This is a genomic window from Ideonella oryzae (assembly GCF_024055665.1).
In the GTDB taxonomy this organism is placed as follows: Bacteria; Pseudomonadota; Gammaproteobacteria; order Burkholderiales; family Burkholderiaceae_C; genus Ideonella; species Ideonella oryzae.
The window spans coordinates 446,583-501,714 of record NZ_JAMXMC010000002.1; the positions used below are offsets into that span (position 1 = coordinate 446,583).

General features: G+C 67.9%; 55 protein-coding genes, 3 tRNA genes and 2 pseudogenes (2 of these 60 only partly in view). 42 read left to right on the forward strand and 18 right to left on the reverse strand.

Annotation, left to right across the window (positions count from 1 at the left end):
• The 4 genes from M0L44_RS04750 to M0L44_RS04765 all read right to left on the reverse strand — a co-directional run.
• On the reverse strand, positions 1-82 hold the beginning of the coding sequence (locus M0L44_RS04750; RefSeq protein ID WP_252768511.1) for a phosphatase PAP2 family protein. It extends 626 nt beyond the left edge of the window; only the first 82 of its 708 coding nucleotides appear in the window; its start codon is at positions 80-82; its stop codon lies beyond the left edge, outside the window.
• A 13-nt stretch (positions 83-95) separates the two neighbouring features.
• Complete coding sequence (locus M0L44_RS04755; RefSeq protein ID WP_252768512.1) at positions 96-1,358, reverse strand: beta-ketoacyl-[acyl-carrier-protein] synthase family protein; 1,263 nt, start codon at positions 1,356-1,358, stop codon at positions 96-98.
• Positions 1,355-1,642 (reverse strand): acyl carrier protein, encoded by a 288-nt coding sequence (locus tag M0L44_RS04760; protein ID WP_252768513.1) that lies wholly within the window; start codon positions 1,640-1,642, stop codon positions 1,355-1,357. Before M0L44_RS04760 ends, M0L44_RS04755 begins: the two co-directional genes overlap by 4 nt.
• A gap of 70 nt (positions 1,643-1,712) precedes the next feature.
• Positions 1,713-3,323 (reverse strand): helicase HerA-like C-terminal domain-containing protein, encoded by a 1,611-nt coding sequence (locus M0L44_RS04765; protein ID WP_252768514.1) that lies wholly within the window; start codon positions 3,321-3,323, stop codon positions 1,713-1,715.
• 124 nt (positions 3,324-3,447) lie between these two features.
• Here M0L44_RS04765 and M0L44_RS04770 point away from each other — a divergent pair, with 124 nt between their 5' ends.
• The 29 genes from M0L44_RS04770 to M0L44_RS04910 all read left to right on the forward strand — a co-directional run bounded on the left by M0L44_RS04770 (position 3,448) and on the right by M0L44_RS04910 (position 29,636).
• Positions 3,448-4,170: a YebC/PmpR family DNA-binding transcriptional regulator gene (locus tag M0L44_RS04770; RefSeq protein ID WP_252768515.1), complete on the forward strand. Its 723-nt coding sequence runs from the start codon at positions 3,448-3,450 to the stop codon at positions 4,168-4,170.
• Positions 4,171-4,173: 3 nt separating this feature from the next.
• Entirely contained in the window at positions 4,174-5,463 is a 1,290-nt protein-coding gene (purD, locus tag M0L44_RS04775; protein ID WP_252768516.1) for a phosphoribosylamine--glycine ligase, read from the forward strand.
• Between the two features lie 60 nt (positions 5,464-5,523).
• Positions 5,524-6,444 carry an oxygen-dependent coproporphyrinogen oxidase gene (hemF, locus tag M0L44_RS04780; RefSeq protein WP_252768517.1) on the forward strand — a complete coding sequence of 307 codons (921 nt, stop codon included), beginning with the start codon at positions 5,524-5,526 and terminating at the stop codon, positions 6,442-6,444.
• 11 nt (positions 6,445-6,455) lie between these two features.
• A complete protein-coding gene (gene nadD / locus M0L44_RS04785) occupies positions 6,456-7,058 on the forward strand; it encodes a nicotinate-nucleotide adenylyltransferase (RefSeq protein ID WP_252768518.1) in 603 nt (200 codons plus the stop codon).
• Entirely contained in the window at positions 7,059-7,862 is an 804-nt protein-coding gene (gene rsfS / locus M0L44_RS04790) for a ribosome silencing factor (RefSeq protein ID WP_252768519.1), read from the forward strand.
• Between the two features lie 22 nt (positions 7,863-7,884).
• Positions 7,885-8,352, forward strand: coding sequence for a 23S rRNA (pseudouridine(1915)-N(3))-methyltransferase RlmH (gene rlmH, locus M0L44_RS04795; protein ID WP_151124190.1), 468 nt, complete (start codon positions 7,885-7,887; stop codon positions 8,350-8,352).
• Complete coding sequence (locus M0L44_RS04800) at positions 8,345-9,529, forward strand: acyltransferase family protein (RefSeq protein ID WP_252768520.1); 1,185 nt, start codon at positions 8,345-8,347, stop codon at positions 9,527-9,529. Before rlmH ends, M0L44_RS04800 begins: the two co-directional genes overlap by 8 nt.
• Positions 9,526-10,143, forward strand: a complete 618-nt coding sequence (locus tag M0L44_RS04805) for a Maf family protein (protein WP_252768521.1) — start codon at positions 9,526-9,528, stop codon at positions 10,141-10,143. The genes M0L44_RS04800 and M0L44_RS04805 overlap by 4 nt, the downstream gene beginning before the upstream one ends.
• 50 nt (positions 10,144-10,193) lie before the next feature.
• Positions 10,194-11,675 (forward strand): ribonuclease G, encoded by a 1,482-nt coding sequence (gene rng / locus M0L44_RS04810; protein WP_252768522.1) that lies wholly within the window; start codon positions 10,194-10,196, stop codon positions 11,673-11,675.
• A gap of 60 nt (positions 11,676-11,735) precedes the next feature.
• Positions 11,736-12,695, forward strand: a complete 960-nt coding sequence (locus M0L44_RS04815) for a cation diffusion facilitator family transporter (RefSeq protein WP_252768523.1) — start codon at positions 11,736-11,738, stop codon at positions 12,693-12,695.
• Positions 12,696-12,703: 8 nt separating this feature from the next.
• Positions 12,704-15,181, forward strand: coding sequence for a cation-translocating P-type ATPase (locus tag M0L44_RS04820; RefSeq protein ID WP_252768524.1), 2,478 nt, complete (start codon positions 12,704-12,706; stop codon positions 15,179-15,181).
• 233 nt (positions 15,182-15,414) lie between these two features.
• Positions 15,415-16,692 carry a Tol-Pal system beta propeller repeat protein TolB gene (gene tolB, locus M0L44_RS04825; protein ID WP_252768525.1) on the forward strand — a complete coding sequence of 426 codons (1,278 nt, stop codon included), beginning with the start codon at positions 15,415-15,417 and terminating at the stop codon, positions 16,690-16,692.
• A gap of 86 nt (positions 16,693-16,778) precedes the next feature.
• A complete protein-coding gene (gene pal / locus M0L44_RS04830; RefSeq protein WP_354004096.1) occupies positions 16,779-17,330 on the forward strand; it encodes a peptidoglycan-associated lipoprotein Pal in 552 nt (183 codons plus the stop codon).
• 4 nt (positions 17,331-17,334) lie between these two features.
• Positions 17,335-18,105, forward strand: coding sequence for a tol-pal system protein YbgF (ybgF, locus tag M0L44_RS04835; RefSeq protein ID WP_252768526.1), 771 nt, complete (start codon positions 17,335-17,337; stop codon positions 18,103-18,105).
• On the forward strand, positions 18,102-18,878 hold the full coding sequence (locus M0L44_RS04840) for a tRNA threonylcarbamoyladenosine dehydratase (RefSeq protein ID WP_252768527.1): 777 nt from the start codon (positions 18,102-18,104) through the stop codon (positions 18,876-18,878). The genes ybgF and M0L44_RS04840 overlap by 4 nt, the downstream gene beginning before the upstream one ends.
• A 67-nt stretch (positions 18,879-18,945) precedes the next feature.
• Positions 18,946-19,021: transfer RNA gene (locus M0L44_RS04845), tRNA-Lys, on the forward strand.
• Positions 19,022-19,061: 40 nt separating this feature from the next.
• Positions 19,062-19,137: transfer RNA gene (locus M0L44_RS04850), tRNA-Lys, on the forward strand.
• Positions 19,138-19,366: 229 nt separating this feature from the next.
• A complete protein-coding gene (gene soxC, locus M0L44_RS04855; protein ID WP_252768528.1) occupies positions 19,367-20,746 on the forward strand; it encodes a sulfite dehydrogenase in 1,380 nt (459 codons plus the stop codon).
• Positions 20,730-21,818, forward strand: a complete 1,089-nt coding sequence (locus M0L44_RS04860) for a c-type cytochrome (RefSeq protein WP_252768529.1) — start codon at positions 20,730-20,732, stop codon at positions 21,816-21,818. The genes soxC and M0L44_RS04860 overlap by 17 nt, the downstream gene beginning before the upstream one ends.
• Positions 21,819-21,888: 70 nt before the next feature.
• Positions 21,889-22,347, forward strand: coding sequence for a thiosulfate oxidation carrier protein SoxY (gene soxY / locus M0L44_RS04865; protein WP_252768530.1), 459 nt, complete (start codon positions 21,889-21,891; stop codon positions 22,345-22,347).
• 53 nt (positions 22,348-22,400) lie between these two features.
• Positions 22,401-22,712, forward strand: a complete 312-nt coding sequence (soxZ, locus tag M0L44_RS04870) for a thiosulfate oxidation carrier complex protein SoxZ (protein WP_252768531.1) — start codon at positions 22,401-22,403, stop codon at positions 22,710-22,712.
• Between the two features lie 46 nt (positions 22,713-22,758).
• Entirely contained in the window at positions 22,759-23,574 is an 816-nt protein-coding gene (gene soxA, locus M0L44_RS04875; protein ID WP_435526382.1) for a sulfur oxidation c-type cytochrome SoxA, read from the forward strand.
• A 27-nt stretch (positions 23,575-23,601) separates the two neighbouring features.
• A complete protein-coding gene (gene soxX / locus M0L44_RS04880; protein ID WP_252768532.1) occupies positions 23,602-24,255 on the forward strand; it encodes a sulfur oxidation c-type cytochrome SoxX in 654 nt (217 codons plus the stop codon).
• 70 nt (positions 24,256-24,325) lie between these two features.
• Entirely contained in the window at positions 24,326-26,062 is a 1,737-nt protein-coding gene (gene soxB, locus M0L44_RS04885) for a thiosulfohydrolase SoxB (RefSeq protein WP_252768533.1), read from the forward strand.
• A gap of 8 nt (positions 26,063-26,070) precedes the next feature.
• The gene (locus M0L44_RS04890; protein WP_252768534.1) at positions 26,071-26,592 is read left to right on the forward strand and encodes a GlcG/HbpS family heme-binding protein; all 522 of its coding nucleotides are present in this window, start codon (positions 26,071-26,073) and stop codon (positions 26,590-26,592) included.
• A gap of 37 nt (positions 26,593-26,629) precedes the next feature.
• Complete coding sequence (locus tag M0L44_RS04895) at positions 26,630-27,043, forward strand: DsrE family protein (RefSeq protein WP_252768535.1); 414 nt, start codon at positions 26,630-26,632, stop codon at positions 27,041-27,043.
• A gap of 8 nt (positions 27,044-27,051) precedes the next feature.
• Positions 27,052-28,173, forward strand: coding sequence for a YeeE/YedE family protein (locus M0L44_RS04900; RefSeq protein ID WP_252768536.1), 1,122 nt, complete (start codon positions 27,052-27,054; stop codon positions 28,171-28,173).
• A 3-nt stretch (positions 28,174-28,176) separates the two neighbouring features.
• Complete coding sequence (locus tag M0L44_RS04905) at positions 28,177-29,133, forward strand: MBL fold metallo-hydrolase (protein ID WP_435526383.1); 957 nt, start codon at positions 28,177-28,179, stop codon at positions 29,131-29,133.
• Complete coding sequence (locus M0L44_RS04910) at positions 29,130-29,636, forward strand: TlpA disulfide reductase family protein (protein WP_252768537.1); 507 nt, start codon at positions 29,130-29,132, stop codon at positions 29,634-29,636. The genes M0L44_RS04905 and M0L44_RS04910 overlap by 4 nt, the downstream gene beginning before the upstream one ends.
• A 29-nt stretch (positions 29,637-29,665) precedes the next feature.
• On the opposite strand, the gene M0L44_RS04915 is transcribed toward M0L44_RS04910, so the two are convergent.
• A complete protein-coding gene (locus M0L44_RS04915; RefSeq protein ID WP_252768538.1) occupies positions 29,666-30,781 on the reverse strand; it encodes a YeeE/YedE family protein in 1,116 nt (371 codons plus the stop codon).
• Between the two features lie 148 nt (positions 30,782-30,929).
• On the opposite strand from M0L44_RS04915, the gene M0L44_RS04920 reads away from it, so the two are divergent.
• Together M0L44_RS04920 and M0L44_RS04925 are read left to right on the forward strand one after the other, a co-directional pair.
• A complete protein-coding gene (locus tag M0L44_RS04920) occupies positions 30,930-31,313 on the forward strand; it encodes an ArsR/SmtB family transcription factor (RefSeq protein ID WP_252768539.1) in 384 nt (127 codons plus the stop codon).
• A 40-nt stretch (positions 31,314-31,353) separates the two neighbouring features.
• Positions 31,354-31,902, forward strand: a complete 549-nt coding sequence (locus M0L44_RS04925; RefSeq protein ID WP_256490001.1) for a TlpA family protein disulfide reductase — start codon at positions 31,354-31,356, stop codon at positions 31,900-31,902.
• 11 nt (positions 31,903-31,913) lie between these two features.
• Here M0L44_RS04925 and M0L44_RS04930 read toward each other — a convergent pair whose 3' ends face one another.
• The 3 genes from M0L44_RS04930 to M0L44_RS04940 all read right to left on the reverse strand — a co-directional run bounded on the left by M0L44_RS04930 (position 31,914) and on the right by M0L44_RS04940 (position 34,902).
• On the reverse strand, positions 31,914-33,227 hold the full coding sequence (locus M0L44_RS04930) for an FAD-dependent oxidoreductase (RefSeq protein ID WP_252768541.1): 1,314 nt from the start codon (positions 33,225-33,227) through the stop codon (positions 31,914-31,916).
• 10 nt (positions 33,228-33,237) lie between these two features.
• Positions 33,238-33,564: a c-type cytochrome gene (locus tag M0L44_RS04935; RefSeq protein ID WP_252768542.1), complete on the reverse strand. Its 327-nt coding sequence runs from the start codon at positions 33,562-33,564 to the stop codon at positions 33,238-33,240.
• Between the two features lie 132 nt (positions 33,565-33,696).
• Complete coding sequence (locus M0L44_RS04940; RefSeq protein WP_252768543.1) at positions 33,697-34,902, reverse strand: porin; 1,206 nt, start codon at positions 34,900-34,902, stop codon at positions 33,697-33,699.
• A 444-nt stretch (positions 34,903-35,346) separates the two neighbouring features.
• Between M0L44_RS04940 and M0L44_RS04945 the strand changes: the two genes are divergently transcribed.
• From M0L44_RS04945 to M0L44_RS04960, 4 genes are all read left to right on the forward strand, one after another.
• Positions 35,347-37,038 carry a cation:proton antiporter domain-containing protein gene (locus tag M0L44_RS04945; protein ID WP_252768544.1) on the forward strand — a complete coding sequence of 564 codons (1,692 nt, stop codon included), beginning with the start codon at positions 35,347-35,349 and terminating at the stop codon, positions 37,036-37,038.
• 88 nt (positions 37,039-37,126) lie between these two features.
• A tRNA-Lys gene (locus M0L44_RS04950) sits at positions 37,127-37,202 on the forward strand.
• Positions 37,203-37,457: 255 nt separating this feature from the next.
• Positions 37,458-39,278 carry an OPT/YSL family transporter gene (locus M0L44_RS04955; protein WP_252768545.1) on the forward strand — a complete coding sequence of 607 codons (1,821 nt, stop codon included), beginning with the start codon at positions 37,458-37,460 and terminating at the stop codon, positions 39,276-39,278.
• Between the two features lie 2 nt (positions 39,279-39,280).
• The gene (locus tag M0L44_RS04960; RefSeq protein WP_252768546.1) at positions 39,281-39,637 is read left to right on the forward strand and encodes an ArsC family reductase; all 357 of its coding nucleotides are present in this window, start codon (positions 39,281-39,283) and stop codon (positions 39,635-39,637) included.
• A 28-nt stretch (positions 39,638-39,665) separates the two neighbouring features.
• Here the strand turns inward: M0L44_RS04960 and ppx are convergent, their stop codons facing one another.
• Positions 39,666-41,171: an exopolyphosphatase gene (ppx, locus tag M0L44_RS04965; RefSeq protein WP_252768547.1), complete on the reverse strand. Its 1,506-nt coding sequence runs from the start codon at positions 41,169-41,171 to the stop codon at positions 39,666-39,668.
• Positions 41,172-41,297: 126 nt separating this feature from the next.
• Here ppx and M0L44_RS04970 point away from each other — a divergent pair, with 126 nt between their 5' ends.
• A complete protein-coding gene (locus tag M0L44_RS04970) occupies positions 41,298-42,203 on the forward strand; it encodes a dienelactone hydrolase family protein (protein WP_252768548.1) in 906 nt (301 codons plus the stop codon).
• Between the two features lie 40 nt (positions 42,204-42,243).
• Here the strand turns inward: M0L44_RS04970 and M0L44_RS04975 are convergent, their stop codons facing one another.
• The 3 genes from M0L44_RS04975 to M0L44_RS04985 form a co-directional block, all read right to left on the reverse strand.
• Positions 42,244-42,678 (reverse strand): universal stress protein, encoded by a 435-nt coding sequence (locus M0L44_RS04975; RefSeq protein WP_151124230.1) that lies wholly within the window; start codon positions 42,676-42,678, stop codon positions 42,244-42,246.
• A 123-nt stretch (positions 42,679-42,801) separates the two neighbouring features.
• Positions 42,802-43,659, reverse strand: a complete 858-nt coding sequence (locus tag M0L44_RS04980; protein ID WP_252768549.1) for a sulfurtransferase — start codon at positions 43,657-43,659, stop codon at positions 42,802-42,804.
• A gap of 30 nt (positions 43,660-43,689) precedes the next feature.
• Positions 43,690-44,589 carry a DMT family transporter gene (locus tag M0L44_RS04985; RefSeq protein WP_252768550.1) on the reverse strand — a complete coding sequence of 300 codons (900 nt, stop codon included), beginning with the start codon at positions 44,587-44,589 and terminating at the stop codon, positions 43,690-43,692.
• Positions 44,590-44,651: 62 nt separating this feature from the next.
• Here M0L44_RS04985 and purN point away from each other — a divergent pair, with 62 nt between their 5' ends.
• The 4 genes and pseudogenes from purN to M0L44_RS05005 all read left to right on the forward strand — a co-directional run.
• Positions 44,652-45,278, forward strand: a complete 627-nt coding sequence (gene purN / locus M0L44_RS04990; RefSeq protein ID WP_252768551.1) for a phosphoribosylglycinamide formyltransferase — start codon at positions 44,652-44,654, stop codon at positions 45,276-45,278.
• A 34-nt stretch (positions 45,279-45,312) separates the two neighbouring features.
• On the forward strand, positions 45,313-46,572 hold the full coding sequence (locus tag M0L44_RS04995) for an RsmB/NOP family class I SAM-dependent RNA methyltransferase (RefSeq protein WP_252768552.1): 1,260 nt from the start codon (positions 45,313-45,315) through the stop codon (positions 46,570-46,572).
• Positions 46,573-46,761: 189 nt separating this feature from the next.
• Positions 46,762-47,982 carry a DesA family fatty acid desaturase gene (locus M0L44_RS05000; RefSeq protein WP_290429037.1) on the forward strand — a complete coding sequence of 407 codons (1,221 nt, stop codon included), beginning with the start codon at positions 46,762-46,764 and terminating at the stop codon, positions 47,980-47,982.
• 121 nt (positions 47,983-48,103) lie between these two features.
• Positions 48,104-48,904: pseudogene (locus M0L44_RS05005) on the forward strand (PDDEXK nuclease domain-containing protein); the annotation flags it as partial.
• Here M0L44_RS05005 and M0L44_RS05010 read toward each other — a convergent pair.
• The 6 genes and pseudogenes from M0L44_RS05010 to trxB form a co-directional block, all read right to left on the reverse strand.
• On the reverse strand, positions 48,885-50,651 hold the full coding sequence (locus tag M0L44_RS05010; RefSeq protein ID WP_252768554.1) for a phage exclusion protein Lit family protein: 1,767 nt from the start codon (positions 50,649-50,651) through the stop codon (positions 48,885-48,887). The pseudogene M0L44_RS05005 and the gene M0L44_RS05010 sit on opposite strands and share 20 nt — an antisense overlap.
• A 101-nt stretch (positions 50,652-50,752) precedes the next feature.
• Positions 50,753-51,885 (reverse strand): IS3 family transposase gene (locus tag M0L44_RS05015; RefSeq protein WP_435526384.1). Its coding sequence is split into 2 segments (ribosomal slippage): positions 50,753-51,630 and positions 51,630-51,885, totalling 1,134 coding nucleotides; the frame shifts between segments, so codons are not numbered across the junction.
• Positions 51,886-51,932: 47 nt separating this feature from the next.
• Positions 51,933-52,037: pseudogene (locus M0L44_RS22255) on the reverse strand (Arm DNA-binding domain-containing protein); the annotation flags it as partial.
• A 228-nt stretch (positions 52,038-52,265) separates the two neighbouring features.
• Positions 52,266-52,436: a 50S ribosomal protein L33 gene (gene rpmG / locus M0L44_RS05025; protein ID WP_022979437.1), complete on the reverse strand. Its 171-nt coding sequence runs from the start codon at positions 52,434-52,436 to the stop codon at positions 52,266-52,268.
• Between the two features lie 23 nt (positions 52,437-52,459).
• The gene (gene rpmB / locus M0L44_RS05030) at positions 52,460-52,693 is read right to left on the reverse strand and encodes a 50S ribosomal protein L28 (RefSeq protein ID WP_022979438.1); all 234 of its coding nucleotides are present in this window, start codon (positions 52,691-52,693) and stop codon (positions 52,460-52,462) included.
• Between the two features lie 226 nt (positions 52,694-52,919).
• Positions 52,920-53,879: a thioredoxin-disulfide reductase gene (gene trxB / locus M0L44_RS05035; protein WP_252768556.1), complete on the reverse strand. Its 960-nt coding sequence runs from the start codon at positions 53,877-53,879 to the stop codon at positions 52,920-52,922.
• Positions 53,880-54,026: 147 nt separating this feature from the next.
• Here trxB and M0L44_RS05040 point away from each other — a divergent pair, with 147 nt between their 5' ends.
• Together M0L44_RS05040 and M0L44_RS05045 are read left to right on the forward strand one after the other, a co-directional pair.
• Positions 54,027-54,689: a Crp/Fnr family transcriptional regulator gene (locus M0L44_RS05040; RefSeq protein WP_252768557.1), complete on the forward strand. Its 663-nt coding sequence runs from the start codon at positions 54,027-54,029 to the stop codon at positions 54,687-54,689.
• A gap of 61 nt (positions 54,690-54,750) precedes the next feature.
• Positions 54,751-55,132, forward strand: the 5' end (the start) of a protein-coding gene (locus M0L44_RS05045; protein WP_252768558.1) for a DNA translocase FtsK. 1,928 nt of this gene lie beyond the right edge of the window; only the first 382 of its 2,310 coding nucleotides appear in the window; its start codon is at positions 54,751-54,753; the stop codon falls past the right edge of the window.

Genomic DNA, 55,132 nt, shown 5'->3' on the forward strand with positions numbered 1-55,132 from the left:
AGGTCTTGAACCAGAACTGGGGCCGGAGTCGGGCCCAGGCATGGCCCGCGACTTGGCGCAGGGCCTGGGGGGGGCGCGGCATGCCGGGCACGGACTCAGTCGGCCCAGCGGCGCGCAACGAGGCAGGCGTTGCTGCCGCCGAAGGCGAAGGAGTTGGACATCACCGCCTCCATGTGCGCGTTCCGGCGGGCCGTCACCGCCACATGGTTCAGCGGGCAGCGTGGGTCGGGCTGGTGCAGATGCGCCGTTGGCGGGATGGTGCCGGTGGCCAGGGCCCGCAGGGCCAGTGCGAACTCCAGTGCGCCGCCCGCGCCAATCAGATGGCCGTGCACCGCCTTGGTCGAACTGACCGGCAGCTTGGGGGTGTGGGCGCCGAAGACCTCGACGATGGACTGGCTCTCGATGACGTCACCCGCCTCCGTGGCGGTGCCATGGGCGTTGAGGTAGTGGATGTCGGCCGGCTGCAGCCCGGCGTGCGCGAGCGCCTGCTGCATGGCGGCCACCTGCCCGTCCACGCTGGGGGCGGTCAGGTGTCCGGCATCGCTGCTGCTGCCGTAGCCGCACAGCTGCGCATGGACACGCGCCGCGCCACGGGTCTGGGCGTGCGAACGGCTCTCCAGCACCAGGGCGGCAGCGCCTTCTCCCAGCACAAAACCCGATCGATCCGCCGCAAAGGGCCGGCAACTGGTGGCGGGGTCCACGGGATCGCACGAGGCCATGACCCGCAGCGCGTTCCAGGCCACCAGCGAACCCGGCGTGAGCATGGCCTCCGTGCCGATGACGATGGCGGCGTCAAGGTAGCCATGCTCGATGGCGCGCAGGGCCTCACCCGCCGCGATGGCGGATGAGGCGCAGGCCACCGAATAGGTGTTGCCCATGCCCCGCAGGCCGTAGCGCATGGACACGGCGGCCATGGGGCCGTTGGCCATCATGCGCGGCACGGACAGCGGGTGCATCACGGTGGCGCCCCTGCGGCCGGCTTCGGGGCCGTGCAGGGCAGCAAAGTAGCGGCTGTAGAGGCCATCCAGGGTGTGGGCACCACCGAAGCCGATGCCGGCAAACACCCCGAAGCGGCGCCCATCCGGGGGGCCATCGCTCAGCCCGGCATCCCGCATGGCTTCCTCGGCCGCCACCAGCGCCATCTGGGTGGCACGGTCGCCGGAGAGCAGCTTGCGCTCGAGCCGCTGCGCGGGCTCGACGGCCACGGGCGCCACGAGAAGATCCGGAATGCCCGCCGTGAGGGACACCGGGGCGCGGACGATGGCGCTGCGCGCAAGCACTGCGGCTTCGAAGCTGGAGGCGACATCTGCCCCCAGGGGGGAGAGCATGCCCAGGCCCGTGACAAGGACCGGGGTCATTTGGCGATGGCGGTGTCCAGCGCCTCGACCGGGGGGATCTGGCCGTCGTGGCGGCCGCGCACTTCATCCTCGATCGCTGTCACCATGGCAGAGAAGCTCATGGTCTGAAAGCGCATGGGATCGGAAATCTGGAAGCCGAACCGATCCTCGACCTCGAAGAGCATCTCCACCAGGCTGAGAGAGTCCAGCCCCAGGTCGGAGACCATCAAATCGGGTTGTGCCAGTTTGGTCGCATCCACTCCCGCTGTGTCGACCAGGTAGTTCTTGATGAGTTCAGAAAGCATGACTGCACGGTGCGCTGGGAATTCGCGGGGATTGTAAAGATCACCGACATGCGTTCTCGCCCGATTCGATTCACTTCCGACGTGAATTTCCACCCAGCAGGCTGCCCAGCACGCCGCGCACGATCTCCCGACCGACGCTGGAGCCGATGGTGCGGATGGCGGACTTGGCGGCCGCCTCGGCCAGCCCTTCGCGGCGGCCGCCGCGCGGGCCGGTCGAGCCGAACAGGATGTCACCCAGGCCCCCCAGCAGGCCCCCGTTGCCGCCGCTGTTGCCGGTGGCTGGCCCACCCTGCGGGACCTGCGGTGCCGGGGCGCCGCCCCGGAAGACCTGGCCCGCCTCGTCGGCCAGGCTGCCGCCCCCTTGCGGGGCTTGTTGCTGCATCTGGTCCCGGGTGTCGGCGGTGGTGGCCGCCCGTCCCTTGAGCTTTTCGTAGGCGGATTCGCGGTCCACGGTCTTCTCGTAGACGCCGGCCACCAGCGAGCCCTGCATCAAGGCCTGCCGCTGGGCGGGGGTGATCGGACCGATCTGGCTGCCCGGGGGCAGCACGAACACGCGCTGGGTGACGCTGGGCCGGCCCTTGGCGTCCAGAAAGCTGATCAGGGCCTCGCCCACGCCCAGCTCGGTGATGGCGGTGGCGATGTCCAGCCCCGGGTTGGCGCGCATGGTGTCGGCTGCGCTCTTGACGGCCTTCTGGTCGCGCGGGGTGAAGGCGCGCAGGGCGTGCTGCACCCGGTTGCCCAACTGGCCCAGCACGGTGTCGGGCACGTCCAGCGGGTTCTGGGTGACGAAATAGACGCCCACGCCCTTGGAGCGCACCAGGCGCACCACCAGCTCGATGCGCTCCACCAGGGCATCGGGCGCGTCCTTGAACAGCAGGTGGGCCTCGTCGAAGAAGAAGACCAGCTTGGGCTTGTCCAGGTCGCCCACCTCGGGGAGGGTCTCGAACAGTTCCGACAGCATCCACAGCAGGAAGGTGGCGTACAGCCGCGGCGCATTCATCAGCTTGTCGGCCGCCAGGATGTTGACGACGCCCTGGCCATCGACGGTCTGCATGAAGTCCGTGATGTTGAGCATGGGCTCGCCGAAGAACTGGTCCCCGCCCTGTTGCTCGATCTGCAGCAGGCCGCGCTGAATGGCGCCGATGGAGGCGGCGCTGACGTTGCCGTACTCGGTGGTGAACTGGCTGCCGTTGTCACCCACGTACTGCAGCATGGCGCGCAGGTCTTTCAGGTCCAGCAGGGCCAGGCCGTTGTCGTCGGCGATCTTGAAGACCAGGTTCAGCACGCCGGCCTGGGTCTCGTTGAGGGCCAGCATGCGCGAGAGCAGCAGCGGGCCCATGTCGGACACCGTGGCGCGCACCGGGTGGCCCTGCTCGCCGAAGACGTCCCACAGCGTGGTCGGGCAGGCCAGGGATTGCGGTGTGGCCAGACCGCGCTCCTTCAGGATGGCGGCCAGCTTGTCGCCGACCTGCCCGGCCTGGCTGATGCCGGTCAGGTCACCCTTGACGTCGGCCATGAAGACCGGCACGCCGATTTTGGAGAAATTCTCGGCCAGGGTCTGCAGGGTGATGGTCTTGCCGGTGCCGGTGGCCCCGGTGATCAGGCCATGGCGGTTGGCCAGGGCGGGCAGCAGTTCGCAGGTGATCTCGCCGTGCTGACCCACCAGGATGGGATCGACCATGACTTCCTCCAGAGAATCTTGTGGTGCCTGGAGCCGTCCCGGGGAGGGCGCCCCAAGTAAAATGCCAGTCTATCCAAGAAACCCCAAGACCCTGGCGACCGCACCGGGGCAGGAGAAATTTGCCATGGCTGGGCACTCGAAATGGGCCAATATCCAACACCGCAAGGGCCGTCAGGACGAAAAGCGGGGCAAGGTCTGGACGCGCGTGATCCGCGAAATCATGGTGGCTGCGCGCCAGGGTGGCGGTGACATCAGCGCCAACCCCCGCCTGCGTCTGGCGGTGGACAAGGCCAAGGCGGCCAACATGCCGGCCGACACCGTCAAGCGCAACATCGACAAGGCCACCGGGGCCCTCGATGGCGTGACCTACGAGGAAATCCGTTACGAGGGCTACGGCATCGGCGGCGCGGCCATCATCGTGGACTGCATGACCGACAACCGCGTGCGCACGGTGGCCGAGGTGCGCCACGCCTTCAGCAAGTACGGCGGCAACCTGGGCACCGAGGGCTCGGTGGCCTTCCAGTTCAAGCACTGCGGCCAGCTGATCTTCGCCCCCGGCACTTCCGAGGACAAGGTCATGGACGTGGCGCTCGAATCGGGTGCCGAGGACGTGATCACCGACGACGACGGCGCCATTGAGGTGCTGACCGCGCCGGGCGACTTCGAAGCCGTGAAGAACGCGCTGGAAGCCGCCGGCCTGAGCGCCGAAGTGGCCGAGGTGACGATGCGCGCCGAGAACACCATCGCGCTGGCCGGCGATGACGCCGAGCGCATGCAGAAGCTGCTGGACGTCATCGAAGACCTCGACGACGTGCAAGAGGTCTACCACAACGCCGAACTGGGCTGATCCATGAACATCCTCGTCATCGGCAACGGCGGCCGCGAGCATGCCCTGGCCTGGAAACTGGCCCAGAGCGAGCGGGTGCAGCGCGTTTACGTGGCGCCGGGCAACGGCGGCACCGCGCTGGACAAGCGCCTGACCAACGTCGCCATCACCGACCCGGTGGCGCTGGCGGATTTCGCCCAGGCCGAGAAGGTCGGCCTGACGGTGGTGGGCCCCGAGGCCCCGCTGTCCCAGGGGGTGGTGGACATCTTCCGCGCCCGCGGCCTGCGCATCTTTGGCCCCACCCAGGCGGCTGCGCAGTTGGAGTCGTCCAAGGCCTTCGCCAAGGACTTCATGAAGCGGCACGCCATCCCGACGGCCGCGTACGAGACCTTCTCCGACCCGGCCGCGGCCCATGCCTACATCGACCGGCTGGGTGCGCCCATCGTCGTCAAGGCCGATGGCCTGGCCGCCGGCAAGGGCGTGGTCGTGGCGATGACGCTGGAAGAAGCCCACGAGGCCGTGCGCTTCATGCTGGAGGACAACACCCTGGGCGTGGTGCACAACGCTGGCGGCGCCCGCGTGGTGATCGAGGAGTTCCTGCAGGGCGAGGAAGCCAGCTTCATCGTGCTGTGCGACGGCAAGAACGTGCTGCCGCTGGCCACCAGCCAGGACCACAAGCGCATCGGTGACGGCGACACCGGCCCCAACACCGGTGGCATGGGTGCCTACTCGCCCGCGCCGGTGGTCACGCCCAATGTGCACGCCCGGGCGATGCACGAGATCATCCTGCCGACCATCCAGGGCATGGCCAAGGACGGCATTCCCTTCACCGGCTTCCTGTATGCCGGCCTGATGATCGACGCCGAGGGCCGGCCCAAGACGCTGGAGTTCAACACCCGCATGGGCGACCCGGAAACCCAGCCGATCATGATGCGCCTGAAGAGCGACCTGGTGGAGGTGCTGCTGCACGCCACCGACGGCACGCTCGACAAGGTGGAACTGAACTGGGACCGCCGCTTTGCCCTGGGCGTGGTGATGGCTGCTGCCGGCTACCCGATGAATCCGCGCAAGGGCGACGTCATCACCGGTCTGCCGGCCGACGCCGCGGGCACCGCCGACAGCATGGTCTTCCATGCCGGCACCGCGCAGAAGGACGGGCAGACGCTGGTCACCGGTGGCCGCGTGCTCTGCGTGACGGCGCTGGGCGACTCGGCCCGCACCGCCCAGCAGCGGGCCTACGAGGTGCTGCGCGACATCCATTTCGACGGCGCGCAGTGGCGCACCGACATCGGCCACCGCGCCATCAAGCGCTGAGGCCTGTTCCACAAGCCCGGTGGTGTCCAGCCGCCGGGCTTTTTTACATTCGAGGTACCCATGGACAGCGAGGCGCTCAGAGCCTATTTCTACGAACTGCAGGACAACATCGTCGGCACCCTCGGTGAGATCGACGGTCAGCCGTTCCGGTCCGTGCGCTGGAAGCGCGAGCCCGGTGAACCGCTGGAAGGCGAAGGCCTGACCCGGGTGCTGGAAGGTGGCGGACTGCTGGAGCGAGGGGGCTGCAACTTCAGCCACGTGCATGGCCGCTCGCTGCCGCCGTCCGCTACCGCCCACCGGCCCGAGCTGGCCGGGGCGGCCTTCGAGGCGATGGGCGTCTCGCTGGTCTTTCACCCGCGCAACCCCTATGTGCCCACGGTGCACATGAACGTGCGTGTCTTTGCCGCCCTGCCGGCCGGGCGCGACCCGGTGGTCTGGTTCGGTGGCGGCATGGACCTGACGCCGTATTACGGCTTCGAGGAAGACGCGGTGCACTTCCACCGCACCTGCCGCGACGCGCTGGATCCCTTCGGCGTCGGCCTGCATCCCCGCTTCAAGACCTGGTGCGACGAGTACTTCTTCCTCAAGCACCGCAACGAGCCGCGGGGCGTGGGGGGCATCTTCTACGACGACTTCAACGAAGAGGGTTTCGAGCACAGCTTCGCGATGACCCGCTCGGTGGGGGACGCCTTCCTCAAGGCCTACCTGCCCATCGTCGAGCGCCGGCGCCACATGCCCTACGGCGAGCGCGAACGTGACTTCCAGGCCTACCGGCGCGGCCGCTACGTCGAGTTCAACCTCGTGTTCGACCGTGGCACCTTGTTTGGCCTGCAGTCGGGCGGCCGCACCGAGGCCATCCTGATGTCCATGCCGCCGGTGGCGAACTGGCGCTACGACTGGCAGCCCGCGCCGGGCACGCCCGAGGCCCGGCTCTACACCGACTTCCTGCGCCCACGCGACTGGGCCGCGGAAGGCGCCTGAACCGGCCGGGCATGCGGCGCGTCGGCCTGTTCGGGGGCAGTTTCAACCCGCCGCATCGGGCCCATCGGGCTTTGGCGAGGCTGGCTTGCGACGTGCTGGCGCTGGATGAGCTGCGCTGGCTGCCGGCCGGCCAACCCTGGCAGAAGCCGGCAGAGGCGTTGGCGCCGCCGCAGCACCGCCTGGCCATGGTCCAGGCCCTGGTTCAGGGCGAACCCCGGTTTGTGGTGGACAATCGCGAACTTTGCCGCCAGGGGCCCAGCTACACGCTGGACACGGTGCGCGAACTGTCCGCCGAGCAGCCGGGCACCGAATGGGTGCTGGTGATCGGGCAGGACCAGTACGCGCGTCTGGCCAGCTGGCATGGCTGGCGGGAGCTGTTGGCGTCGGTGACGCTGGCGGTGGCCGCCCGCGAAGGACAGGCGGTGCAGACACCGCCGACGCTGGCGGGGGTGCCGCACCGTTGCGAGGTGCTGCCCCTGCCGCAAATGGACATCAGCGCGACGGACATCCGGGCGCGGGTGGCGGCCGGACTGCCGATCTCTCCTCTGGTGGGGGACGCGGTGGCACGCTATATTGATCAACACAGCCTCTACCGGGCCCCGCCCGGCCACTGAATGGACATCCGAAAACTGCAACGCGCCATCGTCGATGGCCTGGAGGACGTGAAGGCCCAGGACATCCTGGTCTTCAACACCGAGCATCTCTCACCCCTGTTCGAGCGGGTGATCGTGGCCTCGGGCACCAGCAACCGACAGACCAAGGCGCTGGCCTCCAGCGTGCGCGAGTCCGTCAAGGCGGCGGGTCTGCAGGTGCTGCGCACCGAAGGCGAGGACAACGGCGAGTGGATCATCGTGGACTGCGGCGCCGCCGTGGCCCACATCATGCAGCCGTCCATCCGCGACTACTACCGCCTCGAGGAGATCTGGGGCGGCAAGCCGGTCAAGCTCAAGGTGGGCAGTGCCAAGACCTCCCTGGTCAAGGCGTCCGAGCCGATGGACGAGGACGACGCGCCCGCCGCTCCGGCCAGGAAGAAGCCGGCGGCCAAGAAGGCTGCGGCTGAGGTCAAGGCTGCCAAGCCGGCCCCCGCCCGCAAGGTGAGCAGCGGCACGACCTCTGCGGCCAAGAAGGCGGCGCCAGTGAAGAAGGCGGCGACCAAGACCACGGCGGCCAAGACCGCCGCGCCGAAGAAGGCCGCACCCAAGAAGGCCGTGACCCGCAGCACCGGCACCACCCGCAAGGCCGCCGAGGCCAAGCCGGTGCAGACGGTGGTGGTGGGCAAGCCTGCCAAGAAGACCACCGCCAAGGCGGCGCCGGGCAAGAAGGCGGCACCCGCACGCAAGGCGGCGGCTCCGGCCAAGGCGCCAGTCAAGGTGGCGGCGAAGGCCCCCGCCAAGAAGGCCGCTGCCAAGCGCGGCTGAGGCGCCGGCCGCCTCCTGACCGATGCAGCTCATCATCGCCGCGGTCGGCCAGCGCCAGCCGGCCTGGGCCGACGCGGCCTACGAGGATTTCGCCAAGCGCTTTCCGCCGGAAATGCGCCTGACGCTCAAGGCCGTCAAGGCCGAGCCCCGCGGCAGCAAGACCGCCGAGCAGCTGATGGCCGCCGAGGCCCAGCGCCTGGAGGCTGCCGTGCCCAAGGGCGCCCGGCGGGTGCTGCTGGACGAGCGGGGCACCCGCCTGACCACCGCCCAGCTGGCCCAGCGCTTCGAGTTCTGGCTCGGTGACGGGCGGGACGTGGTCTTCTTCATCGGCGGGCCCGATGGGCTGGACCCCCAGCTCAAGGGCACGGCCGACGAGAGCCTGCGGCTGTCGGACCTGACCCTGCCGCACGCCTTCGTGCGGGTGCTGCTGGCCGAGGCGCTCTATCGCGCCTGGTCGCTGCGCAACGGGCATCCCTACCACCGTGAGTGAGCCCGCGGGCGGCGTGAGTCGCCCCGAACCCCGGCGCGAGCCCCGGCTGGACGCGCTGCGCGGTCTGGCCATCGCGGCGGTGCTCGTCCTGCACTTCACGCTGGCCTTCGGCCTGGCCCGCAGCCCGCTGGGCGCCTGGCTGGGCCGGCCGCTGCTGGCGGTGCTGACCCTGCGCGGCAACTACGGCGTGACGCTGTTCTTCGCCATCTCCGGCTTCCTGATCACCGACCATGTGCTGCGGCGCGATGGGGCGCTGCAGCAGCTGGACTGGCGGCGCTTCGCGGTGGAGCGGGCCAGTCGCCTGCTGCCGCTGCTGTGGCTGGCGCTGCTGTGCGTGCTGGTGCCCGGGCTGCTGGGCTGGCCCTTCTTTGCCGGTGACACCCACGCACCACCCATGGCCGCCGGGCGCTGGGCCATCGCCTTGCTGTCGGTGCTGGGCTTCTGGCACAACCAGCTGATGCAGGACTGGGGCTACTTCCACTACATCCTGAACGTCTACTGGTCGCTCTCGGTGGAGGAGGCCTTCTACCTGGGCTTTGCCGTGCTCTGCCTGGCCCTGGGCCGGGGCGAGCGGGTGATGATGGTGGCGGTGGCGCTGGTGCTGCTGGGGCCGCTGTACCGGGCCGTGCATCCAGATGACGAGATCCGCTACCTCTACGCCTATCCGGCCTGCTTCGACGCCATCGCCTGGGGCGTGCTGGCGGCCTGGGTGGCCCACCGCCATCCGGCCTCGCCGGCGCGCGCCGTGTGGGCGCGGGCCTGGGGGCTGGCCGGCATCGCGGTGGCCTGGGGCGTGGATTTCGGCGCCCACCCGGCCTGGAGCTTCTCGGCGCTGGCGGCGGCCACGGCGTTGTGGCTCTGGGCCCTGGCCGGCAGCCGGCCCTGCCACCCGCACTGGGCCCGGCTGCTGGCGCCCTGGGCCTGGCTGGGGCGGCACAGCTACGAGCTCTACCTCTTCCACATCATCGTGCTGGCGCTGCTGCGCCAGGTCTGGAGCCGGCAGACGCTGCCCGACGCCGGGCGGCTGCCGCTGCTGGTCGCCTACCTGGCGTTGAGCGCTGCCGTGGCCTGGGCCGTGGCCCGCGGGGTGGGGGACCCGGCCCGACGGGCCTGGCGCCGCCGTTGGAGCCAGGGCGAGGGGCAGGCCGGGGACCGCGCCACAATCGCCAACCCATGAGCACCGCACCGCTTCACGATTTCATCTATCTGGCCTCCCAGAGCCCCCGCCGCCGCCAGCTGCTGGACCAGCTGGGGGTGCGCCACGAGCTGCTGCTGCCCGGCTCCGACGAGGATGCCGAGGCCCTGGAGGCAGAGCGCCCGGGCGAAGCCCCGGCCGACTACGTCGAGCGGGTGACGCGGGCCAAGCTGCAGGCGGCGCGGGCGCGCTGGAAGGCGCGCGGGCTGCCCGCGGCCCCCATCCTCTGCTCGGACACCACGGTGGCCCTGGGCCGGCGCATCCTGGGCAAGCCGGCCGACGCCGCCGACGCCACCGCCACGCTGACCCGGCTGTCCGGCCGCAGCCACAAGGTGCTGACCGCAGTGGCCCTGTGGGACGGCCGGCGCAGCCATCTGGCGGTCAATGTTTCGAGCGTGAAGTTCGCGTCCCTGCCGCCCGAGGTGGTGGCCGCCTACGTGGCCAGCGGCGAGCCTTTTGGCAAGGCCGGCGCCTATGCGATCCAGAGCGCGCTGGCCGGCTGGATCGAGCGCATCGCCGGGAGCTACTCCGGTATCATGGGTTTGCCCCTTTACGAGACAGCCCAGTTGCTGCGACAGGCCCGCGTCCGCCTCTGACCGCCGTGCCCGCGGCCCCGGGAAGACGCCACCCACCCACGCGGCCGCACATGCACGACATCCTGATCAACTGGGCTCCGCAGGAGACCCGCGTCGCCCTCATCGAGAACGGGGCCATCCAGGAGCTGCACATCGAGCGCACGCTGGAACGTGGCCTGGTGGGCAACATCTACCTGGGCAAGGTGGCCCGGGTGCTGCCGGGCATGCAGAGCGCCTTCGTCGACATCGGCCTGGAGCGTGCGGCCTTCCTGCATGTGGCTGACCTGCACACCGCCCATGCGCCGGGGGCGCGCGACAGCCACCCGCCCACCCCCATCGAGAAGCTGGTCTTCGAGGGCCAGGCGCTGACGGTGCAGGTGGTCAAGGACCCGATTGGCACCAAGGGCGCGCGCCTGACCACCCAGATCAGCATCGCCGGGCGCATGCTCGTCTTCCTGCCGCAGGACAACCACATCGGCATCTCGCAGAAGATCGGCTCGGTCGAGACGCGCGAGCAGTTGCGCCAGCGCATGGTCGCGCTGGTGGGCAAGCCGGAACCGGGCAGCAAGGAGGGGCCGGGCGGCTTCATCCTGCGCACCAATGCCGAGGAAGCCAGCGACACCGAGCTGTCCGAGGACATCGCCTACCTGCGCAAGACCTGGGCCCAGATCCGCCAGCGCGCGGTGTCCCGTCCCGCAGGCACGCTGCTGCACCAGGATCTGTCCCTGGCCGAGAGGGTGTTGCGCGACATGGCGACCGAGCAGACCCTGGCCATCCGCATCGATTCGCGCCTGCAGTACGAGCAGCTCAAGGCCTTCGGCATGGCCTACACCCCGGCCTCGGCCGCCAAGCTGGAGCATTACCGCGGCGAGCGGCCAATCTTCGACCTCTTCAACGTCGAGGAAGAGATCGCCCGGGCGCTGGGACGGCGGGTGGACCTGAAGTCCGGCGGCTACCTCATCATCGACCAGACCGAAGCGCTGACGACGATTGACGTCAACACCGGCGGCTTCGTCGGCGCGCGCAACTTCGACGAGACGATCTTCAAGACCAACCTCGAGGCGGCGCTGGCCATTGCCCGCCAGCTGCGGCTGCGCAACCTGGGCGGCATCATCATCATCGACTTCATCGACATGGCGCGCGAAGAGCACCAGCAGGCCGTGCTGGCCGAGCTGCGCAAGCAGCTCTCGCGCGACCGCACCAAGACCACGGTGAGCGGCTTCACCCAGCTGGGCCTGGTGGAGATGACCCGCAAGCGCACCCGCGAGAGCCTGGCCCATGTGCTGTGCCAGCCCTGTCCCACCTGCGAGGGCCGCGGCCAGGTCAAGACCGCCCGCAGCGTCTGCTACGACATCCTGCGCGAGATTCTGCGCGAGGCGCGGCAGTTCGATCCCAGGGAGTTCCGGGTGGTGGCCAGCGCGGGGGTGGTCGAGATGCTGCTGGACGAGGAGAGCCAGCACCTGGCCGACCTGTCGGCCTTCGTGGGCAAGCCCATCTCGCTGTCGGCCGAGCCGACCATGAACCCCGAGCAGTACGACATCGTGCTGCTCTGACACGTCCAGGACCGGCGGCGTCTTCAGACTGCCATCAGCCCGGTCTGCCAGACTCGCACCATGCAATACAAGAACCACGACGACGCCGACGAACACGCCCTCTACACTTCGGCCGAGCGGGCCAAGGCGGCCAGCCGCAGCACCTGGGTGAGCGTGGCGGTGAACCTGGTGCTCTCCACGTTGCAGATCGTGGTGGGCCTGCTGGCCAAGTCCCAGGGCCTGGTGGCCGACGGCCTGCATTCGCTGGCCGACCTGGTGTCCGATGCCGTGGTGCTGGTGGCGGGCCACCAGGCCCGCAAGGCGGCCGACGACGATCATCCCTATGGCCACCAGCGCTTCGAGAACGCCGCCTCGATGGTGTTGGGCGTGCTGCTGCTCGTGGTGGGCGCCGGCATGCTGGTTTCGGCCTTCGGGAAGTTGCACACCCCTGCGGCGGTGCCGTCGGTGCATGTGGCGGCGCTGTGGGTGGCCGCTGGGACGCTGGTGGCCAAGGAGCTGCTGTTCCGCTACATGCTGGCCGTGGCCAAGCAGGTCAAGTCAAGCCTGCTGGTGGCCAATGCCTGGCACGCGCGCTCGGATGCAGCCTCCTCGCTGGTGGTGGCCCTCGGCCTGGTGGGCAACCTCGCGGGCTACCCCATCCTGGACCCGATCGCGGCCCTGATCGTCGGTCTGATGGTGGCCAAGATGGGCATCGAGTTCGGCTGGAGTGCCCTGCACGACCTGATGGACCGCGCGGCCGATGATGAGGAAGTGCAGGCCATCCGCCAGACCCTGGTGGAAACGCCGGGTGTGGCGGGCGTGCACGATGTGCGCACCCGCAAGATGGGCGACATGATCGTGGTGGACGCCCACATCGAGGTGGACGCGGCCATCACGGTGGAGCAGGGCCACGACATCGCGGTGGCGGCCCGGCAGCGGGTGATGCAGCGCCACCGGGTGCTCAACCTGATGACCCATGTGGACCCCTGGCACCGGCCCGACCTGGACCACGCGCCGGTGAAGTCCGCGCCGCAGGCCTGAGTCGAGCGATGGACGCGGGGCTCAGCGACGCAGAGGCCGCGCGCCGGCTGCGCGAGGAGGGGCCCAACGAACTCGCGCCAGCGACCCGCCGGTCGCTGTGGCGGCTGCTGCTCTCGGTGCTGACCGAGCCGATGTTCGGTCTGCTGCTGGCCTGCGGTGCGCTCTACGCGCTGCTGGGCAATGCCCAGGAGGCCTGGACGCTGATGGGCTTCGTGATCGTCGTGATGGCGATCAGCCTGGTGCAGCAGCAGCGGGCCGAGCGCTCGCTGCATGCCTTGCGCGAGCTTTCTTCCCCGCAGGCGCAGGTTTGGCGCGGGGGGCGGGTGTGCCGCGTGTCCAGCCGCGAGCTGGTGCGGGGCGACGTTGTGCTGCTGGATGCCGGCGACCGGGTGCCGGCCGATGTGCGTCTTCTGGCCGCCACCGGCGTGTCGGTGGACGAGTCCCTGCTGACCGGGGAGTCGGCGCCGGTGTTCAAGACTGTCACCGAGGATGCCGCGGGCGGTCTGTTCGCGGGCACCTTGCTGACCGCAGGGTCCGCCCGCGGCGAGGTGGTGGCCACCGGTGCGCGCAGCGCGCTCGGTCGTCTGGGGGCCGCGCTGGAGGGAGGCACCGAGGCCGCCAGCCCGGTGCAGCAAGAGACGGCGCGCATCGTGCGTGTGGCGGCCGCGGCCGGGCTGGGGCTGGCTGCGCTGCTGGCCCTGCTCTACGGCTGGCAGCGACAGGATGCCCTGCAGGGGCTGCTGGCCGGCCTCACGCTGGCCATGGCCATCCTGCCGGAGGAACTGCCGGTGGTGCTGACCCTGTTTCTCGGGCTGGGCGCCTGGCGCCTGGCGCGCGAGAAGGTGCTGGTGCGGCAGATGTCCGCGGTGGAGATGCTGGGGGCCACCACCGTGCTGTGCGTGGACAAGACCGGCACCCTGACGCTCAACCGCATGGCGGTACGGCGCCTGTGGTCGCCCCAGGGCGAGCACGACCTGGTGAGCGAGGGCGAGCTGCCCCTGCCCGAGGCCGTGCACGAGACCCTGGAGTACGCCATCCTCGCCAGCCACCGGCAGGCCATCGACCCCATGGAGCGGGCCCTGCTGGAGGCGGGGCAGCGTGAGTTGGCGCAGACCGAGCACCTGCATGCCGACTGGACCCTGGTGGAGGACTATCCGCTGTCGGCCGAGCTGCTGGCCATGTCGCGGGTCTGGCAATCCCCCGACCGGCGCGAGCGCCTGATTGCCGCCAAGGGAGCGCCGGAGGCGGTGATCGACCTCTGCCACCTGGATGCAGCCCGCCAGTCCCGCATCGTCGGCCAGGTGGCCCGCCTGGCGGACCAGGGCTGGCGCGTGCTGGGGGTGGCCCGCGCGGTCTTCGCGGCCGACTGTCTGCCGCCCATCCAGCACGACTTCGATTTCGAGTTCGTCGGCCTGGTGGCCCTGGAGGACCCGCTGCGGCCCGAGGTGCCTGCGGCGATTGCCGAATGCCGAGCCGCCGGCATCCGGGTGGTGATGATGACCGGCGACCATCCGTCCACCGCGATCTCGGTGGCCCGGCAGGCCGGCCTGGATGTGGCGGGCGGGGTGGTGCCCGGCACCGCCTTGGCGGCGCTGGACGACATGGGCTGTCAGGACCTGGTGGCGCGCAGCGGCGTGTTCTGTCGTGTGCAGCCGGAGCAGAAGCTGCGCCTGGTGCAGGCCCTGCAGGCCCGTGGCGAGGTGGTGGCCATGACGGGCGACGGGGTGAACGACGCCCCGGCGCTGCGGGCTGCTCACATCGGCGTGGCCATGGGTGCGCGCGGCACCGACGTGGCCCGCGAGGCGGCCGACCTGGTGCTGATGCAGGACAGCTTGACCGGTCTGGTGACAGCGGTGCGCCACGGCCGCCGGGTCTTTGCCAACCTGAGCAAGGCCATGGTCTTCGTGCTGGCAGTGCACGTGCCCATCATCGTGCTGACCTTTCTGCCGGTCCTGCTGGGTTGGCCCATGCTCCTGATGCCGGTGCATGTGCTGTGCCTGCAACTGGTCATTGATCCGGCCTGCTCGCTGGTGTTCGAGGCCCAGCCGGCTGAGCCCGGACTGATGCAGGCCCCCCCGCGGCCGCGGCAGGTGCGTCTGTTCGACCGCCGCGTGCTGCTGCGCAGCCTGGGGCAGGGCGTGGGCCTGGCCCTGCTGTGCCTGGGGGCCTATGCCGGGGCGGTGGCCGCTGGCGAAACGGCCGAGGCCGCGCGGGCCCTGTGCTACGGCGTGCTGGTGGGCGGCAGCGTGGCGCTCATCTATGCCAACCGGCACTGGTCCGTCACTGGCTGGCGCAGCGGCGCTGCGGACGGCATGGCCTGGCTGGCGCCTGGAGCGCTGCTGCTGGTGCTCATGGCCTGGTGGGTGCCGGTGCTGCAGACGGCCTTTGGCTTCGCCTTGCCTGGGTTGCCCACCATGCTGGCCGGGTTGCTGCTGGTGGGCCTGGCGGCGGCCTGGTTCGAGCTGGTCAAGCGGCGCACACCCTGATGTGGGTTCAGGCATTGATCAGGGAAAACCCTTGGGTCTGCTCAGGATTCCGTGCACACGTCGTGCATGGAATCCTGTCGAGGAAGCGGGCACGCCCAGGGGCCATGGAAACCACCGGATGACCGTCACCATCCGACACATTCAGGCGACAGGCCTACAATCCCTGCGATTGAAGGCGTGCCGGAACGGTTCTACGGAACTTTTGGGCATGAACCGGCATCACCCACCGACACATGTGGAATAGACGATACGCACTAGGCGCCCTGGCCGCCATGGGGGGGCTGAACCTGCTGCCCGCTCGCGCACAGTTTCGGGTCGAGATCGCCGGCATCGGCGCGACCCAGCTGCCGATCTCGCTGCTGCGCTTCCGCGGGGAGGACAAGGCTCCCCAGCCCATCTCCCAGATCATCCGTGCCGACCTTGAGCGCAGCGGACGTTTCCGCTTCGTCGACACCGGCCAGATGTTTGATGAGACCGGTGTCCCGGGCTACGCAGACCTGCGCAACCAGGGGTCCGACGCCATCGCCGCGGGCTCGGTGACCAAGCTGGTCGATGGCCGCTTCGATGTGCGCTACAAGCTCTGGGATGTGGTCAAGGGCCAGGACCTGGGCGGTCAGAGTCTGGCCGTGGTGGCTGGCGATCTGCGTCTGGCGGCCCACCGGATTGCCGATGCCATCTACGAGAAGCTGACCGGCGAGCGCGGGGTGTTCGCCACCCGCATCGCCTACGTCACCAAGGGCGGTGGTCGCTACACGCTGCGCGTGGCCGACGCCGACGGCGAAGGTGGGCAGGTGGCTCTGGTGAGCCCGGAACCCATCATCTCGCCGTCCTGGGCACCCGATGGCCTGCAACTGGCCTATGTGTCCTTCGAGGACCACAAGCCGGTGGTCTGGGTGCAGAACACCGCCACCGGCGCCCGTCGCCGGGTGGCCAATTTCCGCGGCTCCAACAGCGCACCGGCCTGGTCGCCCGATGGCCGCACGCTGGCCGTCACGTTGTCGCGCCAGGGCGGCTCGCAGATCTACCTGATCGACAAGGACGGGGGCACCCCGCGGCGGGTCACGCAAAGCCTGGCGATCGACACCGAGCCGACCTTCTCGCCCGACGGCCAGACGCTGTACTTCGTCAGTGACCGGGGCGGCTCGCCGCAGATCTACAAGCAGCCCGTGTCCGGCGGCGGCGCCACCCGGGTGACGTTCTCCGGCAACTACAACGTGAGCCCGGCCCTGAGCCCCGATGGCAAGACCCTGGCCTTCGTGCAGCGCCAGGGCGGAGGCACGTTCAAGGTGATGACCATGGACCTGGCCAGTGGCACGGCCCAGGCCATCAGCGACACCAATGACGACGAGAGCCCGAGCTTCTCGCCGAACGGACGCTTCGTGGTCTATGCGACTCGCTCGCAGGGCCAGGAAGTGTTGATGACCACCACGGTGGACGGGAAGATCAAGACCCGCCTGCTCACCAGTGGCCAGGATATTCGCGAGCCCAAGTGGGGCCCGTACGGTCGTTGAACGACGCAGGCATGACTCTGCGCCGCTCGTCATGGCACGCCGGCATCCGGCCGGCACTTTCGTCTGTTGTTCCTGAAGGAAAAAAAATGCTGAAGCAAACTGTGTTCACCCGTCGTCTGGGCCTGACGGCTGCTGCCGTCGTGGCCGTGCTGGCCACTGGCTGCGCGTCCAATGTGAAGCTCGCGGACACCCCGGTCGAGACCCGCAATCCGACCGCCAGCGAATCCACCCAGCCCCAGCAGGCCCAGAGCTCCGTGGCCACGGTGGACCTGGCTGCCCAGAAGAACGCCGAGCTGCTGGCCGCTGCCCAGAAGGGCCGCGTGATCTACTTCGACTTCGACAGCTTCGTGGTCAAGGACGAGTTCCGCCCGGCGGTGGAAGCCAACGCCAAGTACCTGGCCAACAACAAGAAGGCCCAGATGATCATCGAAGGCCACACCGACGAGCGCGGCAGCCGCGAGTACAACCTGGCCCTGGGCCAGAAGCGTGCCGAAGCGGTGCAGAAGTCCCTGGTGGCCCTGGGCGCGGCCGACGGTCAGCTGGAATCGGTGAGCTACGGTGAAGAGCGTCCGGCTGTGGACGGCCACGACGAAGCTGCGTGGTCGAAGAACCGCCGCGCCGAACTGAAGGACCGCTGACACCATGGCGACCCGCTTGCTCCGACCACTGATGCCGGCCGTTCTGGCCGCGTGCGGGCTGTGGCTGGCCGTGTCTCCGGCGCGGGCGGGCCTGTTCGATGACGACGAGGCGCGCAGGGCCATCCTGGACCTGCGCGCCAAGATCTCGCAGAACGAGCAGCTCATCAAGCAGCAGGCTGACCAGATCCAGTCGCTGCAAAACGGTCTGCTGGACCTGGGCAACCAGAACGAGCAGCTGCGCACGGACCTGGCCAAGCTCCGCGGCCAGGACGAGCAGATGCTGCGCGACATGGCCGATCTGCAACGCACCATGCGTGACCTGCAGGCCGGCTTGAACGACCGCATGCGCAAGCTCGAGCCCCAGCCGGTGACGGTGGACGGCAAGACCTTCACCGTCGACCCGGAGGAGAAGGCCGCGTTCGAGGATGCGATGAACAGTCTGCGCGGCGGCGACTTCGACCGCGCCACGACTTCACTCAACAGCCTGCTCAAACGCTACCCCAGCACCGGTTACGGCGATTCGGCACGCTACTGGCTGGGCAATGCCCAGTATGGCCAGCGCGATTACAAGGGCTCGCTGGCCACGTTCAAGGCCTTCCTGGCCGCGGCACCGGACCATCCCCGTGCGGCCGAGGCCATGCTGGCCATCGCCAACTGCCAAGCCGAGCTCAAGGACACCAAGGCCGCCAAGCGCACCTTGGAAGACCTGATCAAGCGCTATCCGCAGTCTGAAGCCGCCCATGCGGCCAAGGAACGCCTGGTGGCGTTGAAGTGAGCGGGGTCGCGCAGGAGCTGGACGCCGACCTGGAGCGCCGCTTCGGCGGCCTGCGCCGCCTGCACGGCGAGGCTGATTACGCCCGGCTGCGGGCGTTGCGTGTCGCGGTGGTCGGCGTGGGGGGCGTGGGGTCCTGGGCCGCCGAGGCCCTGGCCCGCAGCGGCGTGGCCACGCTGGTGCTGATCGATCTCGACCAGGTGGCCGAGTCCAACATCAACCGACAGATCCAGGCGCTGGGCGCCACGGTGGGCCAGGCCAAGGTCCAGGCCCTGGCCGAGCGCATCACCGACATCCACCCGGGCTGCCGGGTGCTGCAGGTCGAGGAGTTTGTCGAGCCGGGGAACTGGCCCGCGCTGCTGCCCGAGCCGGTGGATGTGCTGATCGATGCCTGCGACCAGGTCAAGGCCAAGGCCGTGCTGGCGGCCTGGGGTCGCACGGTCGGCGTGCCGGTGGTCTGCTGCGGTGCTGCGGGTGGCAAGCGCCAGCCCCAGCGGCTGGAGGTGGATGACCTCTCGGCCGTCACCCATGATCCCTTGCTGGCCTCGCTGCGCAACCGCCTGCGGCGCGAGCATGACGCGCCGCGACAGGGCCGCATCGGCTTGCGCTGCGTGTTCTCGCGCGAGAGCGTGGCGCCGCCGGCCGATGGTGTTGCCTGCGACAGCGACGGCAGCCTGAACTGCCACGGCTATGGTTCCTCGGTCATGGTCACGGCGGCCATGGGCATGACGGCTGCCGCCGAGGCCGTGGCCTGCGCGCTGGCACAGCGTCGCTGACAAAAGATCAAAAGCCGAAGGGCTTGGCATGGTGTCAAAACCATGCCATAATCACTGACTCTGCCGGGGGTTGTTAGCTCAGTCGGTAGAGCAGCGGACTTTTAATCCGTTGGTCGCAGGTTCGAATCCTGCACAACCCACCAGTTCCGCCGGGCTCACATGCCGTGAACCTGGATGCGGTCAGGGCTCTTAGCTCAGTTGGTAGAGCAGCGGACTCTTAATCCGTTGGTCGTAGGTTCGAATCCTACAGGGCCCACCAAACAGCTTGAAAAGCACCTCGCGCCTCGGCGCCAGGTGCTTTTTTCATGGCTGTTTCCCGTGCGCTGCACGGCATGCCCCGTGCAAACCCGGGCGGGGATTCTCCCCATGCCTGTGTCATCGTTGATCACTAATATTTGTTTGCGCGCATATTGTGATGCAGGGATGACCTCCAGGAGCCACCCGGCCGCCCAAGCGACGCACCCACCGGTCAGACCCGAGGAGTGAGCGTGAGCCTTGACCCCCAGCACTCCGGCCGCCTGCGCAAGGCGCCCGAGAACTTCATCGACCCGGACGGTGTCCGGGCCGTGTTCCGCGAAGCCAAGGACGGGCGTCGGGACTTCATCCGGGGCGCCTTTGCCGCGGCCATGGCCACGGCCGCTGCGCCGGCAGCGCTGGCCCAGGCGAACCCGGTGCCGGCCGAAGGGGGCGATCCCAACATCCTGAACCTGCCGAGTTACAGCAAGGGCTTGGGGCAGCCGGTGGCTTCGGAGGGAGGCTATGGCAAGCCATCCCAGTACGAGGCCAATGTGCAGCGCCGCCCCAGCCCGGGCCTGACACAGACCACCCAGGCCTCGGTGTCGTTCGCGCCGCTGCAAAGCCTCTTTGGCATCGTCACGCCCAGCGGCTTGCACTTCGAGCGTCACCACCAGGGCTGGTGGGACATGGACCCGGCCAAGCACCGGCTGATGCTCAACGGCTCGGACGAGAAGATGCTCAAGCGCCCCATGGTCTTCACCATGGACGAGATCATGCGTCTGCCTTCGGTGAGCCGCTTCCACTTCATCGAGTGCGGCGCCAACACCGGCATGGAGTGGGGCAATGTGGCGGTGCCCACCGCCCAGTACACCCATGGCATGCTCAGTTGCAGCGAGTTCACCGGCGTGCCGCTGAAGATCCTGCTGGACATGGCAGGTGCGGACTACAAGCGTGGCCGCTACCTGCTGGCCGAGGGGGCCGACGGCTCCAGCATGACCCGCACCATCCCGATGGAGCTGGTGGAGAGCGGCGAGGTGCTGGTGGCTTACGGCCAGAACGGCGAGATGCTGCGGCCCCAGCAGGGCTACCCGCTGCGCCTGGTGGTGCCGGGCGTGCAGGGTGTGAGCTGGGTGAAGTACCTGCGGCGCATCGAGGTGGGTGACCAGCCTTACGCCACCAAGGATGAGGCCGTTCACTACATCGACCTGCTGCCGGGTGGCCAGCACCGCCAGTACAGCAGCACCCAGGAGTGCAAGAGCGTGGTGACCACGCCCTCGGGCGGGCAGGTGCTGCTGGACAAGGGCTACTACCAGATCAGCGGTCTGGCCTGGTCGGGCCGTGGCAAGGTCAAGCGCGTGGATGTGAGCGTGGACGGTGGCCGCAACTGGCGCACGGCGCGGCTGCAGGAGCCGGTGATGAGCAAGTGCCTGACCCGCTTCACACTGGACTGGGCCTGGGACGGCAAACCGGCCCTGGTGCAGAGCCGCGCGATGGACGAAACCGGCTATGTGCAGCCCAGTTATGGCCAGCTGCGCGCGGTGCGCGGCACCCGTTCGATCTATCACAACAACGCCATCCAGACCTGGCTGGTGCAGGAGAGCGGGGAGGTGAAGAATGTCCAGCTCTCTTGAGCGCCTGCTGGCTGCGGCGCTGCTGGCAGGGGTCGGCATGGCCTCGGCCTGGGCCCAGCCGGCCGGCTACCCCGGCATCGGCCGCGAGGCCACGCCCAAGGAGGTCGCGGCCTGGAACATCGACGTGCGGCCGGACTTCCTGGGCCTGCCCAAGGGCTCGGGCACGGTGTCGCGTGGCCAGGACGTCTGGGAGAGCCACTGCGCCGCCTGTCATGGCGTGTTCGGCGAAAGCAATGAGGTCTTCTCGCCGCTGATCGGCGGGGTGACGGCCGAGGACGTCAAGACCGGCCATGTGGCCCGGTTGAACGACAAGGGCTTCCCGGGCCGCACGACCTTCATGAAGGTGTCCACCGTCTCGACCATCTGGGACTACGTGAACCGGGCCATGCCCTGGAACGCCCCCAAGTCCCTGTCCACCGACGAGGTCTACAGCGTGGTGGACTATCTGCTCAACCTGTCGGGCATCGTGCCGGACGACTTCGTGCTCTCGGACGCCACCATGGCCCAGGCCCAGCAGCGCATGCCCAACCGCAACGGCATGACGACCGACCACGGCCTGTGGCCCGGCAAGGGCATGGGCAATGGCGGCAAGCCGGACGTGAAGGCGGTGGCCTGCATGAAGGACTGCGCGGGTGAGCCCAAGGTGGCCTCCTTCCTGCCGGACCACGCCCGCAACAACAACGGCAACCTGGCCGAGCAGCAGCGTCTGGTGGGACCGCAGTATGGCGTGGACACCACCCAGCCGCCGGGGACGAAGGCCGCGGCCACGATGGTGGCCGCGCCGTCGCCCAAGCCGGCGGCGGCCGGGCAGGGCGCCCCGGTGCAGGCCCTGCTGCAGAAGTACGCCTGCGCGGCCTGCCATGGGGTGGACCGCAAGATCGTCGGGCCGGCCTTCCAGGATGTGGCGGCCAAGTACCAGGGGCGGGCCGACCTCCAGGCCTACCTCAGCGCAAAGATCCGTTCCGGTGGCCAGGGTCTGTGGGGCAGCATCCCGATGCCGCCCCAAACCGCACTGCCCGAGGTGGACCTCCAGCGCATCGTCGATTGGTTGGCGGGTGGGGCCTCCAAGTAAACCCCCTGGGGTTCCCCCGCTTCTTGTCGCGAAGAATCTTCACTACTTTCGTTTCCTCAGAGGAGTACACATGATCAACCGACGCGAGATGCTCACCCGCTCCGCTGCCGTGGCGGCAATGCTGGGTTCCGCCGGTCTGCTGCCCACCGCGGCACAGGCGGCCTACAACGCCGCCATCTTCGACATGAAGACCCTGGCCGAAGTGGTCAAGGCCCTGGGGGGCAGTGCGCCGACCGAGAGCAAGGACGTCACCATCACCGGGCCCGACATTGCCGAGAACGGCGCGGTGGTGCCCATCGGCGTGGCCACCACGCTGCCGGGCGTCAAGCAGTTGATGGTCATGGTGGAGAAGAACCCCAGCGTGCTGTCGGCCCTGTTCGACGTGAGCGATGCGGTGGAGCCCAGCTTCGCCACCCGCGTGAAGATGGGCCAGTCCTCCAACGTGATGGCCGTGGCCCTGATGAACGACGGCAAGGTGCTGTTCGCGCACAAGGAAGTCAAGGTCACGCTGGGCGGCTGCGGCGGCTGAGGCCGCGCGCACCTCCCCCGCATCCACCTTTCACACAGACACAGGAGAACACCATGGCAGACCCGATGCGCATCCGCGCCAAGGCCGAAGGCGACAAGACGACCGTGCGCGTGCTGATGAGCCACGAGATGGAGACCGGACAGCGCAAGGACGCGTCCGGCAAGGTGATCCCGGCCTGGTTCATCCAGGAGGTCAGCGCGAGCCTCAATGGCAAGCCGGTGCTGACCGCCCAATGGGGCCCCTCCATTTCCAAGAACCCTTACCTGCAGTTCGCCGTCAAGGGCGCCAAGGCGGGCGACAAGATCAGCGTGAGCTGGAAGGACAACCACGGCGACACGCGGACCGACGAGGCCACGGTGTCCTGAGCACCCGGCGCTTCGGTCCATCCTCCACCCCTTCACCGCGAACAGCATGCACACCACCCGAATCATGGCTGGCGGCCTGGCGGCCCTGGCCGCACTAGGCGCGCTGGGCAGCGCCAGTGCGCAGCAGAAGTCGGCCGCCGACGGCATTGCCGAATACCGCAAGATGCTCGAGGACGGCAACCCCGCCGAACTGTTCGAGGCCAAGGGCGAGGACCTCTGGAAGACCCCGCGGGGACCGAAGAAGGTGTCCCTGCAGAGCTGCGACCTGGGCCTGGGGCCGGGGGTGGTCAAGGGCGCCTGGGTGCAGATGCCGCGTTGGTTCGCCGACACCGGCCGGGTGCAGGACCTGGAGTCGCGCCTGCTGACCTGCATGGAGAAGATCCAGGGCTTCAAGGCCACCGAGATTGCCGCCACGCCCTTCGGCAAGGGCGAGCAGGTCACGCTGGAGGCGCTGTCGGCCTGGATCTCGGCCGAGTCGCGCGGCATGAAGATCGCGGTGCCCCAGGCCCATGCCGAAGAGCGCCGCTTCTACGCGCTGGGCCAGCGGGCCTTCTTCTTCCGCGGCGGGCCCATGGACTTCTCCTGCGCCAGCTGCCACGGCGAGGATGGCAAGCGCATCCGCCTGCAGGACCTGCCCAACCTGACCAAGAACCCGGGCGACGGCGTTGGCTTCGCGGCCTGGCCGGCCTACCGGGTGTCCAGCGGCGAGATGTGGAGCATGCAACGCCGGCTCAACGACTGCTTCCGCCAGCAGCGCTTTCCCTATCCCGGCTATGCGTCGGATGTCACCATCGCGCTGGGTGTCTTCATGGGCGTGAACGCCAAGGGCGCCGAGTCGATCGCCCCCGCCCTCAAGCGCTGAGGCGCCGAACCGACAAGGACGAACCCCATGCAACGCCACCCCGTGCTTCTGTCGATGTCGGCCGTGCTGGCCGCATCCTGGCTGGTGATCGGCTGTGCCAGTGCGCCCACCGCGGCCGAGCTGGACACGCAGGCCCGCGCCATGATCAAGAACTCCTTCCAGGCCAAGGGCATTGCCGGCATGGACCGCCTGGACCAGGACGCGGTGCAGGCGGCCTGCTCCAGCCCCACGCCGCCGGACGAGGCCGTGACCCGCCGGATCGAGTCCGCGGAATTCGCCACCATCCGCTGGCCCGAGGGCGGCCGCTACATCGGCGACTGGAAGGTCGGCGAAAAGCTGGCCCAGAACGGCCGCGGCATGACCTGGTCCGATGCCAGCACCGACTCCGCCACCAATGGCGCCCAGTGCTACAACTGCCACCAGATGTCCCAGCAGGAGATCTCCTACGGCACCATCGGGCCCAGCCTCTACAACTACGGCAAGATCCGCGGCGTGAAGAGCCTGAGCGATCCGGCCTCGGCGCCGATCATCCAGTACACCTGGGGCAAGCTGTGGGACAGCAAGGCCTACGCCGCCTGTTCCACCATGCCGCGCTTCGGTCACGGCAAGCTGCTCAACGAGCAGCAGCTGCGCGACGTCATGGCGCTGCTGCTGGACCCGCAGTCTCCCGTCAACCAGTGACCACTGCCGGACCGCGCGGCGGCATGCCGTGCGGCCGTGGCTGGCCCTTCACATCGGTGCTTGCTGAACCATGAATCTTTCGCGCCGCGAATTCCTCAACGTCATGGCCTCGGCCTCGGTGGCCGGCATGGCCCTGGGCCGCTATGCCAATGCCGACGCCGCCACCGCCGAGCAGGGGCTGTACGACCTGCCGCGTTTCGGCAACGTCTCGCTGCTGCACATGACCGACTGCCATGCCCAGCTCAAGCCCATTCACTTCCGCGAGCCCAGTGTCAACCTGGGCATCGGCAGCATGCAGGGCCAGCTGCCGCATCTGGTGGGCGAGCAGCTGCTGAGGGCGGCCGGCATCCCGGCAGGCGGGCCGCTGGCTCATGCCTACACCTGCCTCGATTTCGAGACGGCGGCCCGGCGCTACGGCAAGGTGGGCGGCTTTGCGCACCTGGCCACCCTGGTCAAGCGCCTGAAGGCCAGCCGCCCCGGCGCGCTGCTGCTCGACGGTGGCGACACCTGGCAGGGCTCGGCCACCTCGTTGTGGACGAACGCCCAGGACATGGTGGACGCCTGCAAGCTGCTGGGCGTCGACGTGATGACCGGCCACTGGGAGTTCACCTACGGCATGGACCGGGTGATGGAGATCGTCCAGAAGGACCTCAAGGGCAAGATCGAGTTCGTGGCCCAGAACGTCAAGACCAACGACTTCGGCGATCCGGTCTTCAAGCCCTACACGCTGCGCAACCTCAACGGCGTGCCGGTGGCCATCATCGGCCAGGCCTTTCCCTACACACCCATCGCCAACCCCCGCTACATGGTGGCCGATTGGGCCTTCGGCATCCAGGACGAGAACATGCAGGCGGTGGTGGACGAGGCCCGTGGCAAGGGGGCCCAACTGGTGGTCGTGCTCTCGCACAACGGCATGGACGTGGACCTGAAGATGGCCAGCCGCGTGCGCGGCATCGACGCCATCTTCGGCGGCCACACCCATGACGGCGTGCCGGTGGCCGTCCCGGTCAAGAACGCCGGCGGCACCACCCTGGTCACCAATGCCGGCAGCAACGGCAAGTTCCTGGCGGTGATGGACTTCGAGGTCAAGGACGGCAAGATGGCGGACTACCGCTACCGCCTGCTGCCGGTCTTTGCCAACCAGCTCACGCCCGACGCCGAGATGCAGGCCCTGATCGACCGGGTGCGCGCGCCCTACGAGGCGAAGCTCTCGGAGAAGCTCGCCGTCACCGATGGCTTGCTGTTCCGCCGCGGCAACTTCAACGGCAGCTGGGACCAGCTCATCTGCGACGCGCTGATGGACACCCAGGGCGCCGAGATCGCCTTCTCCCCCGGCTTCCGCTGGGGCACCACGCTGCTGCCGGGCGACACCATCACCCGCGAGCTGATGATGGACCAGCTGGCCATCACCTACCCCTACGCCACCCTCACCGAAATGAGCGGTGCCACCATCAAAACGGTGCTGGAGGACGTGGCCGACAACCTCTTCAATCCCGATCCCTACTACCAGCAGGGCGGGGACATGGTGCGGGTGGGCGGCCTGAGCTACGCGATGAACCCGGGCGCGGCGATGGGCCAGCGCATCAGCGACATGCGTCTGCGCGGCCAGCTGATCGAGGCGGACAAGACCTACAAGGTGGCCGGCTGGGCCCCGGTGGCTGAATCCGCCAGGACGGCGCCGGGCGTCAAGCCGGTGTGGGAGCACGTGGAGGCCTGGCTCAAGGCCCAGGGCGGCCGGGTCAAGCCGCGCCACATCAACACCCCCTCGCTGACTGGCGTGCAGGGCAACCCCGGCATGGCGGCATGAGGTTCCCGATGCCGCGTTCTTGCCGCTTCCCTGTGCTCGCGCTGGCTGGTCTGCTGGGCTGGAGCGGCAGCGCCGCCGTCCATGCCGCCGACGCCCCGGCCGCCACCTTCACCGTGCGCCAGCTCACGCCAGAGACCGCGCTGAAGGCGGTGCAGGCCGCGCTGGCCCACTGCCGCGGCCAGGGCTACCAGGTGGCGGCCGTGGTGGTGGACCGGGCCGGCCTGCCCCAGGCCCTGCTGCGCGACCGGCTGGCCGGTGCCCACACGCCGGACGTGGCCACCCGCAAGGCCTGGACGGCGGTGAGTGTGAAGATGAGCACCTCGGGTTTTGCCGCCGAGACCCAGGCCGGCAAGCCCATGAGCGGCCTGCGGGGCGACCCGCGCTTCATGGCCGCGGGGGGCGGGCTGCCGATCGAGGCGGGTGGCAGCCTGCTGGGGGCCATCGGTGTCTCCGGTGCACCGGGGGGCGACGCGGACGAGGCCTGCGCGGCCCAGGGCCTGCGCGCCATTGCCGACGACATCGAGTTCTGACCGCCTTCGCCGAGACACCATCCCCAAGGAGACACCGATGCGCTTCAAGTCCTTTCTGCTGGCCTTGGCCCTGTCCTGCTTCGCCTGTGCTGGCTGGGCCCAGGACCTGGTCGTCTACCACATCGACAACGCAGTCGCCCAGGGCCTGAAGGGCCTGCGCAACCTGCGCAACCACATGGATGCCGACCCCGAGGCCAAGATCATCGTGGTGACCCACGCCGAGGGGGTGGACATGCTGATGGAAGGGGCCAAGGCCCCGGACGGCACCGAGTTCGCGCCCCTGGTGTCGGCCTTGCGTGCGCGCGGCGTGCGCTTCGAGATCTGCGAGATCACGCTGAAGAACCGCGGCCTCAAGAAGGACCAGTTCATCCAGGAGGCTGATTTCACGCCCTCCGGCGTGGTGCGTCTGGCCAAGCTGCAGCAGCAGGGCTACGCCTACATCAAACCCTGAGGCACGCCATGGGCCTGGACCTGTTGCTGGAGCGCTGGGGAGAGGACCGGGTGCTGGCCGGCGGGGCCCTGCTCATCGGCATGGTCTTCGGCTTCATGGCCCAGCGCTCGCGCTTCTGCCTGCGCTCGGCCGTCATCGAGTTTGCCCGCAACCTGCTGGGTGGGCGGCTGACGGTCTGGCTCTTCGCCTTCGCCACCGCGGTGGGGGGCACCCAGCTGCTGGCCAGCCTGGGCTGGTTCGACGCCGGCAATGCCCGCCAGATCGCCGCACGCGGCAGCCTGTCGGGTGCGGCCGTGGGCGGCGCCCTGTTCGGCATCGGCATGATCCTGGCGCGCGGCTGCGCCAGCCGGCTGCTGGTGCTGGCGGCCCAGGGCAATTTGCGCTCGGTGGTCTCGGGCTTGATCTTCGCGGTGACCGCGCAGTCCGCGCTGACGGGGGCACTGTCGCCCTTGCGCGAATGGATCTCCGCGGGGTGGACCATCGACGGCGGCGGCGCCCGCGACCTGATCGCCCGCACCGGCATCGGCCATGGCGGTGCCATGCTGTTCGCCGCCTTCTGGCTGCTGGCGGCCATCGTCTGGGCGCGGCGGCAGAAGGTCTCGTTCTGGGGCTGGGCCGGCGCGGTGGGCGTGGGGCTGAGCGTGGTGGCGGGCTGGTGGTTCACCTACGCCGTGTCGCGTCTGGCCTTTGACGCGCACCCCATCCAGTCGCTGAGCTTTACCGGACCCTCGGCCGAGGTGCTCAGCCGGGTGCTCTTCGTCACCGACAAGCCCCTGTCTTTCGACGCCGGGCTGATGCCGGGTGTGTTCCTGGGCTCCTTCCTGTCCGCGGCCCTGTTTGGCGAGCTCCGGCTCGAGGGCTTCGAGAGCGGCCCGGGTATGCGGCGCTACATCGTCGGGGCGGTGCTGATGGGCTTTGGTGGCATGCTGGCCGGCGGCTGCGCGGTGGGGGCAGGCCTGTCCGGCGCCGCGGTCTTCACCGCCACCGCCTGGGTGACGCTGGGGGCCATGTGGGCGGCCGCGGCCCTGACCGACCGGCTGCTGGACCATCACCTTGGCGACACGGTGCAGGAGCCTGGCGGCCAGTCCCTGCCCGGCAAGTCCGTGGCGGCAACGCCCACCCGGAGCTGAGGGATGCTGGCTCGTGGGCTGTGCCGGGGGGTGGCGGTGTGGCTGATGGTCTGCGTGGCCACCGCCCGGGCCGCGCTGGTCGCGGAGCCCGAGCCACTGCCTCTGCAACAGGTGGCCGACAACATCTGGTTCGTGCAGGGCCAGGCGGCGCTGGGCGCACCGGCCAACCGCAACTTCATCTCCAACGCCGGCTTCATCGTCACTCCGGACGGCGTGGTGGTGGTCGACGCCCTCGGCTCGCCCGCCCTGGCCCGGGCACTGCTGGCATCGATCCGCAGCGTGACGCGGCAGCCGGTGCGCTGGGTCGTCGTCACCCACTACCACGCCGACCACGTCTACGGCCTGCAGGTCTTCAAGGACCTGGGGGCCACGGTCATTGCCCGCCAGGAGGGGCGCGAGTACCTGAATTCCGACACGGCCCAGCGCCGGCTTGAGGCCAGCCGGCAGGAGCTCGCGCCCTGGGTGGATGCGCAGACCCGCCTGGTGCCGGCAGACCGCTGGCTCGACGCGGACACCACGCTGACCGTGGGCGGCGAGCGCCTGCTGCTGCGCCATGTGGGGCCGGCCCACACGGCGGAGGACCTGGCGGTGTTCGTCGAGCGCAACCGCGTGCTGTTCGCGGGCGATCTGGTGTTCCGCGGCCGGGTGCCCTATGTGGGCACGGCCGACAGCCAGGCCTGGATCACCGCGCTCACCGGCCTGATCGATCTGAAGCCGGCCGTCATCGTGCCCGGCCACGGTGCGCTCTCGCGTGAGCCGCTGGCAGACCTGACGCTGACCCGCGACTACCTGCAGTACCTGCGCAGGAGCATGGCCGAGGCGGCCGCCAACCTCGAGCCCTTCGAGGACGCCTACGCCCGCACCGACTGGTCGGCTTTCGAGCATCTGCCGCTGTTCGGCGTGGCCAACCGCATCAACGCCTACAACACCTACCTGCTGATGGAGCAGGCCGGGCGATGACGATGCACCATCGCCTGCGCCGCGGGGTGGGGCTGCTGGCCCTGCTCGGCGTGATCGGTGCCGCGACGGGCCAGGTGCCATCCCCGCTGCTGGACAGTCCCCCGCTCACGACACTGGCGGGGCAACCGCTTTCGCCCGGCGCCTGGCCTGGTGCGGCCACGGTGGTCGTGTTCTGGTCGGTGGACTGCGCCTACTGCCAGCGCCACAACAGCCGCATCGCGCAGCTGCACGCCACGGTGGACCCGCAGCGCCTGAAGGTGCTGGGCGTGGCGGAGGGGGGCGACGCCGCCGCGGCCCGGCAGGAGGCGGCCCGGCGGGACTGGCGTTTTCCGATGGTGATCGACGATGGGCGCCTGCGCGCGCGTTTCACGCCACGCCGTGTGGTGCCCATGACCTGCCTGCTCGCCGCCGATGGGCGGCTGGCGCAGTGCATCCCGGGTGAAATGAGCGAGGCCGATGTGATGGCGCTCGCTTCGGTCCCGTGGTCCGGCTCGGCCCGCTGAAGAGGGATGAAGCGATGCGCCGATCCGCCTCAGCCCATGCGTTCGATGCGCCAGCTCTGGTAGCGCAGCCCCAGCAGACCGCCGGCCACGATGCCCAGCACCGCCAGCCCGCTGCCCAGCGACAGGGTGGACAGGCCGGAGATGCCCTGGCCGATGGTGCAGCCCATGGCCACCACGCCGCCCACGCCCATCAGGCTGGCCCCCACCAGATGCAGGCCCAGGTCCTGCACGTCGGCAAAACCTTCCCAGCGGAAGCTGCGCTGCTGCACCGCCGAGGCCGCGGCCCCCAGTGGCACGCCGAGCACGCTGACGATGCCCAAGGTCAGGGTCTTGGAGCTGTCGCTGAAGAACAGCAGCCAGTCCAGCGCATAGGCCAGCGGCGAGGCCATGCTCAGCGCTTCCATGCGGTGGCTGTTGGTGGCCAGGAAGGTGGGCTCCAGGGTTTGGGGATCTTCCGGCACGTAGCCCAGCACACCGGACACCCACCACACGCCCGTGATCACCGCGCCGATGCCCAGGCCGCCCAGCAGGGCAGCGGGGCTGCGGCCTTCGGGACGGCTCAGTGCCCAGCCGGCCAGCAGCAGCGCCACGGCCGCACCCAGCCCGCCAGCGATGGCAGGTACGCGACCCCAACCGGCACCGGCCAGCAGCGTGGGCAGGTCCTGCCCGCCGGGCAGGTCGGCGAAGAAGCGCTCCACCGTGGCCACCCGCCACACCGCCGTCAGGCCCTTGAGGGTGGCAAAAGCGGTCACCGCCATCACGATCAGCACCACCAGCGACTTGAGGTTGCCGCCGCCCAGGCGCACCAGGTTGCGGCTGCCGCAGCCCGAGGCCAGCACCATGCCGAAGCCGAACAGCCCGCCGCCCAGCCCGGCCGACAGCCACAGCAGCCGGGGCACGGCGTAGATCGTGTTGCGCGCCTCGACCCAGCCCAGGGCCACCATGCCGTTGAAGCCCAGCGTGGCCACGGCCACCGCCAGGGCCCACATGCGGGCCCGTTCCCAGTGGCCCATGCTGACCACGTCGGCGATGGCGCCCATGGTGCAGAAGCGGCTGCGGTGGGCGATGAAGCCGAAGAGCAGGGACAGCCCGAAGGCAGCCCAGAGCACCTGGGTGGCCAGGTGGGCGGTGTCGACATCCGTCATGGCGTGCGGTGGGGGAGGGTCAGACCGAGGTGGGGCCGATTGTGCAGGCGGGTGGCCGGAGCGTCACCGCGGAATGCCCTAGGCGGTATGTCGACGCCCTCAGCGTCCGGGGTTGCAGCCCGCTGTCTGCGCAAGTGCTGATAGAGTGATGAACGAATCCATGCCAGAGGTCGAAGTGGCCGAGACGAACGATCAGGACCGGGTGTTCGAGAGCGCGGCAGAGCTGTTCAGCCTGCTGTCCACGCCCGTGCGTCTGAAGATCATCAGCGCCGTGTGCAACGGCGAGCGCAACGTTTCGGAGCTGCTCTCGGAGATCGACACCACCCAGCCCAACATGTCCCAGCATCTGTCCACGCTGTACCGTGCCGGCGTGCTGGGGCGTCGCCGGGAGGGCACCCAGGTGTTCTACCGACTGCAGAGCGAGCGGGTGGCGCAGCTGTGCCGGGCGGTCTGCACCCAGATCGCCATCGAGCTCGATGACGGGGCTGAGCTGCCTTCGGCAGACCAGCTCTTGCGGGGCCGCCGGGGTTGAGCCCGGTGGCCTTCGCCCTGTTGCGAAAGGCCGGACATGGATGACACCACGATGCCCCCCGGGTGGGCTGGATGCGGCGCGACGCCGCTGGCTGGCCGGCGCCCTGGCCGGCTGTGCCGGGCCCGTCTGGGCCCAAGGCCCGGCTGCCGCTCCGCCGCCTCTTGCGGCGCCCCTGCCGTCTCTGGGCAGTGTGCTGCCCCTGACCGACGTGCCGCTTCTGGAGGGGGGGGTGTTCCGTCCCGCCCAGGCCCAGGGCCAGGTGGTGGTGGTGTACTACTGGGCCAGCTGGTGTCCCTTTTGTGTCCAGCAGACACCGTGGATGGAGAAGCTCTGGCAGACCCAGCGCCAGCACGGGCTGGTGGTGCTGGGCCTGTCCATCGACACGCAGGCGGCCGATGCCATCGCCTACCGGGCCCGCAAAGGCGACACCTTCCCCTGCGGCCTGCTGACCGGCGAGGTGGCCCGCGTGCTGCCCAAGCCCAAGGGGTTGCCCGTCACCATCGCCCGCGGACGCGATGGCCGCGTGGTGGCGGCGGAGACGGGGCAGCGCTTCCCCGAGGACGTGGAAGCGCTGGCGCGCTTCCTCTGAGGCTTCGTCGGTCAGGCGAAGGTGTCGGCCATCAGCGCTTTGAACCAGGTGTTCATCTGCTCGAAGTTGCCGGTGCTCCAGCCGCTGGAGGCACCCGACGCGTTGGCCACCGAGGCCATGGCGTGGCTGCCAGCGTCGTACTGGAACACCGCGGTCAGCCAGGAAGCCTGGCTCATCGTGATCGTCGAGTAGCAGGCCGAGTTGGTCACCGGGGCGGGGTCCAGCGCCTGGCCGGCCAGCAGACGGACGATGGCATCGGCACAGACCTTGGCCTCCTGGTTGGCGATGTGGCCGGCCTTGGGCTGGGTCGTGGCCGACGAATCCCCGATCACATGGATGCCCGGGGAGACGAGGCTTTCGTAGCTCAGCACGTCCACCCCGGCAAAGCGGCCGTCGGTCGCGTTGGCCAGGCCGGTGGCGGCCACGATGGGGGCGCAGCGCTGGCGCGGGATCAGATTGATCACGTCGCCATGCACGGCCCCGGCGCTGGTTTGCAGCGTCATGGTGGCGGCATCGGCGGACTGGATGGCCACGCTGGTGTGGTACTCGATGACGCCGGCATGCAGGTCGTAGAAGGCGCGGCTGAAGTTGTCCTTCTCGGCCACGAAGTCCGGGTTGGCGTCCAGCACCAGCAGCTTGGCGCCGGGCTTGTACTTCTTGAGCCAGTCGGCCAGCAGACAGGCCCGCTCGTAGGGCCCGGGCGGGCAGCGGTAGGGCGTGGGCGGGATGGTCAGGATGGCCGTGCCCTGGGCCGGCAGGGCCTGCAGCTGCTGGCGCAGCGTCGTGGTCTGCGAGCCGGCCTTCCAGGCATGGGGCATGGCATTCGGGTCGGTCAGGCCAGGCACCGGGTCGAAGTCGATGCCCGGGGCGATGACGATGCGGTCGGCGCTCAGCGTGCCGCCGCTGGCCAGCGTCACACGCCGGTTGGCCGGGTCGATGCCGGTGACCTTGTCGATCACCACCTTGACGCCATAGCGGCTGGCCAGCGTCTTGTAGTTGAAGGACTGCGCAGCCATCGTGCGCTGCCCCGTCAGGACCAGGCTGCTCATGATGCAGCTGAGGTAGGTGGCATTGGGCTCCACCAGTGTCACCTCGAGGTTGTTGCCCCACAGGCGCAGGTACTTGGCCACGGTGGCGCCCGCCATGCCGCCACCGACGACGATGACGCGGGCGGTGGGTGTGGCGGTGAGTTGGCCGGGTGTGCGGGTGGAGGCCGCCAGGGCCGTGTGCATCCAGCCCGGCAGGGCGAGGCCGCCGGTGGCGGCCAGGGCGGCGCGCAGCCATTCGCGGCGTTGACGGAAGGAGGGGGTGCGGGTCGGGGTCATGGTCGGCTCCTCACTTCTGTGTCGACAGCCAGGAGGCCAGGGCCTGCAACTGGGCATCGGTGTAGCCCCAGGCATGCTTGGCCATGATGCTGTTGCCTTCCTTGCCCGCCTGGAATTCCTTGAGCTCCTGGTACAGCTCCGAGGCGGATTGCCCGGCCAGACGCTCGAAGCCTGGCCCGCGACCATTGGTGCCGTGGCACTGGAAGCAGTTGGAGGCCAGCAGCCGGCCGGGCGGGACGGTGGTGGCCGCCTGACTGGCTGGTGCGAGGACCGCCAGAAGGCCGGCCAAGAGGAGGGAGGGCGGCCGGTGGCGCGCGCCTGCGGATGCGTGGAGCATGGGCTCTCCTTTGAATGTGCGAAATGCACATTAATAGGATAACCCGTAGGGGTACCCAAAAAAAAGGATCCCCGGTGGGGATCCCCTGAAAACGGTACAGACGAGGGACAGGCCGGGGCCTGCCGCCGGTCCTCAGAAGAAGACGATACCGCCCACGGACAGAGTACGCACCTTGGATTCGGTAACGTCGTTGTCCTGCTTCTCGTGGTTGAACTCGCCCACCAGCGTGATGTACTTGTTCAGCGTGTGGTAGACGCCCAGCGTGAAGGACTTGCGCACGTTCTTCGGGCCGCCGAAGACGGCGGAGGTGGCGCCGTCCTCGTCGGTGTTCTGGCCGTAGTTGACGCCCAGCTTGGTGTCGCCAAGCTTGTAGGTCACCTGGGCCAGATAGCCCTTGGAGTCGGTGCGGTTGCCGGCGCCGTCGCTGCCACCCAGGAACTGGGCGCCGATGGTCGACAGACCCAGGCCCTTGGCCTTGAAGCCGTAGAGCAGCCCTTCGAAGCCGTTCATGCCGGCCTTCACGCCCAGCTCGTAGCCCTGGGCGGTGAAGGGCTCGCTGCTGCAGTTGCCGCTGCCGCTGGAGCAGCTGGTGCTCTGGTGCACCGCGCCCACCCAGACCTTGCCAGGGGCCGCACCGGCCCAGCTGTAGCCGGCGCTGGCCTGCAAGGCCGGGGTCTTGGTTTCGTCACCGGCGTACTTGCTGGGTTGGAAGATGCCCACCGAAGCCTGCAGGCCATCGACCTTGGGCGTGTCGTAGCTGATCTGCGGCTGGAAGCCGGTGTACATGTAGCCGTGGCCGATCATGCCGAAGGTGGTGTTGAAGGGCATGGCGGCGTTGGTGGTGCCGCCCACACCCAGCAGCGTCATGTCGGAGAGGATCACGTCCTGGCCGAACAGGCCGATGTCACGGCCGAACTTCAGGTGGCCCCAGTTCTCGTTGCCGAAGCGGAAGTAGATGTTGCGGGTGTCGATCTGCGAGTAGGCGCCAGGCGTGTTGCCGGCGGCACCGTCGGGCAGGCCCACGACCGTCGAGTTGTTGACGATGCCGGGCGCGAAGCCGAAGTGGACCTTGAGGTCCTGGTCGGCCACCTTGGCGGTGGCCACGAAGTTCAGCCAGCCGGGCAGCAGGCCGTTGGACACCATGCTGTTGGTGGCCTTGGCCTCGGCGCCGGTGGCCTTGGTGGTCACCGTGTCCTCGCGGTTCATGTAGAAGCCGTTGACGGTGCCATTGATGTCCATCGTGACGTCACCTTGGGTGAAGCCGACGGCCTGGGCCGACAGGGCGGCACCAGCCAGAACGGTGAGGGTGGCCGCACGGGCCAGGGCGGTGATTTGCATGGTGTTGTCTCCGTTGGTATGGGTTGGGCTGTGCCAGCACGCAGGCCGGCGCAGCCCCACTGGCGCCAGTTCCATGCCATCCCTGCCAGGGCCGCAAAGTGCCTGATTTCGGGGGTTAACCCCTTGCGTCCCAGGCCTTGCGTCGCAGGGCGGGACAACCAGGCCTGTTACAAACGGGGGGCGTGTGTGTCAGGGAAGCCTTGTCCATCAGGACCCTCCCTCGGGTGACGCGCCAAATCGCAACGTCCCCGCAAGGAGCGATGCTGAGCCGTTCGTTCGCAGGTGCGGCGGCTCGGTGTAAATCCCGATGACCGCCGCCTGCTGTCGGGCGCGGGAACTCTCGTGTCCGAACCGCTTCCCACTGTTTGCCGCCCGGGTGTCAGCGCTGCCGGTGTCCCGCCTTCCCCTCCACTGACTTGCGATTGCTCCGACATGCACCCTCACATGCCCCTCATCGTCACCCTGGCCGCCGCGCTGGGCCTGGCCCTGCTGCTGGGCTTTGTCGCCCTGCGTCTGCGGCTGCCTGCGCTGGTGGGCTACCTGGTGGCCGGCGTGGCCCTGGGGCCGCACACGCCCGGCTATGTGGCCGACATGGGGCTGGCTTCCCAGTTGGCTGAGATCGGCGTGATGCTGCTGATGTTCGGCGTGGGCCTGCATTTCTCGGTGGCCGATCTGATGGCGGTGCGCCGGGTGGCGGTGCCAGGGGCCGTGGTGCAGATGGCGGTGGCCACGGCCATGGGGGCGGGGCTGGCGGTGTTCTGGGGGTGGTCTCTGGCCGGGGCCATGGTGTTCGGCCTGGCGCTGTCGGTGGCCAGCACCGTGGTGCTGCTGCGCGCATTGGAGGCGCGTGGCACGTTGGAATCCCACGAGGGTCGCATCGCCGTGGGTTGGCTGGTGGTCGAGGACCTGGCCATGGTGCTGGTGCTGGTGTTGCTGCCGGCACTGGTCGGGCTGGCCAGCCCCGCCGGCACGTCGCCCGGTGATGCGGCGGCACCTTCGCTGGGCTGGGCGGTGCTGCGCACCCTGCTGGCGGTGGGCGCCTTCGTGGCACTGATGCTGCTGGTGGGGCGCAAGCTGCTGCCACGCCTTTTGTGGCTGATCTCACGCACCGGCTCGCGCGAGCTGTTCACGCTGGCGGTGATCGCGGTGGCCCTGGGCATCGCCTACGGTGCCTCGGCTTTCTTCGGGGTGTCGGTGGCGCTGGGGGCCTTCTTTGCCGGTCTGGTGCTGCGCGAGTCCGAGTTCAGCCACCGTGCGGCCGAGGAATCCCTGCCGTTCCGGGATGCCTTTGCCGTGCTGTTCTTCGTGTCCGTCGGCATGTTGTTTGACCCCAAGGTGCTGCTGGAGCGGCCGCTGCAGGTGCTGGCTGTCACGGCCATCATCATGGTGGGCAAGTCGGTGGCGGCGATGGGGCTGGTACTCTTGCTGCGCTACCCGCTGCAGGCCTCGCTGTCGGTGGCGGCCAGCTTGGCCCAGATCGGCGAGTTCTCCTTCATCCTGGTGGGTCTGGGGGCCAGTCTGCACGTGTTGCCGCCGGAGGCCGAGAGCCTGGTGGTGGCTGGCGCCTTGTTCTCGATCGCGCTGAACCCGCTGCTGTTCTCCCTGGTGGAGCCTCTGCGGCGTGCGGTGCTGGCCCGTTCGGCCTGGGCCCGCTCGCTGGATGCCCGGCCAGACCCGTTGGCCGAACTGCCGGCCAGCACCGCCGAGCGCTACCTGGCCCGGCATGTGGTGGTGGTGGGCTATGGCACCGTGGGGCAGCAGCTGGTGGCGGCGCTGGTGGCGCAAGACGTGCCTTGCGTGGTGGTGGAGCAGCGCCGGGAGCGGGTGGAGGCCTTGCGGGCAGCCGGCCTGCAGGCCGTGGCCGGCGACGCCGCCGAACCCGAGACACTGATCCAGGCCCACATCCACCAGGCCCGCCTGCTGGTGGTGACCGTGCCCGACGCCACCGACACGTACCCGATGATTCGCACGGCCCACACGCTGCGGCCCGAACTCACGGTGCTGTCCCGCGCACCCAACGAGGCGGAGGCGGCCCTGCTGGTGGAGGCGGGTGTGGCTCAGACCGTCCAGCCCCGCGAGGCCATGGCCCAGGTGCTGTTGCAGCACACCCTGGCGCAATGGGCCAAGGGGGCTTGATCAGGCTCGAAAAATCATATTAGAATGAGAGCTTCAGTTGATTGCAGCGCTTTTTGACAAGAAAGCAGCGACAGACTGAAGCCGAGTGGGGCTCTTAGCTCAGTTGGTAGAGCAGCGGACTCTTAATCCGTTGGTCGTAGGTTCGAATCCTACAGGGCCCACCAAAAATTCCCCGAAAAGGACTCGCCGCAAGGCCAGTCCTTTTTTTGCGTCCGGATCGCACCGGGCCCTTGCTTGGCGGGGCGCGCCGGGTGCCTGCCTGGCACGGTTCTGGCTGCCCCCCAGGTTCAACCCCTGGCGCGGCGCATCACTTGGTCGCACACTCCGGGGTTTTGTCCTGGTGGCAGTGTTCGGGCGCATCGGTCCCGGGGGCGGGCTGCCAGGCTTTCGGCAACCCGCCGCATTCATGCATTGACCCGATGACGACCCTGTCTTCCCCTGCCGCATCCACCCCGAGCGGCCAACGTTGGGCCTGGCTCCCCCGCCAGGGCACCTGGAAGTACCACCTGCTGCTGCTGTCCCTGGGCATCTTCGTCCTCGGTCCCCTGGGTGGCGTGACCGCCTCCTACATGAATTTCTCGCTGGGCTTCTTCGTCGGCGGGCAGGTGCTGGCGGGCCTCCTGGGCTCGGTGGTCACGCTGGGCTATGGCGCCGAAGGCAAGCATGGCGCCAACTTCATCCAGACCTCGGCCGCCTCGGTCGCGGGCCTGAGCGCCATGGGCGTGCTGATCCAGGCCATGGTCTGGATGGGCATGCCGCAACCGCCGGTGTGGCAGCTGATGCTCTACATGCTGTGCATCGGCATGCTGGGTGCCGGCGTGGGCATGCTCTACACGCCCATCCTGGTGGACAAGCTGCAGCTGCCTTATCCCTCCGGTTTCGCCGTGGCCAACATCCTGCGCGCCTTGACCGACCCGGTGTTGCTGCGCCGCTCGGTGGCCAAGCTGGGCACCGGCATCGGCGCCGGCCTGCTGGGCGGCATTGCGGCGGCCAAGCTGCCCTTCATGGCGGCCATCGAGCTGTCCACCTCCACGCTGGGTGCCGGCCTGCTGGTGGGCGCGCGCATCGGCATCCCGGCCCTGGTGGCCGGCCTGACTGGCTGGGCGCTGATCCCGTACTTCATCTCGATCGGCTGGCTGCACGAAGGCGACCCGGCCCGCAAGATCATGTTCCTGATCGCGCTGGGCACGATCATGGGCGCCGCCATCATCGACCTCAGCCTCATCTTCTGGCAGGCTTGGCAGCGGCTGACCGGCCGCGCCCCGGCGCCCGCCCAAAGCCAGGAAGCCTGGAAGCGGGTGGACACCCGCCGCGTCTTCAGCTGGGTGGCCTTCTGGGCCGTGGCGGTGGTCTGCACCGGCCACTTCGTGCTGGGCCAGCCGGTGGGCTACCTGGTGTTCGCGGTGCTGCTGGTCTTCCTGTTCGCCATGGTCAATGGCATCTCCCAGGGCATCAGCGACTCCAACCCCATCTCCTCGGCCTTCGTGGTGTCGGTGGTGATGATGGCGGCTCTGGGCCTGAAGGATCCGGCCATCGGCCTGATGGCCGGCACCGTGCTGCTGGTCTCCGTCAGCGTGGCCGGTGACATGCAGCAGGACCGCTCCACCGGTGCCCGGCTGGGCACCAGCCGCACCCTGCAGTTCCGCTACCAGGTGGCGGGCATCGTGGTGGGGGCCATCGTGGCGGTGGGCTTTGCCAAGCTGTTCATGGCCGCCTACCCCGTGCTGCTGCTGGACCAGACGGTGATGAAGGCCGGTGAGCAGCCCGCCGAGTGGAGCGCGGCCATGACCTACAAATTCGTCGGCGTGCTGCGCAGCCTGACCGACGACAAGCCCTACCAGCGCACCGCCATCTGGGTCGGCGTGGGCATCGGCTTTGCGGTCGAGCTGGCGCGCAAGCTGCTCAAGCGCAACGCCGGCTACCAGCGCTTCGTGGCCTCGGGCAAGGGCGGCTTCGCCACCGACTTTGTGCTGGATGCGGTGCTGCTGCCTTCGCCCTACGCCTGGTCCTTCGGCGGTTTCGTGAACCTCAACACCTCGGCCTGGTTCGCCATCGGCGGGGTCATCTCCAGCGCGGTCAATTCGCTGCCCAAGGCCAAGCCCCAGGCCGGCGATACGGTGGTGCCCGAGGACATGAGCGACACCTCGCTGATCGGTGGTGGCCTGATTGCGGGGGACGCGCTGGCGGCGCTGGGCCTGGGCATTGCGGGCCTGCTGGGCACCGTGCTGGCGGGGGGCTGAGCATGGCCGGCGTGACCCTCTACGGCATTCCCAACTGCGACACCGTCAAGAAGGCGCGGACCTGGCTGGCCGGCCAGGGCGTGGAGGCCGTCTTCCACGACTTCAAGAAGCAGGGCGTGCCGGCCGACCGGCTAGCCACCTGGGTGAAGGCCCTGGGCTGGCCAGCGCTGGTGAACCGCCAGGGTACGACCTGGCGCAAGCTGGACCCGGCGGCCCAGGCCGCCGTGGTAGACGCGGACAGCGCGATGGCCCTGCTGCGCGAGCAGGCCAGCGTGATCAAGCGCCCGGTGGTGGAGTGGCCCGATGGCCGCGTGACGGTGGGTTTCTCCGCTGCCGACTGGATGGCCCGCTTGGGTTGAACCCCGGGGTTCAACCTGGCGCCGGGCCTCAGCCCAGGTGCAGGGTCAGGGCCAACTCCGAACGGGCCCAGGCCTGTTCCTCTTCTTCCAGCAGATGGACTGTGCGGGGATGGGTCTCGACCCAATCCTTGCGCAATGCCAGGCGGGCGATGCGGCCCTGGCGTTGCAGCCGCAGCGTGTGCTCGGGCACGTCGGAGCGGGCATGGCAGGCGATGACGGCCAGGCGCAGGCACAGCATCTGCCACAGCATCAATTCGCTGTGGAGCAGTTCTTCCATCTTGCGCAGGCCCCCACGCTGGCCCAGCACCAAGTCCGCCAGACGGCGCTGCTGGCTCTGCGAAAAGCCGGCCGCATCCACGTGGCCCAGCAGGTAGGCGCTGTGGCGGTGGTGGTCATGGTGGGACACCATCTGGCCGATCTCATGCAACAGGGCGGCCCAGCGCAGCTCGATCCGCTCCTCTTCGGCATCGCGCGGAGCCACCTGGTCGAACAGGGTGCAGGCCAGGCGTGCCACCCGCTGGGCCTGCTCGACATCGGCGCCAAAGCGGTGTTGCAGGGCCTTGACGCTGTCCTCGCGCAGGTCATGGCCACGCTGGCGCTGGCGGGCCATCAGCCGGTCGTGCAGGTCCACGATCACGCCTTGGCGCAGGGCCCCCTTGGCCGGCTGCAGGGCCTCGATCTGGAAGTGCGTGGCCAGCGTGTACAGGATGGCCAGGCCGCCGGCCAGCACCGGGCGCCGGTCGGGCTTGAGGCCCGGTAGGTCCAGTCGGTCGGCGCTGCCTGCCTCGATGCATTGCTTCATCAGCCAGCGCAGGCCGTCCGGGGTGATGCTGCCGTCGGTCTGGCCGCTGGCGCGCAGCACGTCGGACACCGCACCGGCGGTGCCGGAGGAACCCAGTGCCTGGTCCCAGCGGGAGGCTGCAAACGGCGCCAGGGCCTCCTCGAATTCGGCCCCAGCCGCCACCTGGGCGGCGCGGAAGCCCTCGCTGGAGAACTGGCCGTCCGGAAAGTAGCGCATGGACAGGCTGACACTGCCCACACGAAACGACTCGGCCTCGATGGGTTGACGCTTCTCGCCCAGGATCAGTTCGGTGGAGCGCCCGCCGATGTCGACCACCAGCCGAGGTTGGCTGGACGGTTGCAGATGGGCCACGCCGGCATAGATCAGCCGCGCTTCCTCGCGCCCCGAGATGACCTCGATGGGAAAGCCCAGCGCCGCCTGCGCCTGGTGCAGGAAGGCGTCGCGGTTGCGCGCCTCGCGCAGCGTCTGGGTGGCCACGGCCCGCACCTGCGCGGGATGGAAGCCGCCCAGGTTGCGGGCGAACTGCCGCAGACAGGCCAGGCCGCGCTCGGCCGCCTCGTCGGTCAGCATGCCCTCGTTGTCCAGGCCGGCCCCCAGCCGCACGGTTTCCTTCAGGTAGGCATGGCGGCGGTAGCGTCCGTCGCGCAAATGGCCAATCTCGAGGCGGAAACTGTTCGACCCCATGTCGATGCCTGCGAGCAGGCCGGTGGGGGAGGGCAATGCGATGGACATGGGGCGGGATTGTGCCCCTTGACGATGACATCCCCGGGCCGCCGAGGCGGTCTTTGAGGCGACTCCTAGAATCGTTCACGCCCTTTCCGGCAGGGGCCGGAATCGAGATCCACCCAGGAGAACACCATGCCCGATACCCCGCTGCTCAACGACGCCCAGGCCCTGTTGCAGAAGGCCAACGGGGACGCCCCGACACCGCCCACGCGCCGTGAGGTGGTGCAGGCCGGTGTGGGGCTGGGCTTTGCCGCCGCCACCTTGCCGGTGGCCGCACAGACGGTGATCCAGACGCCCAGCGAGGGCCTGGTGGCCGGGGCGGTGCAGATTCCGGTCGGCGACTTCCAGATGCCGGCCTATCGCGCCATGCCGCAGGGTGGTGGCGCGCGGCCCGTCGTGCTGGTGATCAGCGAGATCTTCGGCGTGCACGAGCACATCGCCGATGTGGCCCGGCGCTTCGCCCACCAGGGCTACTGCGCCATTGCGCCGGACTTGTACAAGCGCCAGGGCAATCCGGCGGGCTACACCGACATCGGTGCGCTGATGTCCGAACTGGTGTCCAAGGTGCCCGATGCTCAGGTCATGGGCGACCTGGATGCCACGGTGGCCTGGGCCCGGGCGCAGGGCCAGGACACGTCACGCCTGGGCGTGACCGGCTTCTGCTGGGGCGGGCGCATCACCTGGCTGTTCGCCGAGCACAGCGCGGCCGTCAAGGCCGGGGTGGCCTGGTACGGTCGTTTGACAGGGGCGACCAACCCGCTGCAGCCGCGCCATCCGCTGGACCTGGTGGCCGAACTGAAGGCGCCGGTGCTGGGGCTGTACGGCGGGCAGGACACCGGCATTCCGCTGGACACCGTGGAGGCGATGAAGAAGGCGCTGGCCGCGGGCAATGCCGCGGCGCGCGATTCGCGCTTCATCGTCTACCCGGACGCGCCACATGCCTTCCATGCAGACTACCGGCCCAGCTACCGCCAGGCCGATGCCCAGGATGGCTGGAAGCAGTGTCTGGCCTGGTTCAAGGCCCACGGGGTGGCTTGAACCCATGGAGAGGCGGCCCAGGCGGGCCGCCCGGTGCCGCTCAGCGCACCACCAGCACGGGCAGCGGCGAGTGGGTCAGCACCTTCTGGGTTTCGCTGCCCAGCAGCAGGGCGCTGACGCCACGGCGGCCGTGCGAGGCCATCACGACCAGATCGCAGCCCTTGTCCTTGGCCAGATCGCAAATGGCTTCCCAGGGGTGGACGGCTTCCACGGTGAAGCCTTCGCAGTCCAGCCCGGCGGCCTTGGCGGCGTCGCTGACGGCCTTCACGCGTGCGGTGGCGATCCGCTCCTGGGCGTCGTAGAACTCCTGCGGCGGCACCGGCTGCATCTCGCTGATGGCGCTGTAGGGGAAGGGCTCTTTCACGCTGATGGTGCTCAGCTTCGCGCCCAGCAGCTTGGCCATCGAGATGGCGGTTTCGACCGCCTTGGCGCTGATGTCCGAACCGTCGGTGGGAACGAGGATGTGGCTGTACATGAAGAGATCCTTTCCTTCGTGAGGGATGGATGGGTGTGTCACCCGATGAGCGCAGTGTGTCCCGAAAGTGGCGCCGAGGCTTGACCAGAATCAAGCCGTCTGTGCAATCAGTGCCAGGCCGTCTCAGCCCCGTGCCACCGGGCGTGCCGGGTCTGCCGACCACTCGCTCCAGGAGCCGGGGTAGAGCCGGGCATCGCCCAGCCCCGCCAGGGCCATGGCCAGCAGGTTGTGGCAGGCGGTGACGCCTGAGCCGCACTGGTGCACCACCTGCCCCGGCAGCAGGCCCAGGGCCAGGAATTCCTCCCGCAGCGCGTCGACCGACTTGAAGCGGCCGTCGGCGGTCAGGTTGTCCTTGAAGAAGCGGTTGCGGGCGCCCGGGATGTGGCCGGCCTGGGCATCCAGTGGTTCCACCTCGCCGCGGTAGCGCTCGGGTGCGCGGGCGTCGACCACCTGCAGGCTGTCCAGCGAGGCCAGCAGCGTGGGGGCATCCACCGTGGGCATGGCCGGGGCCCGAGCCGGGTAGGGGCCGGCGGCCGGCAGTGCGGCGGCGACCTGGGTGTCCAGCGCGCCGCCAGCGGCCAGCCAAGCCGCCACGCCCCCGTCCAGCACCCGCACGGCCGGATGGCCCAGCCAGCGCAGCATCCACCAGGCCCGGGCGGCGTAGGGGCCGCCCTGGCGGTCGTAGCAGACCACCAGCCGGTCAGGCGTCACGCCCCAGGCGCCGGCCCGCTGGGCCAGCAGTTCGAGGCTGGGCAGCGGGTGGCGGCCGCCCTGGATGGGGCCGGCCGCGCTCTTGGGCGCTGACAGGTCGCGGTCCAGGTGCAGGTAGCGTGCACCGGGCAGGTGGCCGGACTGGTAGTCCTGCTCGCCCGCCGCAGTGTTGGCCAGGTCGAAGCCGCAGTCCAGCAGCAGGGGGGGCTGGGGGCTGTCCAGCAGGGCACGCAACTCGGTCGCGGTGATCAGCGGATGGACGGTGGACATGGGCGCTCCTTCGGGCATGGGCTTGGGGAATCAGGATTCGCTGGGGTTGGCGGCATCCGGCACCGCACGGTTGCGCAGCAGTGTGGCGGTGAGCCCGGCGGTGACGATGAGCACCATGCCGGCCAGGGCCACCAGCGTCACAGCATCGCCGAAGATCATCACCCCGAACAGGAAGGACCAGGCGATGCCGAGGTATTGCAGGCTGGCGTTGGACAGAGCCCGGCCGATGGCGTAGGCCCGGGTCATCAGGATCTGCGCGGTGGTGGCCAGCACGCCGGTGGCCACCAGCAGGCCCAGGCCGACGGGGGTGTGTGGGTGGAAGCCACTGGTCAGCGCGACCGCCGCGCCCACCACCGTGGTGCCCAGCGAGAAATAGAAGACCACGCGGTACTCCGGCTCGCCCACCCGGCCCAGGGCCGTCACTTGGAGATAGGCCATGGCGGACATCATTCCCGAGCACAGGCCAGCCAAGGCGCCTGGCCACTGCTCCTGGGTGAGGGAGGGGCGCAGCACCAGGGCGACGCCCACGAAGCCCGTGAGGACCGTGACCACCAGGCGCATGTCCACCCGGTCGGAGGCACCCACCAGCACCGCGCCGCCGATCAGGAACAGCGCCATCCAGATCGAGGACATGTAGTTCAGCGTGATGGCCGTGGCCAGGGGCAGCTGGCCGATCGCATAGAACCAGAGCGCCATTGCGCCCACACCCACGATGCTGCGGCCCAGGTGCATGGTGGGATATCGCGTGCCCAGGTGGCCACCGCGCCAGAAGACCAGGGCCCCGATGAACAAGGCGCCCACCAGGCCGCGGTAGAAGACGATCTCACCGGCACCGTAGCGGGCCGAAGCCAGCTTCACGCACACCCCCATCGCGGCGAACAGGAAGGACGATCCCATCATCAGCAGGGGCGCTTGCAACTGGGGCTTCATGCGTGGGCGGGCAGGGTGGGGAAAGCGGCCGATTCTGGCAGAGCCTTACACTCCTGGCCCTCATGAAGCGAATCGTCATCCTCCTGTCCGGCCGCGGCAGCAACATGCAGGCCATCGTCGAGGCCTGCGCCGCCGAAGGCTGGCCGGCCAAGGTGGTGGCGGTGGTCAGCAACAAGGCCGAGGCCGCTGGGCTGGCCTGGGCGGCGCAGCGGGGCATCGCGACGGCGGTGGTGGACCACCGCGGCCAGCCTGACCGCGAGACCTACGATGCCGAGCTGGCCCGGGTGATCGATGGCTTTGCCCCCGACCTGCTGGTGCTGGCCGGCTTCATGCGCATCCTGAGTGCCAGCTTCGTGCGCCATTACGAGGGGCGCCTGCTCAATGTGCATCCCTCGCTGCTGCCGGCCTTCCCGGGTTTGCACACCCACCGCCGGGCGATCGAGCAGGGCTGCAAGCTGGCCGGCGCCACCGTGCACTTCGTGACGGCCGAGTTGGACCATGGCCCCATCGTGGCCCAGGCCGCCGTGCCGGTGCTGCCGGGCGACGACGAGGCCAGCCTGTCAGCCCGGGTGCTCGAGCGCGAACACGTGATCTACCCGCTGGCGGTGCGCTGGTTCGTCGAGGACCGGCTGGTGCTGGCCGAGGGCCGGGTCAGCCACCGCGACGGCGTGCCCCAGCATTTGTTCTGAGACGCTGGCGGGGCGGGCTGGGATAATCCGGCCTATGCATCCGAATGCCCTGCTGGACCTGGCCACCGATCTGCTGCGCCAAGTACTCAAACTCGACCAACCCGCTGACACCGTGGTGTCGGCCTTTTTCCGCAAACACCGCACCCTGGGGCCGCGCGAGCGCCACAGTCTGGCCGAGACCGCCTACGCCGTGCTGCGCCGGCGCCTGCTCTGGGCCCATCTGGCGCAGAGTGGCTCTGGTGCGCTCGAGCGCCGGCTGGCCATCCTGGCCTGGCAGGGCAGCGACACCTTCATCCGGGGCGCCCTGGGGCCCAACGAGCTGGCCTGGCTGAGCCAGGTGCGCGAGGTGGACACCGCCACGCTGCCCGAAAAGGTGCGGGTCAACCTGCCCGACTGGCTGGCCAATGCGCTCAAGGTGGAACTGGGCGAGGAATTTCCCGCCTTCGTGGCGGCGATGGAGGAACCCGCACCGCTGGACCTGCGGATCAACACCCTGAAGGCCAAGCGCGAAACGGTGCTGGACGCCTTGAAGGAGGCCGGCATCGAGGCCGAGCCCACGCCGTACTCTCCCCTGGGCCTGCGGGTGCATGGCAAGCCCGCCCTGCAGAAACTGCCGCTGTTCGTGCAGGGGGAGGTGGAAGTTCAGGACGAGGGCAGCCAGCTGCTGGCCCTGATGCTGGGCGCCAAGCGCGGCGAGATGGTGGTGGACTTCTGCGCCGGCGCCGGCGGCAAGACCCTGGCCCTGGGCGCGTCCATGCGCAACACCGGCCGTCTCTATGCCTTCGATGTGTCCGGCTATCGGCTGGAGGGGCTCAAGCCTCGGCTGGCCCGCAGCGGCCTGTCCAATGTCTACCCGGCCCAGATCGCCCACGAGCGCGACGAACGCATCAAACGCCTGGCCGGCAAGATCGATCGCGTCTTGGTGGATGCACCGTGCTCTGGCCTGGGCACGCTGCGCCGCAACCCCGACCTGAAGTGGCGCCAGTCCCCCAAGGCCATCGACGAGTTGACCGCCAAGCAGGCGGCCATCCTCGACAGCGCCGCGCGTCTGCTCAAGCCGGGCGGCCGGCTGGTCTATGCGACCTGCAGCCTGCTCTCGCGCGAGAACGAGGACATTGCGCGCGCCTTCTCGGCCGCCCATCCGGACTTCGAGCCGCTGTCCGCTGCCGAGCTGCTGGCTACGGCCCAGGTGGAGCAGGCCGAGACCCTCGTGCGCGAGGGCATGCTGCGCTTGTGGCCGCACCGCCACGCCACGGATGGCTTCTTTGCCGCCGCCTGGCAGCGCAAGGCTTGAAGTCGGACGGGGTATCCCCATCTTCTGCATCGGATGTGATTGCAGCCATTTCGGTCTGCAATGCACGTTCTCCTGCCGGCAACGCGTGCGAAACGGGCGTTTCTGCACCCCTGTTCGGGGTGGCGGACGGCAGGCTGTCCTCTACAATAGGGAGTTAGCCAGCACTTCGCGGGCGAATCAAGGTAGGCAATGGATCAACTGAACACGGTGTTTTCTGCAGTATTAGACTTGGCAGCGAACGGCCTCACGCACGCCACTTGGTGGCAAGTCGTGCTCTACGCTGCCGTGGTGACTCACATCACGATCGCCGGTGTCACCATTTTCCTGCACCGTTCGCAGGCGCACCGTGCGCTGGAGCTGGGTCCCATTCCCTCCCACTTCTTCCGCTTCTGGCTGTGGATGACCACCGGCATGGTGACCAAGGAATGGGTCGCCATCCACCGCAAGCACCACGCGAAGTGCGAGACCGAGGAAGACCCGCACAGCCCGATCACCCGCGGCATCGGCACCGTCATGAGTCGCGGCGCGGAGCTCTATCGTGCTGAGGCCAAGGTCACCGAGACGCTCTCCAAATATGGGCACGGCACGCCGGACGACTGGATGGAGCGCAACGTCTACACCAGGCACAGTGCCAAGGGCATCCTGCTGATGCTCCTGATCAACGTCGCGCTGTTCGGCGCCATCGGCGTCACCATCTGGGCCATCCAGATGGCCTGGATTCCGTTCTGGGCGGCTGGCGTGGTCAATGGCCTGGGTCACTACTGGGGCTACCGCAACTTCGAGGCGGCCGATGCGTCGACCAACCTCTCGCCCTGGGGCATCATCATTGGTGGCGAAGAGTTGCACAACAACCACCACACCTATCCGACCTCGGCCAAGTTCTCGGTCAAGCCCTTCGAGTTCGACATCGGCTGGGGCTACATCCGCGCCATGGAGATGCTGGGCTGGGCCAAGGTGCGCAAGACCGCGCCCCAGCTGCAACTGGGCCCGCTGAAGCCGGTGGCCGATGCCAAGACGCTGGAGGCGATCATCGCCAACCGCTACGAGGTGATGGCCAACTACGCCAAGGAACTGCGCCGTGCCTGTGCCGGTGAAGTGGCTCGGGTGAAGGCTCAAGGCAGCAGCAACTCGGCCTGGAGCAACCTGCGTGTGGCGCAGCGTTGGCTGCACCGCGACGTGGAGAAGATCCCGACCGACCTGCTCCCGCAGGTGGAGAGCGCCGTGGCCACGTCGCCGGTGCTGCAGAAGCTGGTCACCATGCGCGAAGAGCTGCGTCAGCTCTGGACCCGCACCAATGTGTCGGCCGAGCAGCTGGTGGCCGATCTGCAGGACTGGTGTCACCGGGCCGAGAGCAGCGGCGTCGCGGCGCTGCGCGAGTTCTCGCTGCAACTGCGTTCCGCCCGTGCCTGACCGATCCACTTCCCGGATCTACCCGAAGCCCGCCTTGCGCGGGCTTTTTCATGGTCGCTTGCTTCGCTTTCTTCCTGAGCGGGTGGGGAGCCCCAGCCAGCACAAAAAGGGCGGGCAATAAAAAAACCTGCGTCGAATGGTGCGGTTTGCCGCCAAGTTCCCGGACGAGCGGATTGTCGTATCACTGATACGACAATTGAACTGGACGCATTTCATCGCCTTGATTCCGCTGAAAGATCCGCTTCAGCGGGACTACTACGCGCAGATGGCCAGTGCCGAGCGCTGGAGCGTGCGGACGCTACGCGAGCGCATCGACTCGATGCTGTACGAACGTACGGCGCTGTCTCAGAAGCCGGAGGAGACCATCGCTCAGGAGCTGGCAACCCTGCGCGATGCGCAACGGATGACTCCGGCACTGGTGATGCGCGACCCGTACATCCTCGACTTTCTGGGACTGCGGGATAGCTGGCAGGAGAGCGACCTAGAGGCAGCCATCATTCGCGAAATGGAAGCCTTCCTGCTAGAGCTGGGCGCGGGCTTCTGCTTCGTCGCCCGCCAGAAGCGCATCCAGATCGACAACGAGGATTTTCATCTTGATCTGCTGTTCTACAACCGGAAACTGCGCCGGCTGGTGGCGGTGGAGTTGAAGATAGGCGAGTTTAAGGCCGCGTACAAAGGACAGATGGAGCTTTACTTGCGCTGGCTGGACAAGCACGAGCGTGAACCAGAGGAAGTCTCTCCGCTGGGGATCATCCTTTGCACCGGCAAGAAGTGCGAACAGATCGAGTTGTTTGAACTGGATAAGTCAGGGATCCACGTTGCCGAATACCTGACCAGTTTGCCGCCGCGTGCAGTGCTAGGGGAACGATTGCAGCAGGCAGCACGTCGAGCGGAATCGAAGATCAAACAAGGCAAAGCATAGAACTCGAAAATCCGCCCAAGATTTTTTTGAGCGAGTTGAAGTCCTCATCCGACAAACTCTTTGGTGCGACTACTCTTGTCCTGGCCGCCATGTAGAGAGTGCCGTCCTGTGTCCAAATCGGAGCTTGCCCCATTAGGCAGACTCCGAGGGAAAATTCAGCAAACCGTTCAGCCAACTGTTCGATTTTTGATGCGTTCCTCACGACAAATGCCTCAAGGCTTTCGTGAATTGCCCGCTGGGCTTCTTCGACGTTAGGAAGCTCCATCTTAGGAAACCCCTCAAGGCAGCTGGACACATCCAAGAACACCAAGCCATAGACCCGCTGGGAAATAGCCCTGGCTTGGGCGGTGATCTGCTTGCCCGCCTTCTTGAAGTTTTTCTCAAATTTTTTCTCGGAAGAAAGTCGCTTGCACTCGCCGAAGACGAGGAACTCGTTGTTTTCGGCGACAACATCCGTGATTTTATTGAAGTCGATCTTGTATCCGGACAACGACATCCTTGCTGCAATCAGCAGTTCGAACAAAAAGTCTCTTGATGACCCTGCCGAACTAGCATCAGGATGATCTTGTCCGTCCGCTACCTTGCTTAGCCTATCTACAAATCCTTGACTTGCTTCGTCTCGAAATGCTCGGTGAATCAGAACAATGTTCAAGCACTCGGTATACGAGTTGGTCAGTTTGTCAAACTTGACCCGACCGTCAGCGGAGGTGGGATCGTCGCACGAGAAAAAATTATCTACGTCTTTCTCGTATCTTGAATACCGGGATTTCAGGGCGCTAAGACCTTTTTCCTTCAGCCATTCAAGAACGCATGGCATTTCCTTGAGGATTGATTCACCCGCAAAATCTTTCTTGTGAGTAGAGGACCTTGCATCGTCTGGGGAAGGAAAAATGCCTGGAGAACCTGGCATCAGAGCATGAAGCGTTGCAAATGCCGCGCTTGCAATTGCCTCGGCGACTTCATCGCGTCGACTTCCCATCAAGGCGCGTATTGCATTGATTCTCGCCTGAATGGAGGGATGAGTTTGGGAGGCGCCCCACTTATCGCGCGCCAGCAAGATCATTGCAAATAGAGCGAAATAGATTCCGAGTTCTCTCTTTCTGCGAACAAGGTTCGAGCTTACATTTTCCCGTTGGGCATAGGCATCAAGCTGGTCAAGCAGGAACTTCGTGGCGAAGGCGTCGCATGACATTTCCTCGTTCCTGCGCTGGGTTGGGTCTTCCTCGTAAGGATCTGCCGAATCACCCTCCTGCTGGTGCTTCAGATGCCGCACCTCATGCAAGAGCGCCCAACCAACTCCCAGCGTTGCAAGCTCCCCTGGCGCGCGAAGTTGTGGGTTGCCGTCGTAGTGGCCAGGCTCGGGAACATCTTTGGGCAGTGCTTCCAGCTCCGGGGCATCGCTTTCCAAGACACGCTCAAACGCGTCAATCAGCTCGGCTAGCCGCTTGAGGTCAAGTGGCTCAAATTCAGGCGTTTCCGCTACAACGCGATACGCTTCCCAAGCTGCAAAGCCTGCGATCCAGAATGCACGCACTACGCGATGATTAAAACGGACGAAGCGATACATCCCCGCTTCCATGACCAATCGCGCGCCGTCGTAGGTATCGGCAGTAAGTTGAAAACGGGGCTCAAGCAAGCTCCACAAGGAAGCCAACTCGCTTTCGCGTTCCGGCGCAGATCCTAGCAGGACGTTCCGAACTGCGGTTTTTACTTGTTCATCCTTGCGCGGAGGCAGGGTTGAGTTCATCGTTTTCTCCTGTTGCCGCTCACCTTATTTGTTCTTCGAGGTGTGCTGACCTGCCCCCTTCAGCCGTACCAGTGATTCGGTTGGGGTCCTGGGGTTGAAGGTTAATGGATCTGGGCAGGGATCTCGTGACGAGCGGCGTCGCCTGCCTGCTGACGCAGTTGCTCGGCATACCTGGCTGGCGGTATGCGGCCAATGCTGCTGTGAGGCCGAACCTCGTTGTAGTCCCGACGCCATGCGCCAATCTCGGTGCGTGCCTGGCGCAGGCTCTGGAACCAGTGCTCGTTGAGGCACTCGTCGCGGAACTTGCCGTTGAAGCTCTCGATGTAGCCGTTCTGCATGGGCCTGCCTGGCTCGATCAGGATGTGCCGGATGTGGTGTTCCTGCGTCCAGGCGATGAAGGCCCGGCTGGTGAACTCCGGGCCGTTGTCGGTTCTGACGGCGGCCGGGTAGCCCCTGAAGCGCGCCGCCTGATCCAGCAGCCGGGTCACGTACAGCCCGCTGATTCCGTAGTTCACAGCGATCTCCACGCACTCGTGGCTGAAGTCATCAGCCACGGTCAGACACTTGATGCGCCGTCCACTGGCCAGGCTGTCGCTGACGAAGTCCATGCTCCACACCTCGTTGATGCGTTGGGCGATGTTCAGGGGCGCGCGCTCCATCACCGGGCGCTTGGCCTTCTTGCGCTTGCGCACCGCCAGATTGGCCGCGCTGTAGAGCCGGTACACCCGCTTGTGATTGACGGCAGGGAAGTCGGCACGCAGCAGGTCGTGCACGCGCCGGTAGCCGAAGCGTCGGCGCACATGCGCGATCTCGACAATCTTGTCCTTCAGCGCCTGGGTCTGTGCGCTGGGCACCGGTGGGTGCCGGTAGCTGTCTCGGCTTAGCCCCACAAGCCTGCACGCGCGACGCTCGGACAGTTGGTGCTCCTGCACCAGCTGCGTGATCAGCTCGCGCCGGGCCTGTGGGGCTACCTTTTTACCCCGAGCACGCTCTTGAGCGCATGCAGGTCCAGGTGCGCCTCGGCCAGCAGGTGCTTGAGCTTGGCGTTCTCCGCCTCCAGCTCGCGCAGCCGCCTGGCCTCTGACACATCCATGCCGCCGAACTTGGCGCGCCACTTGTAGAACGTGGCGTCGGAGAAGCCGCCCTTGCGGCAGATCTCCGCCACCGCCATGCCGGCCTCGGCCTGCTTGAGGAACCCGATGATCTGTTCCTCTGTGAACTTGCTCTTCCTCATGTCCGCGATTCTCCTGAATGGCGGACCCCTTGCTACTTCACATTGGTACGGCCTGAGGGGTGCAGGTCAACGAGGGCGTCGCGTAGCTCGATGGCTTGCGCTTGGGGTTGTGCCGCATCGACTGCGGATTTGGTGAGCTTGATCTTTGCCATGATGACTCCTCGGAAAGACCCGATTCCCAGGAGCCTCGTAGGAGCCAGCAGAAGGGAAGCCGGGTCAAGTTTCAGAAAGCACCGGCATATGTTGAACTCGCCTAAGTCGTTGACAAACCTGCTGTATAGGGCTGTGGCGTAGTCCAGCAAAGTGCGGTGCTGGAGTCATCCTGAAATAAAAAACCCGCCGTGCGGTGCAGGGCGGGTTCTTCAAGGGCAGGAGCTGAATTACTTCAGCTTCACTTCCTTGTACAGCACGTGCTTGCGTGCCTTGGGGTCGAACTTCATGAATTCCAGCTTTTCGGGCGTGGTCTTCTTGTTCTTGTTCGTGGTGTAGAAGTGGCCGGTGCCCGCAGTGGACTCCAGCTTGATCTTCTCGCGGCCGCCTTTGCTTGCCATGGTTGTCGCTCCTTGTCTGTGGATTAAGCCTGGCCGCGGGCACGCAGATCGGCCAGAACGGCATCGATGCCCTTCTTGTCGATCAGACGCAGGGCGGCGTTGCTGATGCGCAGGCGCACCCAGCGGTTCTCGCTCTCGACCCAGAAACGACGGTATTGCAGGTTCGGCAGGAACCGGCGCTTGGTTTTGTTGTTGGCGTGGGAAACATTGTTCCCCACCATGGGCTTCTTGCCCGTGACTTCGCAGACGCGTGCCATGAGGACACTCCGATACTTGTCATACAGCGAGCACTTGACTGGCCCAGGACCCTGTCAGCCACTCGCCTCACCTCGCCAAAAGGGTGGCGGTAACCCGTTCTTGCCCGAAACTTCCCTGGCCGGCATGGCCGCTGTCAATGCACCCGTGGGGGCCTGACAACCGTCGCTGCCGGTGGTCTGCGCAAGAAAACCTGCGATTCTAGCGGATTTCCGCCGGGCAGGGAAATCAGTGCCCGCCCTGCTCCAGGAAGCGCTGGGCATCCAGGGCGGCCATGCAGCCGGTGCCGGCCGAGGTGATGGCCTGGCGGTAGATGTGGTCCTGCACATCGCCGGCCGCGAACACGCCCGGCACGCTGGTCATCGTGGCGAAGCCGTTCTGGCCGCCGCGGGTCACCAGGTAGCCGTCCTTCATCTCCAGCTGGCCCTTGAAGATGTCCGTGTTGGGCTGGTGGCCGATGGCGATGAAGCAGCCCTTGACGGTCACTTCCTCGTCGGCGCCGCCGTTGATGTCCTTCAGGCGCACGCCGGTCACGCCGCTCTGGTCGCCCAGCACCTCGTCCAGCGTCTTGTGCAGGTGCAGGACGATCTTGCCGGCGGCCACCTTCTCCATGACCTTGTCGATCATGATGGCCTCGGCGCGGAACTTGTCGCGTCGGTGGATCAGGTGCACCTTCTCGGCAATGTTGGACAGGTACAGGGCTTCTTCGACCGCGGTGTTGCCGCCACCGACCACGCAGACCTCGTCACCGCGGTAGAAGAAACCGTCGCAGGTGGCGCAGCCGCTCACGCCACGGCCCATGAAGCTCTCTTCGGACGGCAGGCCCAGGTACTTGGCCGAGGCGCCGGTGGCGATCACCAGGGTGTCGCAGGTGTAGGTGCCTGAGTCGCCCTTGAGGATGAACGGGCGCTGGGACAGGTTCACCTCGTTGATGTGGTCGAACACGATCTGGGTTTGGAAGCGCTCGGCGTGCTGCAGGAAGCGCTGCATCAGGTCCGGGCCCTGCACGCCCATCACGTCTGCGGGCCAGTTGTCCACCTCGGTGGTGGTCATCAGCTGACCGCCCTGGGCCATGCCCGTCACCAGCAGCGGCTTCAGGTTGGCGCGGGCCGCATAGATGGCGGCGGTGTAGCCGGCCGGGCCGGAGCCAAGAATCAGGACCTGGGCATGGGTGGAGGTGGTGCTCATAGGGGGCGCTCGCTGAAGGTGGGCCGCCGAGGGGCCGGGGACCGGATATGCTCGGGGGTACACAGGAATGACGTTCGGGCATTCTAGAGAACGGGCCGTTGGCGCGTCGCCAGGGGTCGCCAAATACAGAGTGCGAGGGGGTGATTGATGTCGATGCTGACCAACCTGGACTTGATCCGTCGGGTGCCGCTGTTCTCGATGCTGACGGAAGAGCAGGCCCAGCTGGTGGCGGATGGTGTGGTCAAGCGGCGCTACCGGCGCGGCGAGCTGGTGGTGGAGCAGGGCAAGAAGAGCAATGCGCTGTTCATCCTGCTCAATGGCCGAGCCCGGGTGCTGACGGCCGACGAGCGTGGCCGTGAGGTCATTCTGGCGGTGCTGGAGGCCGGCGACTACGTGGGCGAGATGAGCCTGATCGACAACCAGCCCCATTCCGCGTCGGTGCGCTGCGAGATCCAGTGCGACATGCTGATCCTGGGGCGCCCGGAGTTTGCCCGCTGCCTGCCCGAGAACTCCAGCCTGTCCTACGCCATCATGCGTGGCTTGGTGACGCGGCTGCGCAGCGCCGACCGTCAGATCGAATCGCTGGCCCTGCTGGATGTGTATGGGCGTGTTGCACGGGCCTTGCTGGACATGGCCGAGGACGACAATGGCGACAAGGTGATCCGCGGCAAGGTGTCGCGGCAGGACTTGGCCAAGATCGTCGGCGCCTCCCGCGAAATGGTCAGCCGGGTCATGAAGGACTTGACCGAGCGCGGTGTGATCGAGAACCTGGACACGGGCGGCCTGCGCCTGAAGAACCGCGCGGCCTGAGGAACTGAATGTTTGAACGAGAGTGGGTGCGCCCTGGGCGTCACCGGAAGGGCTGCCGCTGATGCGTCGCACCCTGCCCTTGGGTCATACCCCCCCCGAGGCGGCTGCACCGGCGCCGCGAGGCCCGTGGTCCCGCCTGCGCTTGGCACTGGGCGGCGGACTGTGGGTCCTGGCCGCACTGGCCTTGAGCAGCCGCAGTGGCAGCGATCCTGCCTTCACCACGTCCGGCTCTGGCGCACCGCTGCACAACTGGCTGGGCGCGCCTGGGGCCTGGGGGGCCGACATCGGCCTGATGCTGTTCGGGTTCTCGGTCTGGTGGCTGCTGGCCGCCGGGGCCCGGGCCTGGTTGGCCGGTTTGGCCGCCAGCCTGCGGGCGGGCGCCGCCCCCCGTCCGCGCTACCGTTGGCTCACCCGCACCGCGGGGCTGGTGCTGCTGATGATGG

Bases quoted from the DNA above. Each gene is read 5' to 3' on its own strand.
- M0L44_RS04755 (WP_252768512.1), bottom strand. From the start codon at position 1,358: ATGACCCCGGTCCTTGTCACGGGCCTGGGCATGCTCTCCCCCCTGGGG.
- M0L44_RS04760 (WP_252768513.1), bottom strand. From the start codon at position 1,642: ATGCTTTCTGAACTCATCAAGAACTACCTGGTCGACACAGCGGGAGTG.
- M0L44_RS04765 (WP_252768514.1), bottom strand. From the start codon at position 3,323: ATGGTCGATCCCATCCTGGTGGGTCAGCACGGCGAGATCACCTGCGAA.
- M0L44_RS04770 (WP_252768515.1), top strand. From the start codon at position 3,448: ATGGCTGGGCACTCGAAATGGGCCAATATCCAACACCGCAAGGGCCGT.
- purD (WP_252768516.1), top strand. From the start codon at position 4,174: ATGAACATCCTCGTCATCGGCAACGGCGGCCGCGAGCATGCCCTGGCC.
- hemF (WP_252768517.1), top strand. From the start codon at position 5,524: ATGGACAGCGAGGCGCTCAGAGCCTATTTCTACGAACTGCAGGACAAC.
- nadD (WP_252768518.1), top strand. From the start codon at position 6,456: ATGCGGCGCGTCGGCCTGTTCGGGGGCAGTTTCAACCCGCCGCATCGG.
- rsfS (WP_252768519.1), top strand. From the start codon at position 7,059: ATGGACATCCGAAAACTGCAACGCGCCATCGTCGATGGCCTGGAGGAC.
- rlmH (WP_151124190.1), top strand. From the start codon at position 7,885: ATGCAGCTCATCATCGCCGCGGTCGGCCAGCGCCAGCCGGCCTGGGCC.
- M0L44_RS04805 (WP_252768521.1), top strand. From the start codon at position 9,526: ATGAGCACCGCACCGCTTCACGATTTCATCTATCTGGCCTCCCAGAGC.
- rng (WP_252768522.1), top strand. From the start codon at position 10,194: ATGCACGACATCCTGATCAACTGGGCTCCGCAGGAGACCCGCGTCGCC.
- M0L44_RS04815 (WP_252768523.1), top strand. From the start codon at position 11,736: ATGCAATACAAGAACCACGACGACGCCGACGAACACGCCCTCTACACT.
- M0L44_RS04820 (WP_252768524.1), top strand. From the start codon at position 12,704: ATGGACGCGGGGCTCAGCGACGCAGAGGCCGCGCGCCGGCTGCGCGAG.
- tolB (WP_252768525.1), top strand. From the start codon at position 15,415: ATGTGGAATAGACGATACGCACTAGGCGCCCTGGCCGCCATGGGGGGG.
- pal (WP_354004096.1), top strand. From the start codon at position 16,779: ATGCTGAAGCAAACTGTGTTCACCCGTCGTCTGGGCCTGACGGCTGCT.
- ybgF (WP_252768526.1), top strand. From the start codon at position 17,335: ATGGCGACCCGCTTGCTCCGACCACTGATGCCGGCCGTTCTGGCCGCG.
- M0L44_RS04860 (WP_252768529.1), top strand. From the start codon at position 20,730: ATGTCCAGCTCTCTTGAGCGCCTGCTGGCTGCGGCGCTGCTGGCAGGG.
- soxY (WP_252768530.1), top strand. From the start codon at position 21,889: ATGATCAACCGACGCGAGATGCTCACCCGCTCCGCTGCCGTGGCGGCA.
- soxZ (WP_252768531.1), top strand. From the start codon at position 22,401: ATGGCAGACCCGATGCGCATCCGCGCCAAGGCCGAAGGCGACAAGACG.
- soxA (WP_435526382.1), top strand. From the start codon at position 22,759: ATGCACACCACCCGAATCATGGCTGGCGGCCTGGCGGCCCTGGCCGCA.
- soxX (WP_252768532.1), top strand. From the start codon at position 23,602: ATGCAACGCCACCCCGTGCTTCTGTCGATGTCGGCCGTGCTGGCCGCA.
- soxB (WP_252768533.1), top strand. From the start codon at position 24,326: ATGAATCTTTCGCGCCGCGAATTCCTCAACGTCATGGCCTCGGCCTCG.
- M0L44_RS04890 (WP_252768534.1), top strand. From the start codon at position 26,071: ATGCCGCGTTCTTGCCGCTTCCCTGTGCTCGCGCTGGCTGGTCTGCTG.
- M0L44_RS04895 (WP_252768535.1), top strand. From the start codon at position 26,630: ATGCGCTTCAAGTCCTTTCTGCTGGCCTTGGCCCTGTCCTGCTTCGCC.
- M0L44_RS04900 (WP_252768536.1), top strand. From the start codon at position 27,052: ATGGGCCTGGACCTGTTGCTGGAGCGCTGGGGAGAGGACCGGGTGCTG.
- M0L44_RS04905 (WP_435526383.1), top strand. From the start codon at position 28,177: ATGCTGGCTCGTGGGCTGTGCCGGGGGGTGGCGGTGTGGCTGATGGTC.
- M0L44_RS04910 (WP_252768537.1), top strand. From the start codon at position 29,130: ATGACGATGCACCATCGCCTGCGCCGCGGGGTGGGGCTGCTGGCCCTG.
- M0L44_RS04915 (WP_252768538.1), bottom strand. From the start codon at position 30,781: ATGACGGATGTCGACACCGCCCACCTGGCCACCCAGGTGCTCTGGGCT.
- M0L44_RS04920 (WP_252768539.1), top strand. From the start codon at position 30,930: ATGAACGAATCCATGCCAGAGGTCGAAGTGGCCGAGACGAACGATCAG.
- M0L44_RS04925 (WP_256490001.1), top strand. From the start codon at position 31,354: ATGACACCACGATGCCCCCCGGGTGGGCTGGATGCGGCGCGACGCCGC.
- M0L44_RS04930 (WP_252768541.1), bottom strand. From the start codon at position 33,227: ATGACCCCGACCCGCACCCCCTCCTTCCGTCAACGCCGCGAATGGCTG.
- M0L44_RS04935 (WP_252768542.1), bottom strand. From the start codon at position 33,564: ATGCTCCACGCATCCGCAGGCGCGCGCCACCGGCCGCCCTCCCTCCTC.
- M0L44_RS04940 (WP_252768543.1), bottom strand. From the start codon at position 34,902: ATGCAAATCACCGCCCTGGCCCGTGCGGCCACCCTCACCGTTCTGGCT.
- M0L44_RS04945 (WP_252768544.1), top strand. From the start codon at position 35,347: ATGCCCCTCATCGTCACCCTGGCCGCCGCGCTGGGCCTGGCCCTGCTG.
- M0L44_RS04955 (WP_252768545.1), top strand. From the start codon at position 37,458: ATGACGACCCTGTCTTCCCCTGCCGCATCCACCCCGAGCGGCCAACGT.
- M0L44_RS04960 (WP_252768546.1), top strand. From the start codon at position 39,281: ATGGCCGGCGTGACCCTCTACGGCATTCCCAACTGCGACACCGTCAAG.
- ppx (WP_252768547.1), bottom strand. From the start codon at position 41,171: ATGTCCATCGCATTGCCCTCCCCCACCGGCCTGCTCGCAGGCATCGAC.
- M0L44_RS04970 (WP_252768548.1), top strand. From the start codon at position 41,298: ATGCCCGATACCCCGCTGCTCAACGACGCCCAGGCCCTGTTGCAGAAG.
- M0L44_RS04975 (WP_151124230.1), bottom strand. From the start codon at position 42,678: ATGTACAGCCACATCCTCGTTCCCACCGACGGTTCGGACATCAGCGCC.
- M0L44_RS04980 (WP_252768549.1), bottom strand. From the start codon at position 43,659: ATGTCCACCGTCCATCCGCTGATCACCGCGACCGAGTTGCGTGCCCTG.
- M0L44_RS04985 (WP_252768550.1), bottom strand. From the start codon at position 44,589: ATGAAGCCCCAGTTGCAAGCGCCCCTGCTGATGATGGGATCGTCCTTC.
- purN (WP_252768551.1), top strand. From the start codon at position 44,652: ATGAAGCGAATCGTCATCCTCCTGTCCGGCCGCGGCAGCAACATGCAG.
- M0L44_RS04995 (WP_252768552.1), top strand. From the start codon at position 45,313: ATGCATCCGAATGCCCTGCTGGACCTGGCCACCGATCTGCTGCGCCAA.
- M0L44_RS05000 (WP_290429037.1), top strand. From the start codon at position 46,762: ATGGATCAACTGAACACGGTGTTTTCTGCAGTATTAGACTTGGCAGCG.
- M0L44_RS05010 (WP_252768554.1), bottom strand. From the start codon at position 50,651: ATGAACTCAACCCTGCCTCCGCGCAAGGATGAACAAGTAAAAACCGCA.
- rpmG (WP_022979437.1), bottom strand. From the start codon at position 52,436: ATGGCAAGCAAAGGCGGCCGCGAGAAGATCAAGCTGGAGTCCACTGCG.
- rpmB (WP_022979438.1), bottom strand. From the start codon at position 52,693: ATGGCACGCGTCTGCGAAGTCACGGGCAAGAAGCCCATGGTGGGGAAC.
- trxB (WP_252768556.1), bottom strand. From the start codon at position 53,879: ATGAGCACCACCTCCACCCATGCCCAGGTCCTGATTCTTGGCTCCGGC.
- M0L44_RS05040 (WP_252768557.1), top strand. From the start codon at position 54,027: ATGTCGATGCTGACCAACCTGGACTTGATCCGTCGGGTGCCGCTGTTC.